53 protein-coding genes (2 of these 53 cut by a window edge) are annotated in these 55,082 nt (G+C 72.6%); 21 read left to right on the forward strand and 32 right to left on the reverse strand.

Going from position 1 to position 55,082, the window contains the following annotated elements:
- A protein-coding gene (locus ABD385_RS25110) for a maleylpyruvate isomerase family mycothiol-dependent enzyme (RefSeq protein ID WP_344580049.1) crosses the window boundary here: on the reverse strand, positions 1 to 221 show its 5' portion. It extends 469 nt beyond the left edge of the window; only the first 221 of its 690 coding nucleotides appear in the window; its start codon is at positions 219 to 221; its stop codon lies off the left edge, out of view.
- Between the two features lie 472 nt (positions 222 to 693).
- Here ABD385_RS25110 and ABD385_RS25115 point away from each other — a divergent pair, with 472 nt between their 5' ends.
- Positions 694 to 1,431, forward strand: a complete 738-nt coding sequence (locus tag ABD385_RS25115) for a L,D-transpeptidase family protein (RefSeq protein WP_344580052.1) — start codon at positions 694 to 696, stop codon at positions 1,429 to 1,431.
- 111 nt (positions 1,432 to 1,542) lie between these two features.
- Here ABD385_RS25115 and ABD385_RS25120 read toward each other — a convergent pair whose 3' ends face one another.
- Complete coding sequence (locus tag ABD385_RS25120; protein WP_344580054.1) at positions 1,543 to 2,046, reverse strand: C40 family peptidase; 504 nt, start codon at positions 2,044 to 2,046, stop codon at positions 1,543 to 1,545.
- A 213-nt stretch (positions 2,047 to 2,259) separates the two neighbouring features.
- Between ABD385_RS25120 and ABD385_RS25125 the strand changes: the two genes are divergently transcribed.
- Positions 2,260 to 3,060, forward strand: coding sequence for an SDR family oxidoreductase (locus ABD385_RS25125; protein ID WP_344580056.1), 801 nt, complete (start codon positions 2,260 to 2,262; stop codon positions 3,058 to 3,060).
- 9 nt (positions 3,061 to 3,069) lie between these two features.
- Positions 3,070 to 3,618, forward strand: coding sequence for a metallophosphoesterase family protein (locus ABD385_RS25130; RefSeq protein WP_344580163.1), 549 nt, complete (start codon positions 3,070 to 3,072; stop codon positions 3,616 to 3,618).
- Here the strand turns inward: ABD385_RS25130 and ABD385_RS25135 are convergent.
- From ABD385_RS25135 to ABD385_RS25150, 4 genes are all read right to left on the reverse strand, one after another.
- Positions 3,591 to 4,100 (reverse strand): mycothiol transferase, encoded by a 510-nt coding sequence (locus tag ABD385_RS25135; RefSeq protein WP_344580059.1) that lies wholly within the window; start codon positions 4,098 to 4,100, stop codon positions 3,591 to 3,593. The two genes, ABD385_RS25130 and ABD385_RS25135, sit on opposite strands and share 28 nt — an antisense overlap.
- 156 nt (positions 4,101 to 4,256) lie before the next feature.
- Positions 4,257 to 4,664 carry a hypothetical protein gene (locus ABD385_RS25140; RefSeq protein ID WP_344580061.1) on the reverse strand — a complete coding sequence of 136 codons (408 nt, stop codon included), beginning with the start codon at positions 4,662 to 4,664 and terminating at the stop codon, positions 4,257 to 4,259.
- A 286-nt stretch (positions 4,665 to 4,950) separates the two neighbouring features.
- Positions 4,951 to 5,703 (reverse strand): class I SAM-dependent methyltransferase, encoded by a 753-nt coding sequence (locus ABD385_RS25145; RefSeq protein WP_344580063.1) that lies wholly within the window; start codon positions 5,701 to 5,703, stop codon positions 4,951 to 4,953.
- 27 nt (positions 5,704 to 5,730) lie between these two features.
- Complete coding sequence (locus ABD385_RS25150; protein ID WP_344580065.1) at positions 5,731 to 6,552, reverse strand: serine protease; 822 nt, start codon at positions 6,550 to 6,552, stop codon at positions 5,731 to 5,733.
- A gap of 313 nt (positions 6,553 to 6,865) precedes the next feature.
- Here ABD385_RS25150 and ABD385_RS25155 point away from each other — a divergent pair, with 313 nt between their 5' ends.
- Positions 6,866 to 8,827 (forward strand): APC family permease, encoded by a 1,962-nt coding sequence (locus ABD385_RS25155; protein ID WP_344580067.1) that lies wholly within the window; start codon positions 6,866 to 6,868, stop codon positions 8,825 to 8,827.
- 14 nt (positions 8,828 to 8,841) lie between these two features.
- On the opposite strand, the gene kdpB is transcribed toward ABD385_RS25155, so the two are convergent.
- On the reverse strand, positions 8,842 to 11,136 hold the full coding sequence (gene kdpB, locus ABD385_RS25160; RefSeq protein WP_344580069.1) for a potassium-transporting ATPase subunit KdpB: 2,295 nt from the start codon (positions 11,134 to 11,136) through the stop codon (positions 8,842 to 8,844).
- A 358-nt stretch (positions 11,137 to 11,494) separates the two neighbouring features.
- On the opposite strand from kdpB, the gene ABD385_RS25165 reads away from it, so the two are divergent.
- The 3 genes from ABD385_RS25165 to ABD385_RS25175 all read left to right on the forward strand — a co-directional run bounded on the left by ABD385_RS25165 (position 11,495) and on the right by ABD385_RS25175 (position 14,964).
- Complete coding sequence (locus ABD385_RS25165) at positions 11,495 to 13,357, forward strand: glycoside hydrolase family 15 protein (protein ID WP_344580071.1); 1,863 nt, start codon at positions 11,495 to 11,497, stop codon at positions 13,355 to 13,357.
- A gap of 289 nt (positions 13,358 to 13,646) precedes the next feature.
- Entirely contained in the window at positions 13,647 to 14,117 is a 471-nt protein-coding gene (locus tag ABD385_RS25170) for a DIP1984 family protein (RefSeq protein WP_344580073.1), read from the forward strand.
- A 559-nt stretch (positions 14,118 to 14,676) separates the two neighbouring features.
- Entirely contained in the window at positions 14,677 to 14,964 is a 288-nt protein-coding gene (locus ABD385_RS25175; protein ID WP_425585467.1) for a GNAT family N-acetyltransferase, read from the forward strand.
- 382 nt (positions 14,965 to 15,346) lie between these two features.
- Here ABD385_RS25175 and ABD385_RS25180 read toward each other — a convergent pair whose 3' ends face one another.
- Positions 15,347 to 16,081, reverse strand: a complete 735-nt coding sequence (locus ABD385_RS25180; RefSeq protein WP_344580074.1) for a hypothetical protein — start codon at positions 16,079 to 16,081, stop codon at positions 15,347 to 15,349.
- Between the two features lie 173 nt (positions 16,082 to 16,254).
- Positions 16,255 to 17,166 (reverse strand): alpha/beta fold hydrolase, encoded by a 912-nt coding sequence (locus ABD385_RS25185; RefSeq protein WP_344580076.1) that lies wholly within the window; start codon positions 17,164 to 17,166, stop codon positions 16,255 to 16,257.
- Positions 17,167 to 17,363: 197 nt separating this feature from the next.
- Here ABD385_RS25185 and ABD385_RS25190 point away from each other — a divergent pair, with 197 nt between their 5' ends.
- Complete coding sequence (locus ABD385_RS25190) at positions 17,364 to 18,119, forward strand: TetR/AcrR family transcriptional regulator (RefSeq protein ID WP_344580077.1); 756 nt, start codon at positions 17,364 to 17,366, stop codon at positions 18,117 to 18,119.
- A gap of 88 nt (positions 18,120 to 18,207) precedes the next feature.
- A complete protein-coding gene (locus tag ABD385_RS25195; protein WP_344580079.1) occupies positions 18,208 to 19,083 on the forward strand; it encodes an acyl-CoA thioester hydrolase/BAAT C-terminal domain-containing protein in 876 nt (291 codons plus the stop codon).
- 48 nt (positions 19,084 to 19,131) lie between these two features.
- Here the strand turns inward: ABD385_RS25195 and ABD385_RS25200 are convergent, their stop codons facing one another.
- The 5 genes from ABD385_RS25200 to ABD385_RS25220 form a co-directional block, all read right to left on the reverse strand.
- The gene (locus ABD385_RS25200) at positions 19,132 to 19,365 is read right to left on the reverse strand and encodes a polysaccharide deacetylase family protein (protein ID WP_344580081.1); all 234 of its coding nucleotides are present in this window, start codon (positions 19,363 to 19,365) and stop codon (positions 19,132 to 19,134) included.
- Positions 19,366 to 19,404: 39 nt separating this feature from the next.
- Positions 19,405 to 20,037 carry a GNAT family N-acetyltransferase gene (locus tag ABD385_RS25205; RefSeq protein WP_344580082.1) on the reverse strand — a complete coding sequence of 211 codons (633 nt, stop codon included), beginning with the start codon at positions 20,035 to 20,037 and terminating at the stop codon, positions 19,405 to 19,407.
- Positions 20,038 to 20,182: 145 nt separating this feature from the next.
- A complete protein-coding gene (locus tag ABD385_RS25210; RefSeq protein ID WP_344580083.1) occupies positions 20,183 to 21,412 on the reverse strand; it encodes a cytochrome P450 in 1,230 nt (409 codons plus the stop codon).
- Positions 21,413 to 21,477: 65 nt separating this feature from the next.
- A complete protein-coding gene (locus ABD385_RS25215; RefSeq protein ID WP_344580084.1) occupies positions 21,478 to 22,845 on the reverse strand; it encodes an NAD(P)/FAD-dependent oxidoreductase in 1,368 nt (455 codons plus the stop codon).
- Positions 22,835 to 23,056, reverse strand: a complete 222-nt coding sequence (locus ABD385_RS25220; RefSeq protein WP_344580085.1) for a ferredoxin — start codon at positions 23,054 to 23,056, stop codon at positions 22,835 to 22,837. The genes ABD385_RS25215 and ABD385_RS25220 overlap by 11 nt, the downstream gene beginning before the upstream one ends.
- Before the next feature lie 603 nt (positions 23,057 to 23,659).
- Between ABD385_RS25220 and ABD385_RS25225 the strand changes: the two genes are divergently transcribed.
- A complete protein-coding gene (locus ABD385_RS25225; protein ID WP_344580087.1) occupies positions 23,660 to 24,865 on the forward strand; it encodes an acyltransferase family protein in 1,206 nt (401 codons plus the stop codon).
- Positions 24,866 to 24,956: 91 nt separating this feature from the next.
- Positions 24,957 to 25,229, forward strand: coding sequence for a hypothetical protein (locus ABD385_RS25230; RefSeq protein ID WP_344580088.1), 273 nt, complete (start codon positions 24,957 to 24,959; stop codon positions 25,227 to 25,229).
- Between the two features lie 55 nt (positions 25,230 to 25,284).
- Here ABD385_RS25230 and ABD385_RS25235 read toward each other — a convergent pair whose 3' ends face one another.
- Together ABD385_RS25235 and ABD385_RS25240 are read right to left on the reverse strand one after the other, a co-directional pair.
- Positions 25,285 to 26,517 (reverse strand): FAD-dependent oxidoreductase, encoded by a 1,233-nt coding sequence (locus tag ABD385_RS25235; protein WP_344580090.1) that lies wholly within the window; start codon positions 26,515 to 26,517, stop codon positions 25,285 to 25,287.
- 80 nt (positions 26,518 to 26,597) lie between these two features.
- Positions 26,598 to 27,872 carry a serine hydrolase domain-containing protein gene (locus tag ABD385_RS25240; protein WP_344580092.1) on the reverse strand — a complete coding sequence of 425 codons (1,275 nt, stop codon included), beginning with the start codon at positions 27,870 to 27,872 and terminating at the stop codon, positions 26,598 to 26,600.
- A 277-nt stretch (positions 27,873 to 28,149) separates the two neighbouring features.
- On the opposite strand from ABD385_RS25240, the gene ABD385_RS25245 reads away from it, so the two are divergent.
- A complete protein-coding gene (locus ABD385_RS25245) occupies positions 28,150 to 28,521 on the forward strand; it encodes a hypothetical protein (RefSeq protein ID WP_344580094.1) in 372 nt (123 codons plus the stop codon).
- Positions 28,522 to 28,680: 159 nt separating this feature from the next.
- On the opposite strand, the gene ABD385_RS25250 is transcribed toward ABD385_RS25245, so the two are convergent.
- Together ABD385_RS25250 and ABD385_RS25255 are read right to left on the reverse strand one after the other, a co-directional pair.
- Positions 28,681 to 29,901: a hypothetical protein gene (locus ABD385_RS25250; protein ID WP_344580095.1), complete on the reverse strand. Its 1,221-nt coding sequence runs from the start codon at positions 29,899 to 29,901 to the stop codon at positions 28,681 to 28,683.
- A 298-nt stretch (positions 29,902 to 30,199) separates the two neighbouring features.
- A complete protein-coding gene (locus tag ABD385_RS25255) occupies positions 30,200 to 31,162 on the reverse strand; it encodes a LysR family transcriptional regulator (protein WP_344580096.1) in 963 nt (320 codons plus the stop codon).
- Between the two features lie 81 nt (positions 31,163 to 31,243).
- Between ABD385_RS25255 and ABD385_RS25260 the strand changes: the two genes are divergently transcribed.
- Positions 31,244 to 32,107 carry an alpha/beta fold hydrolase gene (locus ABD385_RS25260; RefSeq protein ID WP_425585473.1) on the forward strand — a complete coding sequence of 288 codons (864 nt, stop codon included), beginning with the start codon at positions 31,244 to 31,246 and terminating at the stop codon, positions 32,105 to 32,107.
- A 94-nt stretch (positions 32,108 to 32,201) separates the two neighbouring features.
- Here the strand turns inward: ABD385_RS25260 and ABD385_RS25265 are convergent, their stop codons facing one another.
- The 3 genes from ABD385_RS25265 to ABD385_RS25275 are packed head-to-tail and all read right to left on the reverse strand — an operon-like array spanning position 32,202 to position 35,943.
- The gene (locus ABD385_RS25265) at positions 32,202 to 34,361 is read right to left on the reverse strand and encodes a xanthine dehydrogenase family protein molybdopterin-binding subunit (RefSeq protein WP_344580099.1); all 2,160 of its coding nucleotides are present in this window, start codon (positions 34,359 to 34,361) and stop codon (positions 32,202 to 32,204) included.
- The gene (locus ABD385_RS25270; protein ID WP_344580101.1) at positions 34,358 to 35,368 is read right to left on the reverse strand and encodes an FAD binding domain-containing protein; all 1,011 of its coding nucleotides are present in this window, start codon (positions 35,366 to 35,368) and stop codon (positions 34,358 to 34,360) included. The genes ABD385_RS25265 and ABD385_RS25270 overlap by 4 nt, the downstream gene beginning before the upstream one ends.
- Positions 35,365 to 35,943, reverse strand: a complete 579-nt coding sequence (locus ABD385_RS25275; RefSeq protein WP_344580103.1) for a (2Fe-2S)-binding protein — start codon at positions 35,941 to 35,943, stop codon at positions 35,365 to 35,367. The genes ABD385_RS25270 and ABD385_RS25275 overlap by 4 nt, the downstream gene beginning before the upstream one ends.
- A 368-nt stretch (positions 35,944 to 36,311) precedes the next feature.
- Here ABD385_RS25275 and ABD385_RS25280 point away from each other — a divergent pair, with 368 nt between their 5' ends.
- The 3 genes from ABD385_RS25280 (at position 36,312) to ABD385_RS25290 (ending at position 38,554) form a co-directional block, all read left to right on the forward strand.
- On the forward strand, positions 36,312 to 36,887 hold the full coding sequence (locus tag ABD385_RS25280) for a TetR/AcrR family transcriptional regulator (protein ID WP_344580105.1): 576 nt from the start codon (positions 36,312 to 36,314) through the stop codon (positions 36,885 to 36,887).
- Positions 36,888 to 37,051: 164 nt separating this feature from the next.
- On the forward strand, positions 37,052 to 37,525 hold the full coding sequence (locus ABD385_RS25285) for a carboxymuconolactone decarboxylase family protein (RefSeq protein ID WP_344580108.1): 474 nt from the start codon (positions 37,052 to 37,054) through the stop codon (positions 37,523 to 37,525).
- 105 nt (positions 37,526 to 37,630) lie between these two features.
- Positions 37,631 to 38,554: an RNA polymerase sigma-70 factor gene (locus tag ABD385_RS25290; protein WP_344580111.1), complete on the forward strand. Its 924-nt coding sequence runs from the start codon at positions 37,631 to 37,633 to the stop codon at positions 38,552 to 38,554.
- A 12-nt stretch (positions 38,555 to 38,566) separates the two neighbouring features.
- Here ABD385_RS25290 and ABD385_RS25295 read toward each other — a convergent pair whose 3' ends face one another.
- Both ABD385_RS25295 and ABD385_RS25300 read right to left on the reverse strand, forming a co-directional pair.
- Positions 38,567 to 39,049, reverse strand: a complete 483-nt coding sequence (locus tag ABD385_RS25295; RefSeq protein ID WP_425585468.1) for a pyridoxamine 5'-phosphate oxidase family protein — start codon at positions 39,047 to 39,049, stop codon at positions 38,567 to 38,569.
- 131 nt (positions 39,050 to 39,180) lie between these two features.
- On the reverse strand, positions 39,181 to 40,578 hold the full coding sequence (locus ABD385_RS25300) for a globin domain-containing protein (RefSeq protein ID WP_425585469.1): 1,398 nt from the start codon (positions 40,576 to 40,578) through the stop codon (positions 39,181 to 39,183).
- 212 nt (positions 40,579 to 40,790) lie between these two features.
- Here ABD385_RS25300 and ABD385_RS25305 point away from each other — a divergent pair, with 212 nt between their 5' ends.
- Positions 40,791 to 41,519 (forward strand): response regulator transcription factor, encoded by a 729-nt coding sequence (locus ABD385_RS25305; RefSeq protein WP_344580113.1) that lies wholly within the window; start codon positions 40,791 to 40,793, stop codon positions 41,517 to 41,519.
- Positions 41,520 to 41,642: 123 nt separating this feature from the next.
- Here the strand turns inward: ABD385_RS25305 and ABD385_RS25310 are convergent, their stop codons facing one another.
- Positions 41,643 to 43,394 (reverse strand): sensor histidine kinase, encoded by a 1,752-nt coding sequence (locus ABD385_RS25310; protein WP_425585470.1) that lies wholly within the window; start codon positions 43,392 to 43,394, stop codon positions 41,643 to 41,645.
- Positions 43,395 to 43,737: 343 nt separating this feature from the next.
- Between ABD385_RS25310 and ctaD the strand changes: the two genes are divergently transcribed.
- Positions 43,738 to 45,387, forward strand: coding sequence for an aa3-type cytochrome oxidase subunit I (ctaD, locus tag ABD385_RS25315; protein WP_344580171.1), 1,650 nt, complete (start codon positions 43,738 to 43,740; stop codon positions 45,385 to 45,387).
- A 13-nt stretch (positions 45,388 to 45,400) separates the two neighbouring features.
- Complete coding sequence (locus ABD385_RS25320) at positions 45,401 to 45,847, forward strand: hypothetical protein (RefSeq protein ID WP_344580115.1); 447 nt, start codon at positions 45,401 to 45,403, stop codon at positions 45,845 to 45,847.
- 63 nt (positions 45,848 to 45,910) lie between these two features.
- On the opposite strand, the gene ABD385_RS25325 is transcribed toward ABD385_RS25320, so the two are convergent.
- Positions 45,911 to 46,351: a GNAT family N-acetyltransferase gene (locus ABD385_RS25325; protein WP_344580116.1), complete on the reverse strand. Its 441-nt coding sequence runs from the start codon at positions 46,349 to 46,351 to the stop codon at positions 45,911 to 45,913.
- A gap of 156 nt (positions 46,352 to 46,507) precedes the next feature.
- Between ABD385_RS25325 and ABD385_RS25330 the strand changes: the two genes are divergently transcribed.
- A complete protein-coding gene (locus ABD385_RS25330; RefSeq protein WP_344580117.1) occupies positions 46,508 to 47,185 on the forward strand; it encodes a TIGR00266 family protein in 678 nt (225 codons plus the stop codon).
- Between the two features lie 131 nt (positions 47,186 to 47,316).
- On the opposite strand, the gene ABD385_RS25335 is transcribed toward ABD385_RS25330, so the two are convergent.
- The 5 genes from ABD385_RS25335 to nsrR form a co-directional block, all read right to left on the reverse strand.
- A complete protein-coding gene (locus ABD385_RS25335) occupies positions 47,317 to 48,546 on the reverse strand; it encodes a cytochrome P450 family protein (RefSeq protein ID WP_344580118.1) in 1,230 nt (409 codons plus the stop codon).
- Positions 48,547 to 48,592: 46 nt separating this feature from the next.
- Complete coding sequence (locus ABD385_RS25340) at positions 48,593 to 49,960, reverse strand: MFS transporter (RefSeq protein WP_344580119.1); 1,368 nt, start codon at positions 49,958 to 49,960, stop codon at positions 48,593 to 48,595.
- 154 nt (positions 49,961 to 50,114) lie between these two features.
- On the reverse strand, positions 50,115 to 50,495 hold the full coding sequence (locus ABD385_RS25345) for a hypothetical protein (protein WP_344580173.1): 381 nt from the start codon (positions 50,493 to 50,495) through the stop codon (positions 50,115 to 50,117).
- Between the two features lie 120 nt (positions 50,496 to 50,615).
- Positions 50,616 to 51,851 (reverse strand): globin domain-containing protein, encoded by a 1,236-nt coding sequence (locus ABD385_RS25350; protein ID WP_344580122.1) that lies wholly within the window; start codon positions 51,849 to 51,851, stop codon positions 50,616 to 50,618.
- Positions 51,852 to 51,956: 105 nt separating this feature from the next.
- Entirely contained in the window at positions 51,957 to 52,409 is a 453-nt protein-coding gene (gene nsrR, locus ABD385_RS25355; RefSeq protein WP_344580123.1) for a nitric oxide-sensing transcriptional repressor NsrR, read from the reverse strand.
- A 169-nt stretch (positions 52,410 to 52,578) separates the two neighbouring features.
- On the opposite strand from nsrR, the gene ABD385_RS25360 reads away from it, so the two are divergent.
- Entirely contained in the window at positions 52,579 to 53,010 is a 432-nt protein-coding gene (locus ABD385_RS25360) for a cupin domain-containing protein (RefSeq protein ID WP_344580126.1), read from the forward strand.
- 9 nt (positions 53,011 to 53,019) lie between these two features.
- On the opposite strand, the gene ABD385_RS25365 is transcribed toward ABD385_RS25360, so the two are convergent.
- Both ABD385_RS25365 and ABD385_RS25370 read right to left on the reverse strand, forming a co-directional pair.
- Complete coding sequence (locus tag ABD385_RS25365) at positions 53,020 to 53,670, reverse strand: carbonic anhydrase (protein ID WP_344580128.1); 651 nt, start codon at positions 53,668 to 53,670, stop codon at positions 53,020 to 53,022.
- A gap of 49 nt (positions 53,671 to 53,719) precedes the next feature.
- Positions 53,720 to 55,082: the 3' portion of a sensor histidine kinase gene (locus tag ABD385_RS25370; protein WP_344580130.1), read on the reverse strand. The gene runs 128 nt beyond the window's last position; only the last 1,363 of its 1,491 coding nucleotides appear in the window; the start codon falls outside the window, past its right edge; it ends in the stop codon at positions 53,720 to 53,722.

Here is a 55,082-nt window from a genome sequence, read left to right on the forward strand (position 1 = left end):
ATCTCCGCGGCCCGGGCGTCCATGCTCGCGTACTGCGGGGTCTCCACTCCGGTACGGGCCCAGGTGAGCAGCCGGCAGAGGCTGTCGGTGGCCCGCGCCACATGGGTGATCACGTGACCGCGGGTCCACGGCGGCACCAGCGTCGTACCACCGACGTCCGCGTCGGCGAGCGCCTCGACGGTCACCACGAGGCGGTCCGTGGCCGCCGAGATCGGACCCATCGCCTCGACTCCGTGCATCGCGCCCCTCGCCTTCGCCCGCCGGTCACACGGATGCGAAGGGCCCGCCCCCTGCGAGGTGTTCCGCATGACGGAACGTCCCTCTCGCATCCTGATGATCGTGCGGACTCTAGGCGGCACGCTTCCACGGCGTCAACGGACCCTCGCGCACCCGCCGTTCCGGAGATCGTTCCCGTTTCCCGATGACCGGCACGACTCGGGCGGAACCGCGGCACTTCACCCGGTCCACCCGCGAAAGGTGCCAGTCACCCGTTTCTCCGATCCGGCGCGTCGGGGAACGTTCCGGACCTCGAACGACGTTGCATATCGGTCATCAACTCCCCGCACAGCCAGGGACGAAGCCGCACCATGAGCGGAATCCTCGCCTCCCGACCCACCGGATTCCTTGGCGCGTAAGGTGCTGCCGCCCGCCCCCGACTGCAACCACCGTGCGGAGCCGGGAGTCCTACCGGACATGAAGCGACGCATACCCTTCCGACTGAGCAGACCCGCGGCCGGCGCCCTCGGCCGGCGAGCGGGCGCAGCGCTCGCCCTGACCTCCCTCACCCTCCCGCTGACCCTCGCCCTGAGTTCCCCCGCCGAGGCCGCCGGTTCGGGCTGCTACGGACTCCGCGGCCCCTACCAGAGCCAGGCCGAGCGGTTCCTCGGCCTCAAGGTCGACGGTCGACAGTCGGCATCCGACTGCCGCGCCATCCGGGCCTTCCAGAACAGCCACGGCATCACCCCGAACTACGGCTACGCCGGCCCGGTCACCTGGAGCGTGATGCAGGTGGTGGCCAAGCAGCGGGCCGCCGGCCGCAACCCGAACAGCGCCCACAAGTGCCCCACCAACAAGGGCCGGATCGCCTGCGTCGACCTGACCCGCCAGATCAGCTGGATCCAGGACGGCCGGCGGCTGGTGTACGGCCCGGTGCCCGTCCGCACCGGACGCAAGGGCGGCGCGACCCGCACCGGCCTCAAGCGCGTCTACTGGCGGCACCTGAACCACGTGTCGACGATCTACCACACGGCCATGCCGTACAGCCAGTTCTTCGACGGCGGGGAGGCGTTCCACGCCATCAGCGGCAGCGTCTGGTCCGCCCCCGGCTCGCACGGCTGCGTCAACATGCGCACCAACGACGCGAAGAAGTACTGGTCGCTGCTGCACAACGGCGACGACGTCTACGTCTACGGGCGCAAGCCCGGCACCTGAGCGGTCCCGCGGGCGTGCCGCCGCTCCGGCCGGCACGCCCGCACCCCGCAGGACGGCGGCACCCCACGACCCCGGCCGGCACCGCGCCCCGGGCCGCCTTTGCCGCCCGCCTCAGCCGGCCAGCAGGGTGTACAGGGCCATCGGCGTCACGTAGCCGGGCCAGCGGCCGTCCGCGAAGAGGTGGACGCCCGCGTCCTGGTAGCACTGGTCGACGAGCTGGGAGCAGATCATGTGCCGGGTGCTGGCCACGTAGCGGCGCAACCCCGGAACGGGCAGGTGGAAGCGGTGGGTTGCGATCGCCAGGTAGTCGAGGAAGCTGTACGGCACGCCCACGTACCGGTCGGCGGCCGCGCAGATGCCGTCGCGCTGCTGCTCGGTGAGCCGCTTCGGGCACACGTAGCGCACGTCGGAGCCGTCGTACTCGGTGAGCTGCCGGATGCGGGCGCCGCCCGGTTCGGCCTCCAACAACCGGTCACCGGGCAGTACCAGGAAGGCGTGTTCGTAGTCGGCGAAGCCGTCTCCGTTGATCCACTCGCCGAAGCGGATCAACCGGCCGGTGACACCGGATATCTGGGTGAGCCCGATGTCCCCGGGCAGGGGATGGGTGTGCTTCATGAGCGGCTCCTGAGAGCGTGAGAAGCGGATTCCCCCGGGTGATACCCGCTGTTCGGGCAGCCGCACCGCGCCGCGGCCAGTCTTCGGGCCGCCGATCCGGAAGGCCCGTGGCGCTGCGGAACGCGAGGGAACGGTGATGCTGGTGACGTCCCGAGGGGTAGAGGTTCCGCGACCGACACGGGCAGTACCGACGACGAGGAGCGCGAGACCACCATGGCCACCGGCAGCACCGACACCCCCACGACCGCGGACGGCACCACCGGCACGGCGCTCGCCGGCAGCGTCGCCCTGGTGACCGGCGCCTCCAGCGGCATCGGCGCCGCCACCGCACTGGCACTGGCCCGCGAGGGCTGCTCCCTCGCCCTGACCGCCCGTCGGGCCGACCGCCTGCACGCGTTGACGGAGACGATCGCCGAGCAGGGCGGCGGCCCGGCCGTCGCCCTGGCCGCCGACCTCAGCGACGGGGAACAGGCCCGACAGGCCGTCGAACGGACCGTGGCACGCCTCGGCCGCCTGGACGTCCTGGTCAACAACGCCGGCTACGGCGCCCGCGCCGCCGTCGAGGACGGCGACCCGGACGACTGGGACCGGATGGTCGACCTCAATCTCAAGGCCGTCCTACGGATGTCGCACGCCGCGCTCCCGCACCTGCTGCGCGCCGCCGCGTCCGGCCCGCGCGGGGTCGCCGACCTGGTCACCGTCAGCTCCGTCGCCGGCCGGGTGCCCCGCAAGGACAACAGCGTCTACTCCGCCACCAAGCACGCGGTGTGCTCCTTCAGCGAGTCCCTGCGCCAGGAGGTGACCGGCCGCGGCGTCCGCGTCGGACTGGTCGAACCCGGCATGACCACCACCGAGATGACCCTCGGCAGTCAGGCCTCGTCGGCCCACGGCCTGCCCCGGGACGCCTGGCTGCACGCCGACGACATCGCCCGCGCCATCGCCTTCATGGTCACCCAACCGGCCCGGGTGGCCGTCAACGAAATCATGGTCCGCCCCACCGCCCAGGAGCGCTGACCCGTGCCGCTGCGCCTCCTGGTCACCTCCGACACCCACGTCCCGCAACGCGCCCGGGCCCTGCCGCCGCAGCTGCTCGACGCCGTACCGCACGCCGACGTCGTGGTGCACGCCGGCGACTGGACCGACCTCGCCACCCTGGAACTGCTCCGGACCCGGGCCCGTCGGCTGCTCGCGGTCCACGGCAACAACGACGGCCCGGAACTGCGCGCCCGGCTGCCGGAGGTGGCCCAAGCGGCCCTGGACGGAGTGCGCCTGGGCGTGGTGCACGAGACCGGCCCCGCGCGGGGCCGGGAACGCCGCTGCGCCGAGCGCTTCCCCGACCTCGACGTGCTCGTCTTCGGGCACAGCCACATCCCGTGGGACACCACGACGGAGACGGGCCTGCGCCTGTTGAACCCCGGCTCGCCGACCGACCGCCGCCGGCAGCCCGCCTGCACGTACCTGACCGCCGAGATCACCGGCGGCCGGCTCGCCGAGGTGGTGCTGCACCGCCTGCCCCCTCGGCACCGAGCGGCCCCGGCCCGGGCTCACCGACCCAACAGGCCCCGCACGTAGGCTGCCTGGCCCGCGTGCTGCAGGTCGTCCGAGACCACGCTGACCAGCCGGACGCCCAGGGTGACCGGCGGCGACCAACTCCGGTCGACGACCCGGCCGAGGTCCTTCACGGCGAGCGTGGCGAGGTAGCGCGCGGTGCTCTCGTGCACGGCGGCGTGATAGCCCGTCAGCAGTTCGGCGCTCAGGCCCCGGACCTTCGAGACGTCCTTCCGCGCGTGCCCGTAGCCGATGTCCGCCTCCGGGAACGGCAGCCCGAACGCCTCGTACCACTCGTCGGCGGTCCAGATCTGCTCGGTGCCGGCCACCCCGGCGATGTGGTCGTCCTGGACCCGGGTGAGGTGCCACACCAGCCAGGCGATGGAGTTGGCCCGTCCGTCGGGGCGACTGTCGAGCTCCTCGGGGCCGAGGCCGTCCACCACCTCCTCGACGACCTCGCGGATCCGCCCGAAGGCGTCGACGAGCAGATCGGTGCTGGCGGACATGGCGACTCCGAGCGGTGGGGGACGTCCGGTGACTGGCGGGCCCATCGTCGCAAGCTGGGCCGCGGCGCGCCGCCCGGCGCACCGGCACGGACGGGCCCTCCGTCGCATGGCGCAGACCGCCGGTGTGCCCGCGCGGCGCGGTCGGCGGACGGTGCGTCAGGACCGGGCGGACCGTACGGCGAGGGTGTCGAGCAGTGCCTGGACCGGCCGCAGCGCGCGGTCGCCGGCGCCCACGACGGCGAGGATGCGGGGGAGCGGCTCCACCACCCGGACCAGCCGGCCGGCCCGGAGGTAGGGGTTGGGGTCGCCCAGCGCGGCCTCCAGCGCCGCCCGCGTCCAGTACGTGCGGGCCAGGCCCAGCGCCCAGCGGTGTTCGTCCTCGTAGGGCAGCCAGCGACCCGCGGTGTACGCGTCCGCCAGGTCGTGGGCCTGACGGGACATCGACTGCCAGCTGAAGTCCTCCGCGATCAGCTCGCGGCGCCGTCGACCGGGGCGGTCCTCACCGCACGGTGCGCACAACCGCACCTGACGCTGGCGCGAACCGGTCGGCGGGCGAACCGTCAAGGGGGGCGCATCGGTGGCGGGACGACGGTAATGGCACAGGTCACAGGTGGCCGAGCCGGTGATCGAGGGGTCCGGATATGAGCTCACGAAGGACTCAACGACCCAAACGTGACCAGGTGGCGTGGCGCATGATCGGCGAACTCCGGCAACGAGGTGACGTCGTTCTGCGGCATGCGAACAACCCTACCCGGCCCAGGAGTTGGCCAACGGTTACCCACGCAACAGTCACAATTGAGTATGTACACGTTTCCTTCATGCCGTGCGCGTGGAGCCCGCCCGCCACCGCTCAGGTGGCCGGTGCACCCACCCGCGTCGCCACCACCAGGCGGCACCGGGGACTGCCGTCCGGCCGGCGGCCCAGTTCCGGCAGCGCCCGCAACTCCACCGCGAACCCGGCCCGCACCAACTCGGCCCGGACCTCGGCCAGGCGGAAGCCCCGGTAGTACATGACGAACGGCGGCCGCCACAGCACGTTGCGGATCCGCATCGCCGCGTCGAAGCCCCACAGCGCCCAGTACAGCGGCGAGCCCGGCCGGGCGGGCGCCATCACCGGGAAAACGAACCGGCCGCCGGGCCGCAGCACCGAGCCGACCTGGGCGAACAGCCCCGGTCGCGCCCGCGGCAGGAAGTGCCCGAACGCCCCGAAGCTCACCACCACGTCGAAGGCCGGGCCGAACGGCAGCGCCCGCGCGTCCGCCCGTACCCACTCCAGGCGCGGTCCGCTCCCGTCCCGTTCCGCCTGCGCAGCGCGGTCCCGTCCGACCGCGAGCATGCCCGCACTGATGTCGATGCCGGTCACCCGCTCCCGGCACACCCGCCGCAGGACCTCCATCCCCGCGCCCGTTCCGCAGCACAGGTCCAGTCCAGCGGCGAACGGGCCGAGTGCGCGCAACTCCCGGACCACCGGCTCCAGCACCACCTCCGGCGTCCGGAACGGCGTCCGGTCGAACTTCGGGGCGAGCAGGTCGTAGCCCCGCTCGACGGACGACAGTGCCTGGACGGCGAGCTCACGGAACGTGGGGCCTTCGGGTGCGAACACCGCGTCAGCATAGGCGTCCGGCCCGCGCTACGACCGGGTGATGTAGTCGTGGATCGCCGGATCGCTGACCTTGGTGTAGACCCCCGGGTGCCCCGGCGCGGCGCACCCCGTGCCCCACGACGCGATGCCCGCCAGCCGCCCGTCCACCACCAGCGGCCCGCCGCTGTCGCCCTGACAGGCGTCCTTGCGGCCCTCCTGGAAGCCGTAACACGTCATCCGCGGAGTGATCGAGGACGGTCCGTACGCGCCCTTGCAGTAGGTGTCGCTGAGCTTGGGCACGTCGACCCGCCGCAGCCGCTCCGGCAACGCGCCGCCGTCCCGGGTCGCGCCCCACCCGGTGACCGTCGCCGGGGTGCCCGCCGCGGGCTCGTCGCCCGCCGGCACCAACGGGACCGCCCGCACCCCGTCGCCGAACCGGAGCGGGGACGCCAGGACCAGCACTGCCACGTCGTAGTCGATCGTGGCGGCGTTGTACTTCGGGTGCCGCAGCACCCGGGCCACGTGGACCACCTGCCCGCCCGAACCGCGGGCGGTGCTGCCCGCCCGGACGCTCAGCGACCCCGGTGGTGCGCCCACGGTGCAGTGGGCCGCGGTCACCACCGCATCGGAGCGGACGATCGAACCACCGCAGATGTGGCCCCCGCGGTTGCGCACCGACACCTGCCACGGCACGTCCCGCACGTCCGCGTTCTCCCCGCCCACGATGCGGGTGTCCGGCACCGGCCGGTCCGCCGTCGACGTCATCGCCGTTGCCGTCATCGCCGTCGCCGTCGTCGACGGAACGGCGGCCAGCACCGCTCCGCACACCGCGGCCGCCGCCGCCCCGCCCCGCAGCCAAGCCCCTGCCATTCCGCCTCCCGCATCCCTTTCGACCAGGACCCCTCCTCGTCCCGCGATCCTCCAAGGACTCCGCGGCGGACCGGGGCGAAGAGCGGTTCGGTTCCATCGAATTGGTGGTCTTCCCGGCGTCGGCGTTTGAGCGGGGGCCGGGATGCCGGAACGTCGTGGCGGTCCGGTGCCGGAACGACCGCGGACACCGGGCGACCCGAGACACGAGCCCACCCGGACCGCGAGCGCCGCGGCCCGGGCCACGGAAGTGCGTACGCTGAATCCGCCGCCGCAACACTGGCCGGATCCTTTCGGTGTACGACAGGAGCTCACGATGGCCGCCCCCACCCCTGCCGGTGCTGGTTCCGGGCCCACGGCGCGGCACCGCCTGCGTACCTGGATGCTGCAGGGCGTCGCCGACATGGGAAAGCACCAGCGCGCCGTACCGGAGACCGGCCACCACGGACAACGCTGGTGGCGGGTGATGTGCCTGACCGGCGTCGACTACTTCTCCACCCTCGGCTACCAGCCCGGCATCGCCGCCCTCGCCGCCGGCCTGCTCTCGCCAGTGGCGACCCTCGTGCTCGTCCTGGTCACCCTCGCCGGCGCGCTGCCCGTGTACCGCCGCGTCGCCACGGAGAGCCCGCACGGCCAGGGCTCGATCGCGATGCTGGAACGGCTGCTGTCCTTCTGGAAGGGCAAGCTGTTCGTCCTCACCCTGCTCGGCTTCGCCGCCACCGACTTCCTGATCACCATCACCCTGTCGGCCGCCGACGCCGCCACCCACCTCGTCGAGAACCCGCACGTCCACAGCGCGCTCCAGGGCCGCCAGATGGTCGTCACGCTGATCCTGGTCGCGCTGCTCGGCGCGGTCTTCCTCAAGGGGTTCCTCGAAGCGATCGGGGTGGCCGTCGTCCTCGTCGGCACCTACCTGGTCCTCAACGCGGTCGTCGCGGCCGTCGGGATCTGGCACGTGGTCACCACCGGGCACGTGGTCACCGACTGGACGCGGGCGTTGACCGTCCAACACGGCAGCATTCCGGCCATGATCGCGGTGGCCCTCATCGTCTTCCCGAAGCTCGCCCTCGGCCTCTCCGGATTCGAGACCGGCGTCGCGGTCATGCCCCACATCGAGGGCGACCCCGAGGACACCGAGAAACGCCCCACCGGACGGATCCGGGGCGCCAAGAAGCTGCTCACCACCGCCGCCGTCATCATGAGCGTCTTCCTGATCATCACCAGCTTCGTCACCACCCTCCTCATCCCCGCCGCCGCGTTCCGACCCGGCGGACCCGCCAACGGCCGGGCCCTCGCGTACCTCGCGCACGCCTACCTCGGCTCCGTCTTCGGCACCGTCTACGACGTCTCGACCATCGCCATCCTCTGGTTCGCCGGCGCCTCCGCCATGGCCGGCCTGCTGAACCTGATGCCGCAGTACCTCCCGCGCTACGGCATGGCGCCGCACTGGGCCCGTGCGGTCCGGCCCATGGTGCTGGTCTTCACGGCCGTCGCCTTCCTGGTCACCTGGATCTTCGACGCCAACGTCGACGCGCAGGGCAGCGCCTACGCCACCGGCGTCCTCGTCCTCATCAGTTCCGCGGCGATCGCGGTGACGATCGCCGCCCGGCGCGCCGAGCAGCGCGGCTGGGCCATCGGCTTCGCGGTGATCGCGGTGGTGTTCCTCTACACCACCGTCACCAACGTCATCGAACGGCCGGACGGGGTGAAGATCGGTGCCTGTTTCATCGCCGGCATCATCCTGCTCTCCTTCGGCTCACGGCTCGCCCGCGCCTTCGAACTGCGCGTCAGCGAGGTGATCCTCGACGACACCGCCGCCCGCTTCGTCCGCGACATCGCCCAGCGCCGCATCCGCTTCATCGCCAACGAGCCCGACCGGCGCGACTACGCCGAGTACCGCGACAAGGCCCAGCAGATCCGCGCCGACAACGACATCCCGCCGGAAGACGACCTGGTGTTCGTCGAGGTCACCATCAAGGACCCGTCCGAATTCGAGAGCGAACTCCACGTGCGCGGCTACGTCATGCACGACCGTTACCGCGTGCTCTGCCTGGAGAGCGCCGCCGTCTCCAACGCCCTGGCCGCGCTGCTGCTGCACGTCCGCGACACCACCAGACAGCGCCCGCACATCTACTTCGAGTGGACCGAGGGCAACCCCTTCGCGCAATTCCTGCGCTTCTTCCTCTTCGGGCAGGGGGAGGTCGCCCCCGTCACCCGGGAGGTGCTGCGCGAGGCCGAACCGGACCGCAGCCGCCGGCCCCGGGTCCACGTCGGCTGACCGTCGCGCCGCCGTCACCCCAGTCCGGGAATCCCCGAAATCACCAGGTCGATCAGCTTGATGCCGACGAACGGCGCCACCAGCCCGCCCAACCCGAAGAACGCCAGGTTGCGGCGCAACAGGTCGTGTGCGGACGCCGGCCGGTAGCGCACCCCGCGCAGCGCCAGCGGAATCAGCGCCACGATCACCAGCGCGTTGAAGATGATCGCCGAGGTGATCGCCGACGTCGGACTGTGCAGCTCCATCACGTTCAGCGCGGACAGTCCCGGATACACCCCCGTGAACATCGCCGGGATGATCGCGAAGTACTTGGCCACGTCATTGGTGATCGAGAAGGTCGTCAACGCCCCGCGGGTGATGAGGAGTTGCTTGCCCACCTCGACGATCTCGATCAGCTTGGTCGGGTTGGAGTCGAGGTCGACCATGTTGCCGGCCTCCTTCGCGGCGGAGGTGCCGGTGTTCATCGCCACCCCCACGTCGGCCTGGGCCAGCGCCGGAGCGTCGTTCGTCCCGTCACCGGTCATCGCCACCAGCCGGCCGCCCGCCTGCTCCCGGATGATCAGGCCGAGCTTCTCCTCCGGCGTGGCCTCCGCCAGGTAGTCGTCCACCCCCGCCTCGTGGGCGATCGCCGCGGCCGTCAGCGGATTGTCACCCGTGACCATCACCGTCCGGATGCCCATCCGGCGCAGCTCGGCGAACCGGTCCCGGATGCCCTCCTTCACCACGTCCTTGAGGTGCACCACCCCCAACACCCGCGGGCCCCGCCGGTCCTCCACCGCCACCAGCAACGGCGTCCCGCCGGACGCGCTGATCGCATCGCTGAACAGCCGTGCCTCCACCGGCACTTCGCCGCCCCGCTGCGCGACCCACTCGACGATCTGGGCCGCCGCCCCCTTGCGGAGCACCACCTCGCCCGGATACCCCGACGGCCGCTGCGGCCCGCCCGCGGCACCGGACGGCCCGCCGGTGGCCGCCCGCGCCGTTCCGGACCCCACCGTTCCGGACGCTGCCGATCCGGACCCGTCCGACCAGCGCAGGTCCACCCCGCTCATCCGCGTCCGCGCACTGAACGCCACGTACCGGACGAACGACAGCTCCCCCTCGTCCGGCGCCCGCAACCCGTACTTCGCCCGGGCCAGGGCCACCACGGAACGTCCCTCCGGCGTCTGGTCCGCCAGCGACGACAGCGCGGCGGCATCGGCCAGCGCCAGCTCGTCCAGCCCCGGCAGCGGCACGAACGCCACCGCCTCCCGGTGACCGAGGGTGATGGTCCCGGTCTTGTCGAGCAGCAGCGTGTTGATGTCGCCGGCGGCCTCCACCGCACGACCGGACATGGCCACCACGTTGCGCTGCACCAGGCGGTCCATCCCGGCGATCCCGATCGCCGACAGCAACGCCCCGATGGTCGTCGGGATCAGCGTCACCAGCAACGCCACCAGCACCGCCGTCTGCTGGGCGGCGCCCGCGTACGTCGCCATCGGCTGCAGCGTGACGACCACCAGGAGGAAGATGATGGTCAGCGCCGCCAGCAGGATGTGCAGCGCGATCTCGTTCGGCGTCCGCTGCCGGGCCGCACCCTCCACCAGCGCGATCATCCGGTCCAGGAACGAGTGCCCGGACCGCGAGGTGATCCGGACGACGATCCGGTCCGACAGCACCGTCGTCCCGCCCGTCACGCCGGACCGGTCCCCGCCGGCCTCCCGGAGCACCGGCGCCGACTCCCCGGTCACCGCGGACTCGTCGACGCTCGCCACCCCCTCGACGACCTCGCCGTCCGCCGGGACCGGCTCGCCGGCGGCCACCAGCACGAAGTCGAACGGCCGGAGGTCGGACGCCGGCACGGTCTCGGTGACGGCGCTGTCGAGGTGGACGCCGACCCGCCAGTTGTCCCGCAGCCGCCGGGCCGTGAGATCCGTCCGGGCCCGCCGCAGCGACGCCGCCTGCGCCCGGCCCCGGCCCTCCGCGACCGCCTCCGCGAGCTGCGCGAACAGGACCGTCAGCCACAGCCAGCCACTGATCACCCAGCTGAACACCGACGGCTCCAGCACCGCGGACAGCGTCGTCAGCAGCGAGCCGCACGCCACGACGAAGAGCACCGGATTCGCGGCCAGGGCCCGCGGATGCAGCTTGCGCAACGCCTCCGGCAGGGCCGTCAGCAGCACCCGGGGATCGAACAGGCCGGCCGACGCCCGTCGTCGCCGCCCCCGGCGGCCGCCGCCCCCGGACGCGCCCCGGGCGGGGGCCCCGCCCGGGCCGGGCACCGGCTCGGTCTGCGGGAGGGTGGGAACACGGGACGGGGCAGCAGGCATGCGAGTGCTTTCTGGACGACGGGCACGCTGAGGAGGCCGCGAAGACGTCGGACGGGGAGCTGCGCATGCGCCATCAGACGGCCCTTGACCTGCGCGTCCGCCGCCCGTGACCGTCTCCCGGCCGGCACCGAATCTAGGGCCTCGGCCACCGGCACAGGGCCGGCCGCGAACGGAATTTGCGGCTCTCTTACGGCCTTGGCCAGGGCTTGTCCCCATCGGCGACCGGGCCGGCTCCTGGCCTGCCACCGGGCCGGCCCGCCGCCCGGCCCGGGCCGCCGGGCGGACGGGCGGTGCGCGGTGCCCCGGAGGTAGCCTGAATCCACTGCTCCCGCTCGTCCCCCAGCGCAGGGGAGGATCGATGACGACGTCCACGGGGCCCACGGCGGCACGCACCGAGAGCCTCCGCCCCAGCAGAGCCGACGCCCCCCGCTACGTCCCGATCGCCGAACACGGCCTGATCGGCGACATGCGCACCGCCGCCCTCGTCGGCACCAACGGCACCATCGACTGGTACTGCTGCACCCGCTTCGACGCCCCCAGCGTCTTCGCCGGCATCCTCGACGCCGAGCGTGGCGGGGCCTTCGAACTCGCCCCGGACGTGCCGGCCCGCACCAAGCAGTTCTACTTCCCCGACACCAACATCCTCATCACCCGGTTCTTCGCGGACCACGGCGTCGGCGAGGTCCAGGACTTCATGCCGATCGTCGGCGACTCCCGCGAGGCCGACCGGCACCGGCTGATCCGCCGGGTGCTGTGCGTCCGCGGCTCCCTCCCCTTCTCCGTCCGCGTGGCCCCCCGCTTCGACTACGGCCGGCAGGGCCACACCGTCCACACCCACCACAACGGCGTGACGGTCTTCGACTCCCCGGACCTCTCCCTGGCCCTGACCGCCAGCGTGCCCGTCGTACCGGACGGACCCGACGCCTGCGCCTCCTTCACGCTCGCCGAGGGCGATGCCGCCGTCTTCGCGCTCGACCGGATCGGCGACGGCGTCGAGCCCCGGTTCTGCGCCGTGCGGGAGGCCGAGCAACTCTTCGGCGCCACCGTCCGCTACTGGCGCAGCTGGCTCGCCCACTCCCGCTACCGCGGACGCTGGCGGGAGATGGTGCACCGCTCGGCGCTCACCCTCAAACTGCTCACCTACGCACCGACCGGCGCCATCGTCGCCGCCCCCACCACCAGCCTGCCCGAGCAGATCGGCGGCGAGCGCAACTGGGACTACCGCTACGCCTGGGTCCGGGACGCCGCCTTCTGCATCTACGCCCTGCTCCGCCTCGGCTTCACCGACGAGGCGAAGTCCTTCGTGCACTTCCTCTCCACGAAGATCTGTCTACAGGACTGCGTGCGCGGCCCGCTCCAGATCATGTACGGGATCGACGGCCGCAGCGAGCTGCCCGAAGCCGAACTCCCGCACCTGGAGGGTCATTTGGGATCGGCTCCGGTGCGGATCGGCAACGCCGCCGTCGACCAGCTCCAACTCGACATCTACGGTGCGCTCATCGACTCCCTCTACCTCTACGACAAATGGGGAGAGCCGCTCTCCAGCGACCACTGGGACACGGTCTGCGGTCTGGTGGACTGGGTGTGCGCCAACTGGGACCAGCCCGACGAAGGGATCTGGGAGACCCGCGGCAAGATCCAGAACTTCCTGTACTCCCAACTGATGTGCTGGGTGGCCATCGAACGCGCCATGCGGATCGCCCGCCACCGCGGACTGCCCGCGGACATGCCCCGCTGGTCCCAGGCCCGCGACGCGATCTACCAACGCATCATGCGGCGCGGTTGGTCCACCGAGCGGCAGGCGTTCGTCCAACACGAGGGCGCCGACGTATTGGACGCCTCGGTGCTGATGATGCCGCTGGCCAAATTCATCTCGCCGACCGATCCGAAGTGGCTGACCACCCTGGACGCGCTCGGCGACGAACTGGTCTCCGACTCCCTCGTCTACCGCTACGACCCCCGGCACAGCCCCGACGGGCTCCGCGGCGAGGAGGGCACCTTCTCGATCTGCTCGTTCTGGTACGTGGAGGCGCTCTCCCGGGCCGGCCGGGTGGACGAGGCCCGGCTCGCGTTCGAGAAGATGCTCACCTACGCCAACCACCTCGGCCTGTTCGCCGAGGAGATCGGCCACACCGGCGAGCAGATCGGCAACTTCCCCCAGGCATTCACCCATCTCGCCCTGATCAGCGCGGCGTTCAACCTCGACCGGGCCCTCGGCTGACCTCCGCGACACCTGCGGGATCTCACATCCCGTGTCGGAATCTCGCGGTCGATGTCGGACGAAAGCCGGATCCGACATCGGCAGCGAGACACCGCATGTCCCGTCGCGCGGCAAATTTCGGATTCCCTCTCGTTCTCGTTCGTGCTGTCAGGTTCTTTTTCGTGGCGCCTGAGCGGCTCCCCGCTCTCACCCAGTGGCTGGTCAGCCTCCGGCGGATCAAAATCCAGGTGCATATGGGCCGGTTCGCACTCGTATACTCGTGCGAGTTCATGGAGGGGAGGCGGAGACAGTGAAGCTTGCTGAGGCACTGGCAGAACGTGCGGAGGCGACGCGCCGCGTAGAGCAACTGCGAGCGCGTGTCGTCAGCAGTGCGCGGTACCAGGAGGGGGAGACACCCGCCGAGGATGCAGCTCAGCTGTTGGCTGAGGCCAGCGAGGTGCTGGACGCCCTGGAAACGTTGATCCGGCGGATCAACCGCACCAATGCCACCGTGGAGATGGGGCCGGGCGGCACGCTCACCGATGCCCTCGCACGCCGGGACGTCCTGCGGTTGCGACACGCTGTGGTCACCGCAGCGGCGGACGCGGCGGCTGGTACGGGCGATCGAGGATACGGCCGGCAGCTTCGGTCCGAGCTGATGATGCTTTCCGCGCTTCCGGTCGCAGAACTACGTGGCCAGGCGGATGCGCTCGCCCGAGAGATCCGTGAGGTCGATGTGCGGATCCAGCGTGCGAACTGGGAGGTCGATCTGCTGGACTGAGTAGTCCGGCAATCCGGGACGATGTGGAGCAGGTAGCGGCTTCGGAGGCGTGCACACACCGAGGGCTGGCGGTTTTCCAGCCCACTCCTGGCGCGTGAAGAGCAACGCGGGGGTTCGACTCCCCTTATAACAGTGCAGCTCAGCACCGCGTACAGGTAACAGTGCACATCGCACAGCACATCACCACGTGCAGATCCGAGGCGGCGAGGGCGGGTTCGGGGCTTTCCACATCGCAGCACCATGAGGAACGGCGATCTCCGACGGACACTGTTGGTGATTCTGGTGGTGCTCCTGCATCTTTCGCGAACGAGACTTCCGCGAAAGCCGGGTCGGTTGAGAACGCTGGTCACCGGCGGCCTCAAACGACCCGGCAGCCGTGCAGGTCAGCAGCCCATCACACGCCAGACGCAGTGCGACAGGACGCCGCAGCTCACGCGTGGCCACCGGTTGTCCGGAAGTCCGTCCTCGACCGGAAATGCTTGGCCCGGGCGGGGGAGCGGTCGCTACCGTCACGCCAGCGCGAGAGGCGCGTGATCACGGGACAGGGAGGTTGATGAATATGGCCGCCGTCGGCCGTCTCCTGTTCTGGCCGCCCAGCGAGGGAACCCTGGAAATCGGATACGGCATCGTGGCCTTCCGCCGCGGCCGGGGCTATGCCTCCGAGGCCACCCAGTCCCTGGCGGAGTTCGCTCTCACCGCACCGGACGTCCACGCCGTGTCCGCCAGCGTCGAACTGTCGAACCCGTCCTCCACCCGGGCGCTGGAGAAGGCCGGCTTTCACCGGTGGGCCACCGAGGAGAACACAGCCCGGTTCAGGCTCACGAGCCTGGACCACGACCAGCGCTGAACCCTGGGGCCCTGGAGGCACGGCCTCCGGGGCCCGCCACCGTCGCACAGCCTGCGCGGGCGCTGCGGAAAAGACACGGCCGTGAGATGGACTGCTCCGGCCGAGCCGCGAGGGGGCCCAGGGCCAGCGAACCCGTGGGCGGCTGCGTAGGAACTGATGGGCGGACGTAGGGGTGCGAGGGGTGGGTGTGAGACGTGGTCCGTCATGTCGGGCTCCCCGCGAGTCGGTGATGAGGGGGCGGCGGAAGGCGTCCGCCGCCGTCGCTGGCACCTCCTCATTGCAGCACCGCGCCCGGGCACGGGGCATCGGAGCGTGGGGGGAACTGCCGTGTCCACCCGTGGGTTGATCGGCGCGGAAGGTCGGCCCGAGGTGGTGCGGTCCGTCAGGCGTCGCCGGGCAGCAGGTGTTGGTTGACCTGACGGAACGCCCAGGTTCCGGCGGTGTGGGTGAACACCCACACCAGGTCGAAGCGGTCCGGCCAGGTGTCGGGGACGCCGCTGTCGGACGCGCCGAGCGCGGAGACGATGTCGGGGATGCGGCTGTGCTCCCAGCAGATCAGGACCGGTCCGGTGGCGCCGAGCGCGGCCTTCGCGAGCTTGCCCTCCTCGGACTCGGCGAAGTCGAGGTCGAGCGGCAGGCCCATGTGGTGGGCGAGCGGGGTGACGGTCTGACGCATCCGGTGCGCGCCGGCGTTGGGACCCTGGTCGGTCGCGGCGTAGAGCGTGCGCGGGCGCTGGAGGCCGGTCGGGAGCGGCTTGCCCGCGGGCGGGTCGAAGAGCTTGGGCAGCGCATTGGCCCGGTCCCAGCCGCGGCGGGTGAGCGACTTGTGGTCCTCGTGGCCGTGTTCGTCGATGCCGGGGTGGTGCTTGTCGGGCTTCTCGCCGTGCCGGATGATCATGATCACCGTGGAGTTTCCGGGGGCGGGCTTCCCGGCGCCGTGCGTGCTGAGGGAGGCGGCGGCTCCCTTGTGGCCACCGCAGGCCGCGAGCACGGCCGGGGCCGCCGCTGCCAGGCCCGCCAGCACCCACCGGCGCCCCACCAACGAGCGGTCGGCGGCGGGCGGCGCGGCGGTCGTGGGAGCGGGGGACGTGCCGTCGGATGTCGGGGAGTGCGACATGAACACGGTCTCCTTCGTGCAACGGAAGGGCAGGGGTGGTGCTGCGGCAGTAGAGCACGCTGCCGTGAGGATGCCCGGCCAACGGTTGCGTCAAGGTGCAAGTGGGGCCGCGGGAGTCGAGGATCGCCGCCCATCCCTGCGCGGGCGACGGAGGCCGAGGGGGCCGGTCGGCGTCACCCGTCGGCGAGGCGGCGCACCTGGCGGGCGACGTCGTCCCAGACCGGTTCCGGCAGGTCGTGGCCCACCCCGGGGAGGGGAACGAAGCGTGCGCCCGGGATGCGGGCGGCGACCGCCCGGCCCGCCGACGGTTTGACGAGGGGATCGTCCAGACCGTGCAGGACCAACGTCGGCACCGCGATGCGTTCGATGCCGGGCCCGCTCCACTGGGCGCCGATCTGCCGGCTCTGGCTGTGGGCGTCCCGGAAGCCCGGGTCGGGGGCGGCGGCCAACACGGCCCTGATCGCCTGCTCGTCGAACGGGTGGGTGGGGGAGTGGAGGAGGCGGGCGAGCGCCACCCCGGATTCCACGTGCCCTTCGGGAGTGCGGGAGCGGCCCAGGCGGGCGAGCCGGGCGAGGGTGCGCAGGCGGATGTGGCGCAGGGTGGCCGGGCCGGCGCTGTCGCCGGGGACGGCCGAGACGGAGGTGAGGGTACGGACGCGCCCGGGGTGGCGCAGGGCGATGCGCTGCGCCACCGCACCGCCCAGCGACTGGCCGAAGAGGTGCGCGGAGTCCCAGCCCAGGGCGTCCAGTACGGCCACGGCGTCGTCGGCCATGTCCTCGGCGGTGTAGGCGTCGCCGCGCTTGCGCAGCAGCGCGGCGATCGGCCCGGAGCCGGCGGTCGGCGGCAGGTGCGTCGATTCGCCCACGTCCCGTTGGTCGTAGCGGGCGACCGCGAACCCGCGGGCGGTCAGCGCCCGGGCCAACCCGGTGGGCCACCAGTGCCGGGCTACGCCCAGACCGGTCACCAACAGGAGCGGTTCGCCACTCGTGTCCTCGGGCGTCAACCGGTCGTACCCGAGCCGCACTTCACCGTTGGACGCCCACTGGGTCGGGCTCCATACGGGCGACGGTGCCTGGTGGCTCATCGCCTTCCCTCCTTCCGTCGCGGACTCCTCGGCCCGCCCGGCCGCGGCAACCGTTCGTCCTGCGGTCGTGTCGTGCGGGGTCACGGTTCCTCCGTCCTCGGGCGCATGGCGCACACCATACCGCGAACACCGTTCGCGGTTATGGAGTGATAATTATCAGCAGAGGACCGGGTTACGGAAGGGGCGGGTGAGGTGCGGTGGCCGACGAGGAGGATCGGGCGACGGAGGCCGTGGTGGTCTGGGAACGTCCCGAACGGGGCGCCCGGGGGCCCGCGCCCGAGCGGAGCCGCGAGCAGCTCACCGCGGCCGCGATCGGGCTGGCGGATGCCGGCGGGCTGGCCGCGGTCTCCGTCCGGCAGGTGGCCCGGGAACTGGGCACCGGACCCGCGTCGCTCTACCGGTACGTGGCCGGCCGCGACGACCTGGTGGACCTCATGGTGGACGCCGCCACCGGGGAGGTCGACCTCGACGTCGGGCTGACGGGAGATCCGGTGGTCGACCTGCTCGGGTTGGCCGCCCGGACGCAGGAGGTCCACCTGCGGCATCCGTGGCTGTTGGAGGTGGCACCGGAGGCCCTGCGGACCGGGCCGCGGGGGCTGGACCACCTGGAGTACGCGCTGCGCGCGTTGGAGCCGGTGACGGAGCTGACCGGGCCCGGCAAACTGGAGGCGGTGGCCGTGTTGAACGCCCTGGTCGCCATGTTGTCCGCGGTCGAACTCCGCGCCCGCCGGTCCCCCACGGGCCGCCAGGCGGCACAGTCCGCCTATCTGGACGCCGTGGTCGCACGCGGCGGACATCCGCTGCTGGCCGGGGCGTTGGCCGACGGAGCGGTGCGCGAACCGGCCGCCGCCGGCCACCCCGGCACCGAGGTCCCGCCCAGAGCCGCGGCCCCCTTCGAACGAGTGGTCCGCCGCGTGCTCGTCGGCCTGCTCGCGCCCGAACCGGCGGCCTAGCGCCGCATCAGCCCACCGTTGTCGTCATCAGGCCGGGCCGGTCATTCTTGGGGTGGTCTACGGGACGAGTCCGTGCGGAGGAGGGGCAGTGGACGTCATTGAGCGCGCGGTCAATGCGCACTGCGAGGGCGTGATCGTGGAGCCCGTTGGGGGCAGTGCGGTGGGCGTGCTGGTGCTGGCCGGTTCGAGCGGTCGCATCGAAACCGACCGCTGCCGCCTGCTCGCGCGCACCGGCATGACTGCGCTGTCGATCCGATGGTTTGGTGGTGAAGGGCAACCCGCTGGAATCTGCGAGATTCCACTGGAGACCTTCAGCACCGCGATCGATCTGCTGCGGTCCAAGGGGGCGAAGAGGATAGGTGTGCTCGGGGCGTCCAAGGGCGCCGAAGCCGCCCTGCTCCTCGCCGTCCACGATCCGCGGGTTGATGCGGTGGTCGCGTTGTCGCCCACCTCCGTGGTCTGGGCGAACGTCGGCCCTGGTTCCGACGGGAAGACCTACCCCTATCGCTCGTCGTGGACGTGGCGGGGGGAACCCGTCCCGTTCGTCTCCTACGACGACAGTTGGGCCCCGGTGGAGACACCGGGGGAGCCCACTGCCTGCCGAACGCTCTACGAGCGCAGTCGGCGGGCCTCGGACGAGGCAGCGAGGCAGGCCGTGATCCCCGTCGAGCGGTCCACCGCTGAGATTCTGCTCGTGGCGGGTGGCGACGACGAAATGTGGCCGTCGTTGCTGTTCGCGCAGGAGCTGGCGTCACGCCGCGCTGCGGCGGGTGGCACCGCCCGGGTCATCAGTGCGGCGGACGCCGGACATCGCCCGCGGTTGCCGGGGGAAGGGCCGGCCGCTCCTTCCCACCGGTTCCGCTACGGCGGTACCGCCGAAGCCGATGCCGACCTCGGCGCGAAGGCATGGCCTGCCGTCGTGGGCCTGCTCGCAGGACCTGTCGTCTTGGGCAGCTGGTGTTGAAGTCGTCGACCACGTCGACGTGTTGAACCCAGGCCCAGCTGGTGAACGTCATCTCCGCGATCTTCGCCGCCAGATGCCCACCCGCGGACCGTAGTCGCGCCAGCCGTAGTTGAGCGGGTCCGGGGCGAGTCCGGCGGTGCCGGGGAAGATGCTCGTCGACGGGCGGTCGACCTGGTAGTGCTCGACGTTCAGCCCGACGTAGAAGGCGATCCGGGCGCCGCCCGGCCAGGAGATCGGGTCCCGTTCGGTGATCGGGCTGTAGTCGTAGAGCTGGTTGTCCATGGGAGTCACTTCGTGGCCGTAGTGGTGCGGGGGCGCCGGCTACGGGCGGTGGACGCAGGCCGCGAGTCCTGCGCGCCGCTGCCAACCGAGCGCTTCGTACAGGGCGCGGCCCTCGTCGGTGGCGCCCAGGACGCCGAGCGTCGCCCCCTGGGCCACGGCGCGGTCGGCGAGCGTGCGCATCACGAAGCCGCCCAAGCCGCGCCGGCGGTGCGCCTCCTCGGTCACCACCCGGTCGACGACGGTGGCCGGCCCGAGCACGGTCATCTGCCCCTTGGCGGCGAACGCGCCGTGTGCGTCGTGGACTTGGACGTACGTGACGCCGGCCGCGGTCTCCACGGTCGCGCGGTAGCCGTCGGGTGCCGTCGGGCGCGTGGTCCGCAGGTCCGTGGCCATCAGGTGGCCCGTCTCCTCCTTGTCCACCACCCAGCCCTCCGGGAGCCAGGGCTCGGCCGTCGCGGTCTCCACGGGCAGCTTCAGCCAGGTGTGCGGGGCGGTCGCCGATGCGGTGGCCGCCCGCACCGCGTCCGCGTCGGGGTCGGGCAGGACGTGGCGGCCCGTCTGCTCGGGAAGCCCGACGTCGATGTAGAGCCCCCAGGGGTGTTCGACCGCCCGGGGGCGCTGACGCGAGACGACCCAACCGGCCGCCCAGATCCTGACGAGTTCCGGAACCATCGAACCCTCCCCGAGTAAGTGCTGCCCAACGGCAGTGCACATTACATCGTGGGGGTGCGGGCGGCAGGTGGTTTTGCCACCGACGGGGAGGGGACGGCGGTCCCGGGCCTTCTGGGGCCCCGTGGGCCCGGGCCTCGTGGCGGCCCTACGCGCCCGGCCCGGCCTCGCCGTCGCCGGCGACCAACAGGTGCCGGGGCCCGCGCAGGATGGGGCTGTGCCGGTAGGGCGGCGGGTCCTCGACCAGGCGGGGGGCGTCCAGGCCGTGCAGCAACACGGTCAGCGCGACCTGCGTTTCGATGCGGGCCAGCGGGGCGCCGAAGCAGTTGTGGACGCCGCTGCCGAAGCCGAAGTGCTGGTTGTCCCGGCGGGCGGGATCGAAGTGGTCGGCGTCCTCGAACCGCAGCGGATCCCGGTTGCCGGACGCCAGGACGAGGAACAGCGGCGCGCCCTGAGGGATGGTCACCCCGCCGACCTCGATGTCGGTCAGCGGCGTGCGCTGCGGCAACATCTGCACCGGCGGCTCGAACCGCAACAGTTCCTCCACGGCCGACGGCATCAGCTCCGGCTGCCGACGCAACCGTTCCAGCGCCTCCGGACGGCGCAGCAGGGTGAGCATGCCGTTGGTGATGAGGTTGACCGTCGTCTCGTGCCCCGCGATCGTCAGCAGGGTCAGCGTCGTCATCAACTCCGGTTCGGTGAGGCGGCCTTCGGGGCCGTCGTCGTGCACCAGGGCCGAGATCATGTCGTCGGCCGGGCGCTCCCGTCGGCGCTCGGCCAGCGCGCCCAGGTACCCGGCCATCGCTACCCGGGCCTGCGCGGCCGCGCGGAGCCTGCCGTCCGGATCGTCGTCGGGGGAGCGGTCCAGGGAGGCGATGATGGTGTCGGTCCAGCCGCGGATCTCGGGCATGTCCTCCTTGGGGACGCCCAGCAGCCGACAGATCACGGTGACCGGCAGCGGGTAGGCGAAGTCGTCCACCAGGTCGATCCGGTCCCGGCCCCGGAGGCCGTCGACCAATTCCCGGGCGACGTCCACGATGTCGTCGTGCAGTGCGTCGATCCGGCCGGGGGAGTGGGGCGGGCCGAAGGGGCGCATCGCCAACCGGCGGAGCCGGTCGTGTTCGGGGTCGTCGACGCCGATGAAGGACGGCGGCAGGCCCTCGGGCCGGTCCCGCAGGTCGGGGTGGGTGCGGTGGCGCACGTCCGAGCTGATCCGCGGATCGTGCAGCAGCGCGGCGATCTCGTGGTACGTGCCGACCAGGTAACTGCCGTCGTCCTGCCGGGCCACACCGTGCTCGCGGAGTTCGGCGTAGAGCGGATAGGGGTCGGGGCGGTTGGCGTAGGCGGTGATCCGCTCCAGAAGGGTCTCCGTGGACATCAGCGCGGCTCTCCTCGTCGAGGGCGGGGGCGAAGCGGCGGGCGGACCGTGGCCCGAAACGGCGGTCAGTCCATCGGGCGCACCACGGCCAGGCGGCGGTCCGGTAGGTGACCGGTGAGCGCGACGGTCGGGCCGTGCGAGAGCACCCTCGGGTCCGGGACGTCGGACGGGACGACCTTCGGCGCCGCGGGCCGGTCGGCGGCGCCCGGTTCGGGCGGGAACGGCGCCGCGGTCTCGATCAGATGCCGGTAGTGCTCCAGCCACTTGGCGCGGTTGACGCTGACCGCGGCCGTGATCCGGCCGCGGTAGCCGTAGACCACGACCAGCCGGCCCTCCTCGACCGAGCCCTGGGCGACGGTCACCTGGTCCGAGAAGGTCGGGACACCGACGGACTTGATGTTCAGCCCGAACTGGCTGGACCAGAAGGCCGGCACCGCCAGGTGCGGGCGGCGCCGCGGCCCCGGGTTGACCATGTTGTGCGCCGCCACCGCGGCCTGCTCCACGGCGTTGCCCCAGTGCTCCAGCGCCAGCATCTGGTACTCGAAGAGCGGATGCGGGAAACGGGCCACGTCACCGGCGACGAACACGTCGTCGGTGACGATCCCGTACATGTCGAAGGCCCGGCACCCGGCGTCACAGGCCACGCCCCGCGGGCCCGCGGCGAGACCGGTGTCGGCCAGCCATTCGGTGTTGCGGACGGCGCCCAGGGCGACCACCGCGACGTCGGCGTCGATCCGGCTGCCGTCGGACAGCTCGGCGCCGGTCAGCCGTCCGCCGTCGCCGGTGAGCGAGGTGACCGTCACCCCGCAGCGCAGATCGACGCCGTGCGCGCGCTGCAACCGCGCGGCGAACGCCCCCAGCGTGCCCCCGAGCGCCCCGACCAGCGGCGCCGGTCCCCGCTCGGCGACGGTCACCGCCAGGCCGCGTTCCCGGCAGGCGGAGGCGATCTCCGAGCCGGTGAAACCGGCCCCGATGACCAGCACCCGTCGCGGTCCGGCGTCCAAGCGCTCGGCGAGCCGGCCCGCGTCGTCGACGGTCCGCACCGTCAGCACTCCGTCCAGGCGGGACTCTTCGGGGTGCGGCCAGGGGCGGGCCCGGGTTCCCGTGGCGATCAGCAGGCGGTCGAACGGGAGTCGTTCGCCGTTTCTCAGCAGCACTTCCTTCGCGGTCGGATCGAGACCGCTGGCCCGTACGCCCAGCTTCCACCGGGCGTCGACCGCGCGACGAGCCGGCAGCCCGACGTCCGCCGCTGACACCCGGCCCAGCAGCACCTGCTTGGACAGCGGCGGGCGGTCGTACGGCGGATGCGGTTCGTCGCCGACCAGGGTGAGGTCCCCGGCGAACCCCTCGTCCCGCAGGGTCTCGGCCGCGCGGAGTCCGGCCAGGGACGCGCCGACGATGACGATGCGTCCGCGCTTGAGGTCACCGGACATCGGTGCCCGCCTCCGCGCCGGCCCGTTCCCCGACGAGGATGGCCTGCACCGGGCAGGCCGCCGCTGCCCGACGGACGCGTTCCGCCTGGTCGTCCGGGGGCGTCGGGGCGTACAGCAGGGCCTCCTCGCCGTGCAGCTCGAAAACCCGTGGCGCGAGGAACACGCACTGTGCGTACCCCTGGCACCGGTTGAGGTCGACCACGATCTGCATGTCCGCACCGTTCCTCCGCGCGAGCCGTCCCCTCCGTCCTACTCGTCCGCGGCGGGCGGCGCGGGCGGTGCTGGGCCGGAGGGGTGTGCACGGCGAGTGAGGGCGGCGGGGCCGGGGCACCCGGTGGCACGGGGCGCGTGGCGACCGGACGGGGTTTCCGCCGCGGGCTCCGTGGCCGGTCCCGTCGCCGGTCCCGTCGGAATCGCCGGGCGCCGTGGCGGGATTTCGTCCGCTCCGTCAAATGTGCGCCGAACCCTTATGGCGCAGCATGGGAATACGGGACGGTGGGAAGGTTTCCGAAGAGCGAAGTATCGGCGAACGACAGTGCCGGGCGGGGTCCACGGCGGCGGAACTATGAGTTCCGGATAGCGTTCCCCCGGCGTTCCGGCCGGGCGCGACGGTCGATCGGCGGGTATCGGGTATCCGAATTGACCCGTATTCGCCCGTGACATCCTGCATCGGTCGAAACGTCATTCGCGGGGCGCTCGATGTGCGACGCGGACAAAATCTTTGCGATCATTTCAATCGAACTTGCCTCCTCCGTCCCGGCCGTGAGATGGGATGGAGTGGAACGCTGCCCGACGAACTGTGAGGAAACACGGGATGCCCTTCGCTCTGCCTGGAACTCTGGCCGCACCAGGGAAGGGGCAGGGGCAATCCAGACTCTATGTCCTGGACGGACTGCGCCTCGTGGCGGCGCTGATGGTCCTGGCGTATCACTACATCACCCTCCGTGATGGCTGGGGCAATGATCCGCATGCGATCTCGCCGACGATCTACCACCTCTCGCAATTCGGCTGGCTCGGCGTCGAAGTCTTCTTCCTGATCAGCGGATTCGTCATCTGCATGAGCGCCTGGGGGCGTTCGCTCGGCGACTTCGTGAAATCCCGCGTCTCCCGCCTGTACCCCGCGTACTGGGTCGGGGTCCTGCTCACCGCGGCCGTGCTGATGATCTGGCCACGGGTCCGCAGCGCGGACAATCTGGAAACAGTCCTGACAAACCTCACCATGCTCCAGCAGGGCGTGGGAGTCTCCGACCTCGACGACGTCTACTGGTCGCTCTTCGTCGAGCTGAAGTTCTACCTGCTCTTCGCCCTCGTCGTGTACCGCGGGGTCACCTATCGCCGGTGCGTGCTCTTCTGCGGATTGTGGACGGTGGCCGGAGTCGTCGCCCTCAAGGCCAACAGCAACTTCCTCTCGGTGTGGGCGATCGCCCCCTACTCGCCCTATTTCATCGCGGGCATCGCCTTCTATCTGATGTACCGCTTCAAGCCCACGCTGCTCCTCTGGGCGATCGTCGCGGTCGAATTCCTGCTGGCCCAGCACTACGTCCGCGGCCGGTTGGTGATGAACGTCGGAGCCAAGGCGGACATGGCGCACGGCTGGCCGGCCCGGGTGGGCGTCATCCTGGCCTTCGCCGTCATGGCGGCCATCGCCCTCGGGGTATTCAACAAGGTGCAGTGGCGCTGGCTGTCGACCGCCGGGTCATTGACGTACCCGTTGTACCTCCTGCACATGTACATCGGATTCACCCTCATCGACCTGCTGCGCAACAAGATGCCGGCACCCGTCCTCCTGCTCTCCATCGTCGCGTTCATGCTGCTCGTTTCCTACGTCGTTCACCGACTGGTGGAAAAGCCCCTGAGCAAATGGCTGCGCAACGGAATCCAAAAGGGCTTGCAGGAAATGCGTAGGAATTCCAAGAGCCAGGTCGCCTCGGAATCCGACACCGGCGGAACGACGCCGGGCGCCCCGCAGAATTCCGCCGCCGAGAATTGCCGCGTGGGGACACAGCGCCCCTCCTCGTGACGTCGGGGCGGGACGGGGCGGCTGGTGCGCGCCACCCCGCCCCGTATCCCGCTGATTGCCAGTCCAGTGGGGTACGGGGCACCCTTACGTCATGTCATACGTACGACTCGAAGCGTGGATCGGCGGGGAATGGCTGGAGGTGGACGCGGTGAGCGTCACCGTGGAGGAGTCCGCGCTGACCTTGTCGTTCGAGCGCCAGCGGACCGAAGCCGGATACCGGAGCATGATCTGGGAGCCGCTGGAGCACTTCCTGCGGGAGTACCGCGAGGAGCCGGTCGTGGTCGTCCCGCTCGGCCGCAGCCTGCCCGTGATGTACGCACCCGGAGCGGCCGGCCCCTTCCGGCTGGCCGAGGTCACGGAATGAGGGAGCGGCCCGCGTGACGCGGGGGTGACGGGGCGCGCGCCGCCCCGTCACCGCCTCACCGCACCGACTCGGCCGGCGGGCGCTCGCGCACCGCACCGTAGGCCAGGAAGTACGCCGGGACCTTGCTCAGCCACCGGGACGTGGTGAGCCGGTCGGCGACCCACTGGGCCCGTCGCGGGTCGTCGAACGGCGGCCGGCCCGCCAGCACCGGGGCGATCACCCGGGAGTGGGCGAGTCGCTGTAGGCCCTGCGTCAACGCCGCGGTCGGCCAGCGGCGGCGCTGCACGGCACGGACGTCCGACAGGCCGACCGCGCCGGCCCGCAGCGGACCGACCAGGTGCCGGGCGGCCGCCACCGCGTCCTCCACCGCGAGGTTGATGCCGATCCCGAACACCGGCGACATCGCGTGCGCCGCGTCGCCGATGCACAGCAGCCCCGGGCGGTGCCAGCGCCGCAGCCGGTCCAGCCGGACGTCGAGCAGTTTGACCTCGTCCCAGGAACCCAACGCCCGCACCCGGTCGCCGAGCCAGGGCGCGGCCGAGGCGTAGTTCGCCGTGAACGCCTCCAGGCCCGCGGCACGCCGTGCGCGGTCCGTGCCCTTGGGGATCAGCGCGGCGCACTGCCAGTACTCCCCGCGGTCGATCAGCGCGGCGAGCAGCCGGTCGCCGGCGCCGCCCACCAGCCCGTGCGGGTCGCCGTCGTGGCGCGGCAGCCGGAACCACCAGGCGTCTATCGGGCAGCGGAAGGCCCGCAGCCCGAGTTCCGGCAGGGACCGGGCGAGCGAGCCCCGGCCGTCGCAGGCCACGGTGAGCGTGGCGCGCAGTTCGCCGGTCCGCCCGTCGGCCGTGCGGTACCGGACCCCCGCCACCCGGCCGCGCTCCTCGACGTACGACGTCACCTCGGTGCTCATCCGCACGGAGAACGACGGTTCGCGCCGCGCCTCGTCGGCCAGCAGTTCGAGCAGGTCCCACTGCGGCACCATCGCGACGTAGTTGAACCGGCCGTGCAGCGCGGCGATGTTCCCCACGGTCGTCAGCGAGCCGTCCGGGCCGAGCGGCAGCTGAACGGCCGTCACCCGACGCTGCGGCAACTGGGCGAAGCGGTCGCTCAGCCCCAACTCGTCCAGCAGCGCCAGGGTGGAGGGGTGCACGGTGTCCCCGCGGAAGTCGCGCAGGAAGTCTCCGTGCTTCTCCAGGACCGTCACGGCCACCCCGGCCCGCGCCAGCAGCAGGCCGAGCACCATGCCCGCCGGTCCGCCGCCCACCACACAGCACGTCGTCCGTTCCACCACAACAGCTCCCTTCCCAAGCGGCCCGGGCCCGACGCTCGCGCCGCCACCGGCACGAATACCCCGGATCGCACCGGGACTCAGCCCCGCACCGACCCGTTTGCCGCGTCCCGGGCGTCGCACAGGGCGTGGTCGATCAGTCCGGTCGTCGCCCGGATCTGGCGGACGGCGGTGTCGGGGTCGCCGGGACGGCTGTGCAGGGAGACGGTGACGGTGGTGCGGCCGTCGGGGGTGGAGGCGGGCCACACCATGTAGCCGTACCCGTCGCCGCCGTGGCCCCAGTAGCCGCCGCCGCAGGTCAGCGGGGTCCAGGAGAGGCCGAGCCCGTAGCGGCTGCCCGGCGGCGTGCCCGGGTCGTCGGGCACCGCCACCGCCCGGCGCATCTCGGCGAGCTGGGCGGGGGCCAGCAGCCGGCCTCGGGCCAGCGCCGCGAAGAACGCGTTGGTGTCCGCGGTCGAGCTGATCAGCGCACCGTCGGCGTCCCCGTCGAACGGCAGGTACGCCACGGTGGTGTCGATCAGCGGGGCGCCGGGCGCGAACTGCTGGTAGTCGGTGGCGTGCGGGCGCGGGAGGTACGGGTCGTCGCCTGGCGCGACGGTGTGCGCGAGGTGGAGCGGGCGCAGGATGCGGCTGCGCACCTCGTGCTCCCACGAGCGGCCGGTGACCGCCCGGATCACCATGCCGGCCAGGACGTAGTTGGTGTTGGAGTACTGCCAGCGGGTGCCCGGCGCGAAGGCGGGCGGGTGGCGCAGCGCGAGCGCGACGCGCCGCGCGGAGGAGTACGTCGTCCAGCGGTCGCGGTGGTACTCGGCGGCGCTGGGGTGCGGGGCGACCTCACCGACGTAGTCGGGCAGCCCGCTGGTGTGCTGGAGCAGTTGGCGCACCGTGATCCGCCGCCCGTCGTTGCCGTGACCGCGCACCACGCCGGGCAGCCACCCGTCCACCGTGTCGTCGAGCGACAACCGCCCCTCGCCCACGAGTTGGAGCACCACCGTCGCCACGAACGTCTTGGTGTTGCTGCCGATCCGGACGTAGCCGTCCCGCGGTACGGGCGCACCGGTGGACAGGTCGCCGGTGCCGCTGCGGACGGTGCGCGTGCCGCGGTCCGTGGTCAGTCGCACCACGACGCCGGTGACGCCGGCGTCGCGGACCGCGTCGGCGTCCCGTTGGAGTCGGGAGGGGGATGCCTGGGCGGTGGGCTCCGGGGTGCCTGCCCGGGCGGCGGGGGCGAGCCCGGCCAGCAGGAGGGTGGCGGCGCTGAGGAGCGCGGCGGTCGCCCGGCCGGGCAGGCGCCGCCCGGCCACCCCTGGGGCACGCCGGTCGCTGGATTTCGGGACGCGCACGGTCATCGGCATGGGGCCACCGTAGGGACGATCGGGGCTGGTGGGACATGCTGCTGGCCGGTGGGGTCGGGGTGGGGTTGTCCCCCTGGCGAACGGGACGTACGGCATTCGGTGTTGCGGCCGGGAACGTAACCCGCAATATGCGCCTCTTGTGTGGTGGGTCGTCACAACGACCTTTAAACAAGGGGAGGAAACAATGACCGAGCAAGTGCAGAAGAGCGGGAGCGGGCGCGCGGCGCGGGGGATCTTCGGACGTCGTGGCGTCGGCCGCCTCGCCACGGTGGGTGCCATGGGTGCAGCCGTGGCCGTACTGGCCGTGACCCCGGCGTTCGCCAAGGGCAGCGCCACCCTCAACGCGTCACCCGGCACCGTCAAGGTTGGCCAGAACGTGCACCTCACCGGGCACGGCGACAGCGACGCCCTCCGGTACGCCGAGTTCTGCGCCCAGCAGCGCGTCGGCACCAGTGGTGCCTGGCACACCGTCAAGTGCGGCAAGGTCGTGGCGATGGAAGGCGTCGATGCCAAGGTCGACGCGACGGTCAAGGCCACGCACCGCGGCGTCCTGCAGTTCCGCGGCGTGCTCTTCGGCGTCGACGGACCGCACGGCGGCCACCCGAGCGCGGACTTCCACACCGCGGTGCGGACCGTCCACGTGCGCTGACCCGGCGCTGAGCAGTGCCCTCCGGTGATCGGCGCCGGCCACCGGAGGGCACGCCGAAGGACGGCGGACCGGGTCCGCCGAGGAAGGCGGTCGTCGCCCCCGCACGGGAGCGGCGACCGCCCGTCGTCGGGCGGGCCGGCCGCAGGTCTCGGGCCGTGCTTACGTGGCGGTCCGGCCCATGCGGACGGGACGGCGGTCCTGCGGGCGCTGCAAGGCCCGGAAGTCGTCGAACACCGCGTAGTTGTGCGGCAGTTCGCCGGCGGCGGAGTGCTGGACGGTGCGGTTGGCGTACAGGCTGTTCAGGAGCCACGGCTGCTTCTCGGGCCCCAGGTCGCGCACCATCGCCGCCGCCTGGGCGATGCCGTACGTGGCGACGGCCAGGCGACCGGTGCTGCGGAACCTGTCCACCTGGTCCCGCATGAAGTGCCTGTGGCTCTCGTACCAGGCGCTCATCGAGAGGAAGTCCCGCCACTGCTGCTCGGGGACCGGGTGCGCGACCGCCTGCTTCAGGAACTGCCACACCTTCAGGTCCGCGGGCAGCCCGTACCGGTGGGCGAACGGCGCGGGGACGGTACTGCCCATGTGCTTCTTCCAGAGCAGCACCAGGGAGAACTCGGTGACGAGGAACCGCTGGTCGGCGCGGAGTCGGGGAAGCACGTAGTCGACGTACTTCTGGGCGCCTTCCGCCGAGTCCACGTGCGGATGGATGTCCACTCCCTCGATCTCCCGGGTCTTCTTGACGAAGGCCAGCCAGCGTTCGGTGGCGGGCGTCTGCCCGCCCGGCCAGTCGAGGTGGTTCAGCGCCCCCATGTACAGGCGCGTCGGGCAACCGGACGGGAACTTCTTCCGGCGGTAGGCGATCACGTGCTCGGCGACCTTCTCGTAGAAGGCGTTCAGCCGTGCGTTCCGATCCGCCTCCCGGGTTTCGAGGAAGGGCTCATTGCCGATGGTGAGGATGTTCACCTTTCCCATCACGACGTCCAACAGCCGGTCCACCCGGGCGAGTTCGTCGTTCATCGCCTGGCTTCCCGGCGACGGTATGGGGCGGTGCACGTTCTGGAACTTCATCGACAGGAGCGTTCCGTAGCCCTTCCCCTGTGCCGTCAGGAGGGTCCGGACGGCCGGTTGGGCGGACACCGCGGCGTTGACGTCGGACATCGGGACGAACCCTCGCAGCCAGCTGGCGGAGAGCGCTTCCAGCGCGGAGAACGTCACGTCGGACGGGTCTTCGTTGAAGTTCGCACCCAGGACGCCCGCGGGGCCGCCGGCAACCCCTTCGCGGGTCGTCCCGCCCGGCCCGTCCTTCGGCGCCGCGGCGGCGTCGCGCTCCTTCCCGCTGCAACTCGCGATCAGCGGCGCCCCGGCCAGAACGGTCAGCATCCAGCGGCGTGAGCGAGGGGTGGGCGCTGCCGGCGTACGGGTCCCGGAAGTCAGCCGTTGCCTCATGGTTGTGCTCCTCGTTCCGTGCTGGCGGTTCTTGCTGCGTCCCGGAGGACGGGACGACGGCGGGCTCCGCTTCCGCACCGGACGCTCCCTCCCTCCGGACCAGCGACCGTACCTCCCGGCACGCCCCGCGGGCACGTCGACAAGTAGGGCAAGGCCGCCGCTCGGGGCACCAACCACCGCAATGCGCAAGTGATCTGACGGGCCAACGGGGCCGGTGCCTCTTTGCTGCTCGTCAGGGAGCATTGCGGGATCCGGGTTGCGGTACTCGCGTGTGGTTCAACCGCCGGTCGAGCGCGGCACCGACGTCGGGACAGTTCCGGCGGACGGTGTCGAGGAAGGCGCCCAGCGTCGGAGAGCGGTCCTGCTCGGCGAAGGACAGGACGAGGTCGGGCAGTGCCGTGCGCGGGGTCACCTCGCAGAAGCGGATGCCCGGGCGCGGGACCGACAGCATGCGGGAGGGTCCGAGGCCCACGCCGACCCCGCAGGCTGCCAGGCCGATGATCGTGTGCACGTCCCGGGCGACGGTCGCACCGTCCAGCGCGGCGGCGTCCTCGCCCAGCAAGGCGTGCAACCCGGCGGTGACCGCGGGCTCGTCCTCCCCGGCGGCCACGATCAACGGCTGGTGCCGTAGCTGCTTCAGGCTCACCGACGCCTGGCCCGCGTAGGGGTGCGCGCTGCTGACGGCGGCGATCAGATGGTCGTGCCCGATCGGGACGGACGCCAGGTGCTCGGCTCCGGCGCCCCGCGGCGGTCCGAGGGTGACGGCCACGTCGAGTTCTCCGGCGACGAGTGCGGTGGCGCTGCGGCTCGATGCCATCTCGTGCAGTTCCAGCCGCACATGGGGCCGCTCGCGGCCGAACCGGCCCAGGACGTCCGGCAGCGGGTCCAGCAGCGCGGAGGCGACGAATCCCAGGCGCAGTCGGCCCGTCTCGCCGCGCGCCGCGCGGCCGGCGTCCACCGTGGCCGCCGTCATCTCCTGAAGCGCCCGCCGCGCCCGGGCGAGGAACGCCTCGCCCGCGGCGGTGGGGAACACGCCCTGGCGCGTGCGGTCGAACAGCCGGGCCCCGGTCTCGCGCTCCAGGTCGGCGATCTGTTTGGACAGCGGGGGCTGCGCGATGCCCAGCGCCTGGGCCGCCCGGCCGAAGTGTCCGTGCTCAGCGAGGGCGAGCGCGTACCGCAGATGCCGTGCCTCCATGACCAGCTCTCCATACCCAGGAAATATCGCGGCTCAGCTTTCCATATCTTTTGGTGGATGATGCTGCCGGTCCGCACTGAGATGGGAGCCATGACACCACCCCTGAAGAACGACCTGACCCACACCGTTTTCGTCCTCGTCCACGGCGCCTGGCACGGCTCGTGGCAGTGGGCTGCGACGCAGCGCGCACTCACCGGTCTCGGCTCCGCGAGCGTGGCCGTCGACCTGCCGGGGCACGGCTTCGACGCCCCCCTGCCCACCGGGTACCTGCTGCCCGGCCGCCCCGGTCTGCTGACCGAGAAGTCGCGGCTCGCCGAGGTGACGATGGAGGACTGCGCCGCTGCCGTCCTGGACACGCTGCGCCGGGTCCGCCGCTACGGCCGTGTGGTGCTCGTCGCCCACAGCGCGGGCGGCGGCCCCGCGTCGCTGGCCGCGGAGCGCGCGCCCGAGCTGGTCGACCGCATCGTCTACCTCTCCGCGTTCGTCCCCGGCGGCCGCCCCCGCTTCTTCGACTACCTCGGCGCCCCCGAGAACGCCGCCGCACGGGGCCGGAGCCTCAACCTCGGTGATCCCGAGGCGCTGGGCGCCGTACGGATCGACCCACTCTCGCCGGACCCCGCCTACATCGAGGAACTGCGGCAGACGCACTACCACGACACGCCCGCCGACCGCTTCGACCGCTGGCGCTCCGCGCTCAGCCCCGACCTGCCGCTGGCCGTCCCGGCCACCCCGGTCGTCCTGACCGCGGCTCGGTGGGGTCGTATCCCCCGCACCTTCCTGCGCTGTGCGGAGGACCGGGCACTGCCGACGGCCGTGCAGGACCTGATGATCGCGGAGGCCGACCGGGCCGTGCCGGACGAGCCGTTCACCGTCCACACCCTGCCGGGCAGCCACAGCCCGTTCGCCGCCCGGCCACAGGAACTCGCCGAGGCCCTGGTCCGCTGAACGGCCGGCGCCGCCTGCTGCCGGGGGCCCTGAGCGCGACCTTCGTGCGGCTGCTCGGCGTGGCAGACCCCACCGCCCGGCGCCTCGGGCCCGCCTAGCCGCGGCCCTCGAACGGCCGTGGCAGGGCGTCGTCCCAGGGCACGAGCACCCGGTCCGGGCGGATCGGCAGGTGCCGATGGCGGACGCCGGTGGCGTGCCAGACCGCGTTGGCGATCGCCGCCGCGGCGCCCACGATGCCGACCTCGCCGATGCCCTTGATGCCCACCGGGTCCTCGTCGTCCGGATCGTCCACCCAGTCGGCTTCGACGAGCGGCACGTCGGCGTTGGCGGCGACGTGGTAGCCGGCGAGATCGGGGGCGACGTGGGTGCCGGTGGCCCCGTCCCGGACCGCCTCCTCATGCAGGGCCATCGACAGGCCCCAGATCATGCCGCCGACGAACTGGTTGCGCGCGGTGAGCGGGTTGACGATCCGGCCGGCGGCGAAGATGCCGAGCATCCGCCGGACCCTGACCTCACCGGTGGAGACGTCCACCGCGACCTCGGCGAACTGCGCGCCGTACGCGTGTCGTTCACGGGGCGGCAGGGCGCCGATGGCCGCCGTGGTGTCCGAGCGGGCGGTGATCCCCTCCGGCGGGACGTGGCCGCCCAGCGCCAGCTGTTCGCGCAGGTCCCGGGCCGCCAGGGTGACCGCCCACGACCACGAACGGGTGCCCGCCGAGCCGCCGGCGAGCATCGCCGGGCCGAAGTCGCTGTCGCCGATCCGCACCGTCACCCGGTCCGGCGACACCTCCAGGGCGTCCGCGGCGACCAGGGTCAGCGCGGTCCGCGCCCCGGTACCGATGTCCGCGGCGGTGATCCGCACCGTGAAGGTGCCGTCCGCCTCGGCCGTGACCGCCGCTGTGGACGGCCCGGCCAGGGTGGGGAACGAGGCGGCCGCGGTGCCGGTCCCGAGCAGCCAACGGCCGTCGCGGCGCAGCCCGGGGCGCGGATCGCGCTCGGCCCAGCCGAACCTGTCGGCGCCCACCTCGAAGCAGTCGAGCAGCTTGCGGCTGCTGTAGGGCAGACCGGAGACCGGGCCCACCGCAGGTTCGTTGCGGGCGCGCAGCACGATCGGGTCGACGCCGCACCGCTCGGCGAGTTCGTCGAGCGCGCACTCCAGCGCGAACGAGCCCGGCGCCTCGCCCGGTGCGCGCATGTAGGTGGGCGACGGCACGTCGAGCCGGACCACGCGGTTGACGGTGTGGTGGGCTTCGGCGTCGTACATCGCCCGGGCCACGTCGGCGCTCCGCTCGACGAACTCGTGCACCGTGGAGGTCTGGTTGAGCCCCTGGTGGTGCAGGGCCCGCAGCCGCCCGTCGGCATCGGCGCCGAGCCGCACCCGCTGCGCGGTGGGGCTGCGGTAGCCGATCAGCGAGAACATCTGACGTCGCGTCAGGACGACCCGGACGGGGCGGTGCAGCACCGTCGCCGCCATGGTCGCCGCGACCTGGTGCGGGCGGGTGCCCTTGGCGCCGAAGCCGCCGCCGACGTGCTCGGAGCGCACCCGCACCGCGGACGCGTCCAGCGAGAACAGCTGCGCGAGTTCCTGGGCGACGTAGATGCTGCCCTGGTTGGAGTCGACGACTTCGAGCCGACCGCTGTCCCAGTAGGCGGTCGCCGCGTGCGGCTCCATGGGGTGGTGGTGCTCTTCCGGAGTGGTGTACTCCGCGTCCACCACGACGGCGGACGCGTCGAGTTCGGCCGCCAGGTCGCCCTTCACCTTCTCCGCCGCGGCCCGCGGCGTGCTCTCCGGGACGTAGGTCCCCGGGTGCCCGTCGGCGAACGCCACGTCGTGCGGTGCGAGGTCGTACTCGACCACCAGCGACTCGGCGGCCTCCCTGGCCTGTTCGGAGGTCTCGGCGACCACCAGCGCCACCGGCCATCCGGCGTGCGGCACCCGGTCGTGCTGGAAGATCTGCAGCGTCGGGTCGGGGGTGCCCATCGGGCCGACGTACTGCGATTCCAGCGGCTGGGCGTTGCCGTGGTGCAGGACGCTCAGCACACCGGGCATGGCCAGGACGGGCGCGGCGTCGATCGAGCGGATCCGGCCGCGGGCGATCGTGGACACCACCAGCCAGCCGTGGGCGAGTTCGGCGAAGGGGATCTCGGCGGCGTAGCGGGCCGCGCCGGTGACCTTGTCGCGGCCCTCCACGCGGGTGTGCGCGGTGCCGACGGCCCCGATGACCGGGGCGGTGCGGGTCGTGGCAGTGGTCATCGGGTGGCCTCCTCGGTCCGCCGGCACTCCGCGGCCAGCTCGGTCAGCACGGCGACGACGAGATTGCGGATCAGCGTCACCTTGTAGGAGTTGCCGGGCAGCGGCTCGGCGGCGGCGAGTTCGGCGTCCGCGGCGGCGGCGAACGCCTCGGCGGTCGCCGGCCCGTCGATCAGCGCCCGCTCGGCCGCGTGCGCCCGCCAGGGCCGGGACGCGACCGCCCCGAACGCCAGCCGCGCGGCGCGGACCGTGCCGCCGCGGACGTCGAGGGCGGCGGCCACCGACCCGATGGCGAAGGCGTACGACGCCCGCTCGCGCACCTTGCGGTAGCAGGACGCGGCGGCGACCGGCGCGGGCGGCAGGGTGACGCCGGTGATCAGCGCGCCGGCCGGCAGGGCGGTCTCGCGGTGCGGGGTGGTGCCGACCGGGAGGTAGAACTCCGCGAGCGGCACCTCGTGCGGCCCGTCCGCCGTGACGTAGTGCACCACGGCGTCCAAGGCGGTCAGTGCGACCCCCATGTCCGAGGGGTGGACGGCCACGCAGTGCGGGGAGGCGCCCAGGATCGCGTGGTTGTGGTGCTCGCCGGCGACGGCCGGGCAACCGCTGCCGGGCAGACGCTTGTTGCAGGGCTTGCTGACGTCGGTGAAGTAGGCGCAGCGCGTCCGCTGGAGGAGGTTGCCGCCCACGGTGGCCATGTTGCGCAGCTGTCCCGAGGCGCCGGCCAGTACCGCCTGGGTCAACGCCGGGTAGCGTCGGCGGACTTCGGGGTGGGCGGCCAGGTCGCTGTTGGTGACCGTCGCCCCGATGTGCAGTCCGCCGTCGTCGGTGACCTCGATCCGGTCGAGCGGCAACTCCCGCACGTCGACGAGGAGCGCGGGCCGCTCCACCCCGCTCTTCATCAGGTCGACGAGGTTGGTGCCGCCGCCGAGGTAGCGCGCCCCGGGGTCGGCGCCGAGCAGTGCCACCGCGCCCGGCACGTCGGACGCCCGTCGGTAGTCGAATTCCCTCATGCCGCACCCGCCACGTTCATCTCGTCCGCCCCGTCGTTTTCCTGCGCGGTTTCCGCCGCCGCGCGGGCGACCGCCTGCACGATCGACACGTAGGCACCGCAGCGGCAGAGGTTGCCGCTCATCCGCTCCCGGATCTCCTCCGCGGTCAGCGGCGGCACGCCGGCTTCCGGCCGGACGTCCGTGGTGACCGCGCTGGGCCAGCCGGCGGCGTGCTCCTCGATCGCCGCGATGGCCGAACATATCTGCCCGGGCGTGCAGTAACCGCACTGGTAGCCGTCGAGGTCCAGGAACGCCTGCTGCACCGGGTGCAGCCGGTCGCCGTCCGCGACGCCCTCGATGGTGGTGACCTCCCGGCCCTCGGCGGCCACCGCCAGTTGCAGGCAGGACACCACCCGGCGCCCCTCCAGCAGCACCGTGCAGGCACCGCACTGCCCCTGGTCGCAGCCCTTCTTGGTGCCCGTCAGGCCGATTCGCTCGCGCAGCGCGTCGAGCAGGGTGGTGCGGTTGTCGACGGGCAGCGTGTGCTTCTCGCCGTTGATGGTCAAGGTGATGGCGCCGGCCGTCGATGGGGCCATGGGCTCAGCCTTCTTTCAGGTCTCACACGTCGAGGGGCTCGGTGGTCCCGGTCGGGCCCGCCGGCCGGCAACGGCCGGGTGGGGTCGGGAGGTCCGGGTGGTGGGTGGGGCGGTCCGTCGCGGCGTCGGAAGAGGTGGTCGAAGCAGTGCGGGAGGTCCGGGTGCGGTGGGGTCCGGTCGCGGTGGCCGTCGGACTCTCCGTGCCGGTCCCGTCCCCCGCTCGTCAGCCGCTATGGTGGCCTCAAACGGACAGTTGTCCGCTACCGTCGAAACCTAATGGACAGCTGTCCGCTTAGCAAGGCCGTTTGTTCGCCACGCGACATCCGTCGACGGGCCCAACTCGGCGGCGCAGTGCGGGAGGAGGACGCGTGCCACAGCCCGAGGACGCGCCCCTGCGCTCGGACGCCCGACGCAACCGCGACCGCATCCTGGAAGTGGCCCTGATCGAGCTGACGCGCGCCGCCGACGTCCCGCTGAGCGCGATCGCCAAGAAGGCCGGCGTCGGCCAGGGCACCTTCTACCGCAACTTCCCCAACCGCGAAGCCCTCGTCCTGGAGGTCTACCGCCACGAGGTCCAACAGGTCTGCGACGCCGCGGCCCACCTCCTGGCCGTCCACCCGCCCGACCGGGCGCTGCGCGGCTGGATGGACCGCCTCGCCCGGTACGCCATGACCAAGGCCGGACTGGCCGCGGCGCTGTGCAAGGCCACCACCGGCGGCACCCTCGTCGGCGTGGCCCGCGCCCCCCTCACCGCCGCCGTCACCCTCCTGCTGACGGCGAACGTCGAGGCCGGCACCATCCGCCCCGACGTCTGCGCCGAGGACTTCCTCCTCGCCATCGCCGGCCTCTGGCAGCTCGACCCGCACGCCGACGGGCCCGCCCGCGCCGGACGCCTCCTCGACCTCGTGATGGACGGACTGCGCGCGGGTGCCACAAGACGGTGACCGCCGCTCCCGCGCCGCGGACGGTACCCCCGGTCGCCGCGCACGACCTCACCCGGTGCGTACCGGCGACGACCGGGAGACGCAGGTCACACGCTGCCATGTCACGGGGACCGGGCTGCCTCGTCTCGGGAGCGCAAGCACGGGACACCACGAAGGAGCACACCATGGACGCGCGACTGGACTACTCCGCCGGCCCGACCGCCGGCAAGGCCCGCAAGCACTTCATGGCGGTCGGCCGGGCGCTCAAGGAATCGGCGCTGCCGGCCGCGACGCAGGAACTGGTGGCGCTGCGCGTGAGCCAGATCAACGGCTGCGCCGTCTGCATCGACATGCACACCAAGGAGGCCGCAGCGGCCGGCGAGACCCCGGTGCGGCTGAACCTCGTGGTGGCCTGGCGCGAGGCCACGGTCTTCACCGAGCCCGAGCGTGCCGCACTGGCCCTGGCGGAGGAGGCGACCCGAATCGCCGACGCCGGCCGCGGGGTCAGCGACGCGGTGTGGGCGCACGCCGCCGCGCACTACGACGAGGACCAGCTCACCGCCCTGGTGGTCCTCATCTCCTTCATGAACGCAGTGAATCGGATGAACGCCGTCACCCGGCAGCCGGCCGGCGGCTACGAGGTCGGACAGGCCCACTGACGGACGGCGCCGCGAACGCGCCGGACGAGAAGGTGACTTCATGAACCGCGCACCGCGGATCGCCGACGGACCGCCGTGCCGACGTCACGGGGAAGGGAGCCCGGCATGAGCAAGGTCGAGGAGTTCGAGGAGCTGCGGCCGCTGCTGTTCTCGATCGCCTACCGGATCCTGGGCAGCGTGGGGGAGGCCGAGGACGCCGTGCAGGAGACGTGGCTGCGCTTCGACGGCTCCTCGACCCGGCCCGCGTCGACCAAGTCCTACCTGTCCGCCACGGTGACCCGGATCGCGATCGACGTGCTGCGCTCCGCGCGAGTGCGCCGGGAGGCGTACGTGGGCCCGTGGTTCCCGGAGCCGCTGCTGAGCGATCCGTACCAGGACCCGGCCCGGGCCGCGGAGTTGGCCGATTCGGTGTCGATGGCGGCCCTGCTGCTGCTGGAGCGGCTCACACCGCTGGAGCGGGCGGTGTTCGTGCTGCGGGAGGTGTTCGGCTTCGGGTTCGACGAGGTCGCCGCCGCGGTGGGGCGCTCGGAGGACGCGTGCCGGCAACTGCTGGTGCGGGCCCGCCGGCACGTGCGGGCCGACCGCCCGCGGTTCGCCGCGGACCGGCAGGAACGGCAGGAACTGGCGACGCGGTTCTTCGACGCGCTGAGCGGCGGCGACGTCGACGGGCTGCGGAAGCTGCTGGCCGCCGACGTGCAACTGCTCGGCGACGGCGGCGGCAAGGCCCCGCAACTGGCGAACGCCGTCGCGGGCGCCCAGAACGTGGCCCGCGTACTGGGCACGGTCTTCCCCCTGATGCTCCGGATCGCGATCACCTTCGAGCCGCACGAGGTCAACGGCCAACCCGGCGCGATCTTCCGCGACCGGGACGGCAAGGTGCTGCACACCCTGGCCCTGGACGTGCTCGACGGGCAGGTCCGGACGGTCCGGGCGGTGATCAACCCCGACAAGCTCGACCACCTCGGCCCGGTCGCGGACGCCTGGGCGGTCAACCGCGAGGTGAAGCGGGCCCGCCGCCGGGCGGAATGACCGCCCGCGCAGCTAGTGCGACAGCCGCAGCCCGGTGACCAGGTCCGGGCGGATCCGCAGGGCGTGGGCCATCCGGTGATCGGTCCAAGGGTGCAGCAACGATTGGTAGTGCGCCACATCGTCGGGGTCGGTGACCAGGTGGCAGTAGCCGGTCACCACCACGCTCCAGCCGCAGTGCGTGGCAGGGTCGATGGCGTCGGCCTCGTAGGCGACGACCACCCCCTGGTCCTCCGCGTGTTCGGTGAGGGTGGTCAGCGCCGCGCCCTGGTGGGTGCGGATGATCACCTCGCCGCGGTGCAGCAGGTGGTTCACCGGGCGGATGGCCGGCAGCGCGTCCTGGGTGAAGACGATCCGGCCCAACGACACGCTGCCCAGCAGCCGGAGGGCCTCGGTGCGGTCCAGTTCGCTGCTGCGGCGGGACGCCTCGCGGTCGGCCCACTCCACCAGCGGATCGGTGGCGGTGCCGGCGGCGTGCCGGGCCGGGATGTCGTTCACGGCGTGCTCCCTGTCCTGTTGAGGCTGCTGACGCACTGCGCTGCCGGCCAGTAGACGGGCCCTGGGGGCGGCCCGCCAGGGCCGTTCGGCCCGCCGTAAGGGGGACGCCCCCCCCGCACGGCCGGACCGGGTCAGCGGACCGCCCCGGTCACCGGCCCGTCCGCCGGGCACCCCGCCGTGGCGAGCGGGTCCGGGACCGGATCGTGGCGGATGTGGTCGGCCGGCATCCCGGCCGCAGTCAGCCGGGCGACCGTGGCACCGACCATGGCCGGCGGCCCGCTGACGAAGGCCAGGTGGTCGGACCACGGCCCGGCCCCGGCCACCGCCTCGGCCAGCGGCCCGTACTCGGTGCGCCGCCCGTCGTCCGCCGCGGCGGAGTCGTCGTCCAGCACCCGCACGACCCGCAGCCGGTCGTGGCGCGCCGCCAACTGGGCCAGCGCCCGCGCGTCGTACAGCTCGGCCCGGTTGCGGGCGCCGATGAAGAGGTGCACCCGGCCGGTGCGGCGCAGCGGCATGCCGCCGGAACCGAGGCGTCGGGCCGTCCAGTCCTCCAGCAGCGCCCTGACGGGTGCCCAGCCCGTGCCGCCCGCCACCATCAGCAGGTCGCGGGACGGGTCCTCGTCCGGGAGCGTCATCGTGCCGTGCGCGGGGCCCAGCCGCAGGGTGTCGCCGACGCCCGTGCCACGGACCAGCGCCTCGCTGACGCCACGGGGCCCGGTCTGCCGGACGTGGAAGGTCACCTCGCCGTCGGGCCGCGGCGCGGACGCCAGGGAGTAGTGCCGCCACGCCTGGGGCATCAGCGGCGACTCGACCGCCGCGTACTGGCCGGCCCGGTACGGGTACGGCTCGTGCACCCGGACCCGCAGCACCGCGAGGTCGGGGCGGCGGCGGTCGTGGGCGGTCACCGTGCCCTGCCAGCACGGCGGTTCGGCGAGCGCGGCGTCGGCGCCCTCGACCATCGACGCCACCGCGAACCGCAGCATCCGCACCCACGCCTGCTCCACCGCCTCGGCCCAGCGGGGCCCGGCGGTGCGCCGCAGCGCCGCGCGCAGGGCGGCCTCGAACGCCTCGTAGTGCGCCGGTCGCACCCCGAGCTTGCGGTGGTCGTGGCCCAGCTGCCGGAAGTAGGCGGCCACCTCGGCGGGGCGGTGCAGGTTCTCGATCAGGTACCAGAAGGCGCGGGCGAGGTGCGCGCGCTGGAAGTCCATGGACGCGGGGAACAGCGCCCGCAGGTAGGGCCAACGGGCGAACATCTCGTCGTAGAGGTGGGCGATCAGGTCGCCGAACGGCGTGACCAGGTCCAGGTACTGGGTGATCAGGCGCTGGTCGGCGGCGCCGTCGTAGGAGTCGGGCGTTAAGTCGGGCGCCGGCGCCCGGCCCTGGCCCAGGATGCGCCGACGCAGCCGCATGGCGTCGTGCCGGGCGAGCAGCGCGTGGTACTCGCCGCCGACGGTCCCCGCGGCGGACCCTCCGGACGGCAGGGACTGCTCGGACGACGTGGCGCGCGCGAACGGGCGGGGCTGGTACATGGGGATCGACCTCCTGACGGGGGCGCCAGTATCGCAACGCGGCCCCGTGCCCGAAGGGCCCCGATCCCCCAGGGTCGTTCGGCCCTTGCGCAGGGCGTTCGGGCCGGCGAACCTCGTGGGCGGGCCCCTAGGGCGCGTCTGACGGATCTCCGTGGAGGAAGGAGCGCCCTGGTGCCCCGGCCGATCCGCGCAGAACCACAGAGCGAGAGTGCATGAACCAGCAGTCCGTCCCCCCTGCCGCCGTCCCGCCCGCCGCCGCCCCGGACAGGCCGTTGCGCGTCTTCATCCTCGACGACCACGAGGTGGTCCGCCGCGGTGTGCACGACCTCCTGGAGGCGGAGGAGGACATCGAGGTCGTGGGGGAGGCGGGAGACGCCCGGCAGGCCCTCGCCCGGGTGCCGGCGGTCCGGCCCGACGTGGCGATCCTCGACGTCCGGCTGGGCGGCGCCGACGACGACCACGAAGGCATCGAGGTCTGCCGGGAGTTGCGGGCCCGCGTGCCGGAGCTCGGCTGCCTGATGCTGACGTCCTTCGACGACGACGAGGCGCTGTTCGACGCCATCATGGCCGGGGCGGCCGGTTACGTGCTCAAGCAGATCGACGGGACGGCGCTGGTGCACGCGGTGCGCACCGTCGCGGCGGGGCAGTCGACGCTGGACCCGCGCACCGCGACGCGGGTGATGGAGCGGCTGCGCGGCCCCGGCCGGGACCAGGCGGCGGCGGCCGAACCGTCCGAACTCGACCGGCTCTCGCCGCGCGAACGCGAGGTGTTGGACCTGATCGGCGAGGGTCTGACGAATCGTCAGATCGCGGACCGGCTGTTCCTCGCCGAGAAGACGGTCAAGAACCGGGTGTCCGCGATCCTGGCGAAGTTGGGGGTCGGGCGCCGGGTCCAGGCGGCGATGGTCGTCGAACGCCTCAAGGGGCAGCCGCGGCCGTGAGCGGGACGCCGGGCGCGCGGCGGGCCTGGTCCGCCGCGCCCGGCCCGGTCAGCCGGCGAACGGCACCCCGCGGCCCCGAGGCCCCCGTTGCCACGCCGGCCCACCACGCCGGGGTGAGCCGGCTCATGCGGGCAGCGGCACGCACCAGACGATGCGGGTGCCGCCGCCCTCCGGCGCGCCGACGCTCAGCCGGCCGCCGAGCATCTCCGCCCGGGCCCGCATGTTGGCCAGGCCCCCGGTGTGCGGCGCGGTCCCGACCCCCACCCCGTCGTCCGCCACCGTCAGCGTCACCGCGTCCGCGGTCACCGACAGCGCCACGTCCAGACGGCGGGCGTCGGCGTGGCGGGCGGCATTGCTGAGGGCCTCGGCGGTCACCGCCACGAGGTGTTGGGCCACCTCGTCGGGGACCGCGGCGTCCACCGGGCCGTCGATCTGGAGCGCCGGGGCGAAGCCGAGCGAACCGGACGCCCGCTGCACCGCCTCGGTGAGGTCCCGGCGCAGCCCCCGCCCGTCCTTGCCGTCGCCGGTGGTGCGCAGGCCGAAGATGGTGGACCGGATGATCTTGATGGTGGTGTCCAGGTCGTTGACCGCGCGGCCGACCCGCTCGGCGGCCTCCGGGCGCTCGATCAACCGGGTCGCGCTCTGCAACGTGATGCCGGTGGCGAACAGTCGCTGGATGGCGAGGTCGTGCAGGTCCCGGGCGATCCGGTCGCGGTCGTGCAGGACCGTCAGCTCCTCCGACTCGGCCCGCCGACGGGCCAGTTCCAGAGCGATCACCGCCTGATCGGCGAAGCCCGATATGAGCCGGACCTCGGCGTCGTCGAACGCCGGCCGCCCGGCCAGGCGGATCAACCGCAGCGCACCGCAACCGGTGTCCACCTGGAGCGGCACGGCCACCGCCGGCCCGTACACCTCCCCGGCCGCCCCGCCCGGCCCGGCACCGTCCACCGGCTCCCCGTCCGCCGCCTCCCCGGGCACCGCGTCCCCGGCCGCCCCGTCCGGCCCGAGCGGGTACGCCCGCGGATCGGCCCGCAGATCGGTGCTCACCACCGGCCGGCCGCTGCGGACGGCCATGCCGGGCAGCGAAGCGTCCGCCGGCACGCGCAACCCGGTGATCCGGCTCGCGCCCGTCCCGCACGCCACCGTCACCGTCAACTGGTCCGGGGACGAGGCCGCCGGCAGCAGCACCGCCGCACAGTCCGCGCCGGCCACCTCCCGCGCCCGGTCCGCGATCAGCCGCAGCACCTCCTGCGCGTCCGTCCCCGACAGCAGGCTGCGGGTGATCTCGCCGAGCGCCTCCAACCAGCGTTCCCGGCGGCGACTCTCGTGGTACATGCGGGCGTTGTCGATCGCCACGCCCGCCGCGGTGGACAACGTGGTCAGCACCGCCTCGTCGTCCGCGTCGAACGAGCCGCCGCCCCGCTTCTCGGTGAGGTAGAGGTTGCCGAACACCTCGTCACGGACCCGGACCGGCACCCCCAGGAAGGTCCGCATCGGCGGATGGTTGGCCGGAAAGCCGTAGCTGTGCGGATGCCGGGTCAGGTCGGTCAGCCGCAGCGGCGCGGGGTTGCGGATCAGCTCCCCGAGGATGCCGTGGCCGCACGGCGTCCGGCCGATCAGCCCGATCAGCTCGTCGGACATGCCGACGGGCAGGAACTGCGACAACTGCCCGTCGCCGACGACGCCGAGCGCGCCGTACTCCGCGTCGGTGAGGGTGACCGCCGCCTCCACGATGCCCCGCAACACCTGCGGGAGTTCGAGGTCCCGCCCCAGGCCCATCACCGCGTCGAGCAGGCCGCGCACCCGGTCCGGCTCGTGGAGCTGCGGCCCGTGGGCACCGTTCGCGGTCGGTGCGTACTGCTGCGATTCGGACATGACCGTGCTGCTCCCAAAGATCCCGTACGTCTGCTCGGCAGCGTACGTGATCACTGCCCGGACGCCGGCGGGCACCGGCGCCGTCCGGCCATCCGGAACGGGCCGCGCCGGGCCGGCCGTCCCTCGCGCGAAGGGGCCGGTCGCGGTCCGGGGAAGGGCTGTTCGGCCCTGCGGTCCGCACGTCCCGCCGGCCGACGATGGGTGTGCCGGGAAGGGCCGGTCTCCCCCGTGTCGACGGCTCTTCCCGGTCCTGGCCGCTTCCCGGCGCAGTTCAGGTTTTCGAGGTGGAGGACACAGCACCGTGGATGGTTGGGAAGTACGGACAACGGCGGTCAGGGAACCGGTGCGCGGCCGGGCCCCGGCCCGGCCGCGACGCCGCAACAAGGCGGTGCAGTGGCTGACGACCACCGACCACAAACAGATCGGAACGCTCTACCTCGTCTCGGCGTTCGTCTTCTTCCTGATCGGCGGGTTGATGGCCCTGCTGATGCGGGCCGAACTGGCCCGTCCGGGCACACAGATCCTCTCCAACGAGCAGTTCAACCAGGCGTTCACCATGCACGGCTCGGTGATGCTGCTGCTCTTCGCCATGCCGCTGTTCACCGGTTTCGCCAACTGGTTGATGCCGCTCCAGATCGGCGCCCCCGACGTCGCCTTCCCCCGGCTGAACATGCTCGCCTTCTGGCTGTTCCTGTTCGGTTCGCTGATCGCCGCGGCCGGCTTCCTCACCCCGCAGGGCGCCGCGGACTTCGGCTGGTTCGCCTACGCGCCGCTGTCCGACGCCGTCCACTCGCCCGGTGTGGGCGCCGACATGTGGATCATGGGCGTGGCGTTCTCCGGCTTCGGCTCCATCCTGGGCGCGGTCAACTTCATCACCACCATCATCTGCCTGCGCGCCCCCGGCCTGACGATGTTCCGGATGCCGATCTTCACCTGGAACGTCCTGCTGACCGCGGTGCTGATCCTGATGGTCTTCCCGGTCCTCGCCGCCGCGCTGTTCGCCTTGGAGATGGACCGCAAGTTCGGCTCGCACGTCTTCGACGCGGCCAACGGCGGCGCCCTGCTGTGGCAGCACCTCTTCTGGTTCTTCGGCCACCCCGAGGTCTACGTCCTGGCCCTGCCGTTCTTCGGCATCGTCTCCGAGGTCATCCCGGTCTTCGCCCGCAAGCCGATGTTCGGCTACGTCGGGCTGATCGCCGCGACCATCTCGATCGCCGGCCTCTCGGTGACGGTCTGGGCGCACCACATGTACGTCACCGGCGGCGTGCTGCTGCCGTTCTTCTCCTTCATGACGTTCCTCATCGCCGTGCCCACCGGGGTGAAGTTCTTCAACTGGATCGGCACCATGTGGCGCGGCTCGCTGTCCTTCGAGACCCCGATGCTGTGGGCCACCGGCTTCCTGGTGACCTTCGTCTTCGGCGGCCTGACCGGCGTCATCCTGGCCTCCCCGCCGCTGGACTTCCACGTCTCCGACACGTACTTCGTCGTGGCGCACTTCCACTACACGCTGTTCGGCACCGTGGTCTACGCGATGTTCGCCGGATTCCACTTCTGGTGGCCCAAGTTCACCGGCAAGATGCTCGACGAACGCCTCGGCAAGATCACCTTCTGGACGCTCACCGTGGGCTTCAACCTCACCTTCCTCGTCCAGCACTGGCTCGGCGCCGCCGGCATGCCCCGCCGGTACGCGGACTACCTCGCCGCCGACGGCTTCACCACCCTCAACACCCTCTCCACCATCGGCTCCTTCCTCCTCGGCCTCTCCTTCCTCCCGTTCTTCTACAACGTCTGGAAGACCGCCAAGTACGGCGCCGAGGTCGGCTGCGACGACCCCTGGGGCTACGGCCGGTCCCTGGAGTGGGCCACCTCCTGCCCGCCGCCGCGCCACAACTTCGCCTCGCTGCCCCGGATCCGCAGCGAATCACCCGCCTTCGACCTCCACCACCCCACGGTCGCCGCCCTCGCCGAGGCCCGGCCCACCGCCGACCACTGAGGAAGGAGCGGTCATGCCGTCTCCCGCCGTCCTCGCCCTCGGGACGACCGCGCTCTGCGCCTCCGGCTGCGTCTGGTACCTGCCCGCCGCTGCCGACCTACGGGCCGGCGCCGACCGCCCCGTCTCCCGACGGCTCGCGGCCGCCGCCTGCCTGACCGCCTGGGTCACGGTGGCGCTGTCGGCCCCGCTGCTGCTGGCCGCCGCCTCCTGGACCACGCTCGGCGCGGTGACCGCGGTTGGCACCGGCGCCGCGGTGGTGCTGGCCGCCCTCGCCCGTGCCCGCCGCGGCCACGAGGAGCGGGCGACCCGACGGACCTGGGTCGCCCTGCGGCTGCGGCCCCCGGCGCGGCGGCGGCCGTCGGGCGTCGCCCGCTCGACGCGGGTCTTCCTCTGCTGGTTCCTACCCGGTTACGCCGTGGCCGCCGGTGCGCTGGCAGTGGTCCTGGTCGGGGGACGGTAGGCGCGGGTGGAACGGCGCGGGCCGCCGCGTCGCGGCCCGCGCCGGGGCCCGTGCGGCCGGTGGTCAGCGCAGCCGCAGGTCGATCCAAGGGACGGTCTCCCCGGGCAGCACGTAGCGCTCCGACTCGACGAACCCGCGCCGTTCGGCGAACCGCAGGCCGTCCCCGTTCGACGACAGCACGACCGTCTCGATCACCCGGGCCCCCAGTGCGCGGGCCCGCTCCAGCCCCCGGGCGTAGAGCTCGGTCCCGAACCCCTGCCCGCGGTGGGCGGGAAGCACCCGGGCGATCACGGTCGCGGTGCCGGTGTCGTCGACCGGTGGGCGCACGGTGCTGCAACCCACCAGTTCGCCGTCGCGGTGGGCGACCTCCAGGTGGTGGCGCCGGGACCGGTCCGCCACGTCCGCCAGGGACAGGACGTGGGTGGGGATGATGGTGTTGTGGACGTGTTGCCAGTCGCCGAGTTCGGCCTCGGTGACCGGCCGGGTGAAGTGCAGGGTGGACATCACCGGAGCAAACCCCGGCCGCCCGCGTTCGTCAACCGTCTTTGCCCGTCGAGGCCCGACACCGCACGGGTGCGGGGACCACCGGCGCGACACCGTGCCTCCCGGCCCCCGTAGCATCGCCCCGTTGGGAACGCTCCGCCGAGAGAAGGCCGAAGAATGCAGATCGAAGTCCGACACGCCCCCTCGTTCGCGGTGGCCCGGGTGCAGCTGGGCGCGGGCGAGGCCGTCCGCGCCGAGTCCGGCGCGATGATGGCCACCTCCGCGGGGATCGCTGTCGAGGCGAAGGCTGAAGGCGGCCTGTTCAAGGGGCTCAAGCGCAGTGTCCTGGGCGGCGAGTCCCTCTTCGTCACGCGGTTCGGCGCGGGCCCGACCGGCGGTTGGGTCGACCTCGCGGCGCAACTGCCCGGCGACGTGAGCGCCATCGACGTCGACGGCGGCGTCAACCTTGCCCGCGGTGCCTGGCTGTGCTCGTCGGAGGGCATCGACCTCGACACCAAGTGGGGCGGGTTCAAGAACCTGGCCGGTGGCGAGGGCGGCTTCCTGGTACGGGCCGAGGGCCGGGGCCAGGTGCTCGCCGCCTGCTACGGGGCCCTGGACGAGGTCGAGTTGGCGTCCGGCGAGCAGATGGTCCTCGACTCCGGGCACCTCGTCGCGTTCGGCGACGGAGTCTCCTACACGACCCGCAAGGTGACCAAGGGGCTGATGCAGACCCTCAAGTCCGGCGAGGGCCTGGTCTTCGAGTTCACCGGCCCCGGCCGGCTGTGGACCCAGAGCCGCAACCCCAACGAACTGGTCACCTGGCTGACCGCGAAGCTCCCCTTCAGCCGGGGCTAGGTATCCGTCTCTCCAGGCAATGCCGTGTCCGGACGAGGACGGCGGCGACGGCGCGCAGTCGCCTCCCCTCGCCTGCGCGCCGTGCCCCGCACACCGCCCCACGGCAGCACGACGGCTGGGTGGCTGCGGCATCAGCGTTGCTGCTCGCCGGGGGTGAAGCGCACGGGGAGGTGGTGCAGTCCGCGCATGACGATTCCGAGCCGCCACGCGAGGTCCCCTTCGTCCACGGCGAGTTGCACGTCGGGCAGTCGCCGTAGGACGGATGCGATGGCGATCTGCCCCTCCAGGCGGGCCAGCGGGGCTCCCAGGCAGTAGTGGATGCCGTGCCCGAAGGCCACGTGCTGGTTGTCCTCGCGGGAGATGTCGAAGCGACCGGGGTCGGCGAAGCGGGACGGGTCACGGTTGGCGGAGGCCAGCACGACCACCACGGTCTGGTCCGCCGGGATCGTCACCGCGCCGATCTCGACCGGCCCGGTCGTGAAGCGCCACGTGGTCGTCTCCACCGGCCCTTCGAAGCGCAGCATCTCCTCCACCGCCGAGGGGAGCAGCGACTCGTCGGCGCGCAGGGCGGCGAGCTGCTCCGGGTTGCTCAGGAGCGCGAGCATGCCGTTGCCGATGAGGTTCTCGGTGGTCTCGTGACCGGCGACGAGCAACAGGAACGCCATCCAGACCACTTCGTCGTCGTCGAGCGAGTCGCCGTCCTCCGCCACCGAGACCAGTGCGGAGAGCAGGCCGTCGTCCGGGGCGACGTGCTTGTGCCGCACCAGGTCGGTCAGGTAGGCGTTCAGTTGCGCGAAGGTGTCCTGCAGTTGAGGGCGCAGCGCCTCGTCCTCGGAGACCAGGATCGACGTCCAACGCCGGAAGTCGTCGCGGTCTTCCGCCGGCACGCCCAGCAGTTCGCAGATGACCGTGATCGGCAGCGGGAACGCCAGGTCGTCCATCAGATCGGCGCTGCCCTTCGCCACCACCTCGTCGAGGAGCGCGTCGGTGATTTCCTGGATGCGGGGCCGCAGTTCGCGCACCCGCCGGGCGGTGAACGTCCGGACCACCAGCTTACGCAGCCGGGTGTGGTCGGGCGGATCGCTGTTGAGCATGTGGGCCATGAGCTGGAAGCCGTCCCGTTCGCCGGCTTCCACCATGGCGTTCTGCAGGCTCGCGGGCACATTGGCCGGGTCCTTGGAAAGGTTCGGGTCGGCGAGCGCGGCTCGGGCCTCCGCGTAGCCGGTGACGAGCCAGACGTCCCCGTAGCCCGGGAGGTGCACCAGGTGGGCGGGGCCCGACTCCCGTAACCCGGTGTAGAAATCATGGGGGTTGGCCTTGAACAACGGGTTCGTCACGTCGAATGACACAAGGTCGCTCACTGGGCTCTCCTCGCCGTACCTGGGGTGGCGTACCGGACGTCCACTATCACGAGGATTCACTGCGGGGATCCGGTGATTCCGCCGCATCGACCTCCCGGCCGCCTGCCCGGGCACCTGCCCCATGCGAGGTGCATTCCCCCGCTGGCCCGCGCAGGGCCGTGGCGTCGGGGGCGGGCCGACGGGGTCGGTGCAGGGCCGTGGCCGCGGACAACACGACCGGGGTCGCGACCAGTGCGCAGCAGACAGGCAGGGGGAGGTGGCCCACCAACAGTCCGGTGGCGGCCGTCGCCCCCGCGGAACCGGCGTTGAAGGCGGTGTTGACCCAGGCGCCCGCTGTGGTGCGGGTGGCGTGACTGGCGCACTCATCGGCGATCAGGTAGGCGGTGGTGAGGGCCGGGGCGACGAACAGTCCGCCGAGCGCCGCCCACACGACGAGCACGTAGGGGTGGGGGGCGAGCCCCGTCGTGCCCAGGGTCAGCCCCATGGCCGCCGCGAGGAGGGCCAGCCGCAGCCGGTTCGAGGCGCGCCAGGAGACGGCGCCGTAGACCAGGCCGCCGAGGGCGCTGCCCCCGGACAGCGCGGCCAGCACCCAGGCGACCGCCGCAGGCTCGTCGTGGGCGTCGGCGAAGGCGATCACGAGGAGGTCGAACGCTCCCAGGCACACGCCCGTCGCGGCTGAGACGGCGAGCGCCTGACGCAGCCCGGGGCCGCCTCGTAGCAGCCGCCGGCGCAACGGGGCCGGCGGGAGACCGGAGGCCGGCCCCTCTGACGGCGCTTGCCCGGCGGGGGCCTTGTCGCGGCCGCCCCAGCCGCGGACCACCGGAGACGAGACCAGGGCGAGCGAGCCGGTCCCCACGAGCGCGGCGCTCAGGGCGACACCGACCGAGGGCGCCGCGACCTGCACCAGCAGGCCCACCAGCAGCGGTCCCGTGACGAAGAGGAGTTCCTCGGCGACGGTGTCCAGACTGTAGGCACGTTGCAGCAGCCGCCGGTCGGGAACCAGGTCGCTCCACAACGTCCGCATCACCGGGCCGAGCGGCGGCATACAGGCGCCGGCGGGCACCGCCAAGACTCCCAGCAGAGTTCCTGACGCACCTGGCCGCCAGGTCGCGAGGGCCAGTCCGGTCAGCAACAGCGCGTAGGCGGCGGCCATGGGGAGCAGCGCCCGGCGCGGCCCGTACCGGTCGATCAGGCGCGCTCGGGTCGGTGAGAGAAGGACACCGGTCAGCCCGAAGAGGGCCAGGACGGTGCCGGTCACGGCATAGGAGTGGGTGGTCTCCTTGATCGCCAGCACCAGCGACAGGGAGACCGTTCCGTAGGAGAGCCGGCCCAGCAGCGCCGCACCGAACGTGCGGCAGGCGTGGCGGGTGCGCAACACGGCCGCATACGAAGGGGCCATGGCAGACGAAGGCATGATCGTGTTCCTCGAAGTCGGCGCCGCACTGACGGCGCTCCAACGTGCAGGGGCAGCGGGAACCGCGCCCGGTGGGCGCGGTCGGCGCTGGCTCCTATGCACAAAGGAGGAACATGCGGGAACCGTAGCAGAGCCCGGAGTTGGCGTACTGCTCCTAGGCGCCCGAGCCCAACACCGTGACGCCGAGCGCGAGGAGGGCGATCACCTTGGCGAGTTCGCAGGCGACGTAGTACAGATGGGCGCGGGACCGGGGGAGCGGTTCGCCGGCCAGGACGCGGTCGGAGCGGCGGTTGAGTACGGGCCGTACGGCGGCGAGTTGGACGGCCAGGAGGAGCACCGCGAGCGCCGTCAGGACGATGACCGGCACGGTCGGCGAGGCGCACACGACCGCGGTGACGAGCACCACGGCCAGGACCGCCTCCACCGCGTTCAGCGCCCGGAAGACGATGCGGCCGATGCCGAGGCCCAACGGGACGGTGACGCCCGGGGCGCGGAACTTCAGGGGTGCCTCCAGGAACGAGATCGCCAGTACCATCCCGAGCCACACGAAGGTGACGGCGAGGGCGACGGCGGTCGCGGTCCCGGTGCCGTGGAGGTGGTTCACGGGTCGTGGTCCTTTCGTCGGGGGAACGTCCGCACGGTCCGAGGGGGCCGGCTACGACTGGCCGAGCCAGAGGTCGGGGCCGAACACCTCGTAGTGGATCGCCTGCGGCGACAGGCCGCGGTCGAGCAGCGCTCCGCGGAGCGTACGCATGAACGGCAGGGGGCCGCAGAGGTAGGTGGTGAGGTCGGACGGGAGCGGGAGCGCGCTGACGTCCACCCGGCCCGCGGAGACCGTCACCCGTGCGGACGGCGCGGGCGGGGCCGGCACGGGCACGGGCGCCGGGTGTCCCGGCTCCTCGTACCAGAGGTGGAGGGCGGCTTGCGGCAACTCGTCGACCAGCGCGCGGAGTTCGTCGCGGTGGGCGTGGTCGGCCGGGGTGCGGTCGGCGTGGACGACGACGACCGGGCGGGACGATCCGCCGGCCACCAGGTGGTGGAGCATGGCGAGCATCGGGGTGCCGCCGATGCCGGCCGAGGCCAGCAGCAGCGGTCCGTCGCCGGCCGGCAGGGTCAGGTCGCCGAACGGGGCGGAGACGGTGAGCACGGCACCGACGCGCACCCGCTCGTGGAGCCAGGAGGACACCTCGCCGGCCGGTCCGTCGCCCGCACGGACGCGCTTGACGGTGATCCGCCACTCGGGGCGGCCGGGGGCGCAGGAGAGGCTGTACTGGCGGATCTGCCGTGCGCCGTCGGGGAGTTCGACCTGCACGCTGACGTACTGGCCGGGGCGGAAGGCGGGGGCCGCGGTGCCGTCGGTCGGGCGCAGGGCGAGCGACACCGCGTCGGGGGTCTCCTCGTGCCGGGCGACGACGGTCATCGGCCGCCACGTGCCGCCTTCGGGGGTGCCCTGCTCCGCGTAGAGCCGGGTTTCGACGGCGATCAGGGCGTTGGCCATCAGCCAGTAGACCTCGTCCCAGGCGTCCGCGACCTGCGGGGTGACGGCCTCGCCGAGCACGTCGGCTATCGCGGCGAGCAGGTGCTCGTTGACGATCTTGTACTGGTCCGCGGTGACGCCGAGCGAGGCGTGTTTGTGCGCGATCCGGGCGAGCATCGCGTCGGGGCGGGTGTCGGGGTGGTCCAGGAGCGTGCCGGCGAAGGCCGCGATCGAGCCGGCCAGGGCCTGTCGCTGCTGGCCGTTGGCCTGGTTGCCGCGGTTGAAGAGGTCCCGCAGCAGTTCCGGGTGGGCGGCGAACAGCTTGCGGTAGAAGACCGCGGCGATCTCGTCGATGGCGGCGCCCACGGCGGGCAGGGTGGCACGGACGACGGGTGTGGACTGCTCGGAGAGCACGGATCAGCTCCAATAACTCGTAGATGATCTACCAATTTAAGGGTGTGGTGGATCTTCGGACGGCGCCCCGCCGTGGGTGGGCGAGGCGCCGGGGTGGTCGGTGGGTCAGTCGGGATTTCGGCTGGTCAGGCCGGTGAGGGTGAGCAGTACCGGGCCGGTGGGCGCGGCCACCACGTCGGTCACGGTGAGCGGATCGAGCGTGGCGTAGAACGCCTCCTGTGCCTCGCGCAGGGCGCGGCGCAGTCGGCAGGCGGCCCGCAGGGGGCAGGGTGGATCGCCTTCGCAGGCGACGACCTCGTCCTCGCCCTCCAGTTCGCGCACCAGCCAGCCGACCGATGCCTGGTGCCCCAGTCCGGTCAGTTCGAGTCCGCCGCCGCGTCCGCGTCGGGCCTCGACCACGCCGAGGTGCTGGAGCCGGCTGATCGCCTTCGCCATGTGCGTGTACGGCACGTCCATCACCTCGGCCACCTCGCGTGTCGTCAGGGGGGTGCCCTGCTCCGCGACGGCCAGCCGCATGACGGCGCGCAGCGCCAGGTCAGTGAACTTCGTCAACCGCACGCCACGACCGTATCAAATGCGCATGCTAGGTTCGCATTCAGGGGAGTGGTTCGGTATTCAAGAGGCCGAGTCCGGCGCCCGGCGGCCGGGCACAGGAGGAGGAACGGCCCCGCACGGCCCGGCACGACCCGCAACACCCGCATGGAAACGCATCGGACGGTGACCCCTGATGGCTGACACCCCGCACCCCCCGCGCACTGGGGCCGCCGGTGCGCCCGGCGCCCCCGAACCCGCCGCCGACCCAGTGCCGCGACTGCTCTGCGACGCCCGGGAACTCGCCGCGGAGAGCTCGGCCCGGGGCGGGGCGCTGTGGCGGCTGGCCGAGGCCGGCCGGCAGCTCGACGCGAACCTGGTCCGACTGCCGCCCGACGGGCGCGTCGAGGAGCACGTCGAGCCCGACCTCGACGTGCTGCTGTACGTCGTGTCCGGCGACGGCGTCGTGGACACCGTGCAGGAGCGACGGCCGCTCGCCGAGGGCGGCGTGCTGTGGCTGCCCCGCGGGTCCCGCCGGAGCCTGACCGCGGGCCGGGGCGGCCTGGCGTACCTCACGGTCCACCGGCGCCGCCCCGGACTACAGATCAAGAGCCGCGGCGACTCCTGACCGGCTTCGTCAGGCGGTCGCCGCCGGTGCCGCCGGGAGGGCGGGACGAAGCGGCTGGAAGGTGCGGGACGCGGCGTCCCAGCCGAGGGTCTGACCACTGCGGTCGTCGTACTGCCAGGCGTGCACGCGCAGTCGACGGGTGGCCAGGCGCCGGGAGACGCACGGGTAGGTGCGCAGGTGGTGGAGCTGGGCCAGCAGGTGGCGCTGCTCGGGCGTGTGGCCGCCGCCGGTGGACCGGTGGTTGTGGTCGGGGCCCGGACGGTGCGCGGCGCGGGTGAACCAGTTGCGCGCGAGCGGCAGTTCGGCCGGGGGCGGGTCGTCCTGAAGGGCCTGGAGGGCGGTGCAGTCGGTGTGGCCGCACAGGATGACGTCCGGGACGTGCAGCGTGCCGAGCGCGAATTCGAGGGTGGCGGCGATCGCGCAGTGGGCGTCCGACCGGTAGCGGGGGACGACGTGTCCCGCGGTGCGCAGTTCGTGGAGTTCGCCCGGTGCGGTGCCGGTGAGCAGCGTGGGCACGACCCGGGAGTCGGAGCAGGTGATGAACAGCGCCCGGGGCGCCGCGCCGGGCGCCGGCGCCGCGTCGGCCGTGCGGTCGTCGGCCGCGCGGGTGTCCGTCGGTGCGGGGGAGAGGGTGCGGGCGGAGTGGATGAGGGTACGCATGATCGACCTCCGATGGGTTGGGGTGGCAGGGGGGAGGGGTGGAGTTCCCCTAGGGAGCGGCCGGGACGGGCTCGGTGGGGCGGGGCGCCGCGGGCAGGGTGACCGTGAAGCGCGCGCCGCCCCCGTCGGCGTCGCCGACCTCGATGCGGCCGTCGTGCCGGTGGACCACGTCGCGGACGATGGCCAGGCCCAGCCCGGCCCCGCCCTCGTCCCGGGTGCGGGCGTCGTCGAGGCGGATGAAGCGGGTGAAGATGCGTTCCCGGTCGGCCGGGGGGACGCCGGGTCCGTCGTCGGTGACGTCCAGGACGACGCTGCCCGCCGGGCCCCGGCGCACCGCGACGCGGACGACCGAGCCGGCGTGGCGCTGGGCGTTGTCGAGGAGGTTGCCCAGCACCCGGGTGAGCTGGGTGCGGCTGGCGCTGACCGGGAGCGGCGCGTCGGGCAGGTCGGCGGTGACCGGGAGGCGGTCGCCGGAGCGGTGCGCCAGTTCGTCCCGGACGAGTTCGGGCAGGTCCAGGCGTGCGGCGCGGGGCCGTTCGCCGGCGTCCAGCCGGGCCAGCAGCAGCAGGTCGGACGCGACGCGTTCGAGGCGGATGGTGTCCTCGATCAGGCCGTCCAGTTCGAGCAGGTGTGGATGGGCCCGGGCGACCTCCAACTGGGTGCGGAGACTGGCGATCGGGCTGCGCAGCTCGTGCGAGGCGTCGGCGACGAACTGCCGCTGGCGTTCCACCGACTTCTCCAGCGCGGCGAGCGTGACGTTGGTGGTCTGCGCGAGCCGGGCGACCTCGTCGCGTGAGGCGGGCTGGGGGACCCGTCGGGACAGGTCGCCGCCCATGATCTCGGCGAGTTCGGCTCGGATGCCCTCGACCGGGCGCAGGGCCCGGCGGGTCACCAACCAGGTCACCGCGGCCACCACCAGCAGGAGCGCCGGCAGGCCGATCAGCATCGCGTCGCGCACCCCGTCCACCGCTTGCTGCTCGGTGTCCAGGGAGAAGCCGGCGTAGACGGTGACGGTCCGTCCGGTCGGGGTGGTGGCGAGCAGCCCGGCGACCCGGAAGTCCTGGCCGGGGTGGTCGTCGTGCAGTTTCAGCGGCACCGTGCGGAACGCGGCGTGCTCGCCGGCGGAGCCCCGCGCAGGGGTGTCGCCGTCATCGTCGTGGTCATCGTGGTCGTCCGGCCGGTGCGGTGCGCGGGCGAAGTCGGCCAGTGGCGGGGCGTGGTGCAGGTCGTCGCCGGCGGCCAGCACCTCGCGGTCGGCGTCGACGACCTGCACCGGCCGGTCGTCCTCGTCGGGCAGGTTGAGGTGGTCGAAGGGCGTGCCGACCGCGACCTGGGTGGCGACCTCGCGGGCGACCACCTCCGCCTGGAGGCCGGCGCTGTCGACGAGGTTGCGCTCCAGCACGGCGAGGACC

It is taken from the genome of Streptomyces lunalinharesii (assembly GCF_039532155.1).
GTDB classification, from domain to species: Bacteria; Actinomycetota; Actinomycetes; order Streptomycetales; family Streptomycetaceae; genus Streptomyces; species Streptomyces lunalinharesii.

What these genes read in the sequence shown, in the direction of transcription:
- ABD385_RS25115 (WP_344580052.1), top strand. Translation starts at nt 694, where the DNA reads ATGAAGCGACGCATACCCTTCCGACTGAGCAGACCCGCGGCCGGCGCC.
- ABD385_RS25120 (WP_344580054.1), bottom strand. Translation starts at nt 2,046, where the DNA reads ATGAAGCACACCCATCCCCTGCCCGGGGACATCGGGCTCACCCAGATA.
- ABD385_RS25125 (WP_344580056.1), top strand. Translation starts at nt 2,260, where the DNA reads ATGGCCACCGGCAGCACCGACACCCCCACGACCGCGGACGGCACCACC.
- ABD385_RS25135 (WP_344580059.1), bottom strand. Translation starts at nt 4,100, where the DNA reads ATGTCCGCCAGCACCGATCTGCTCGTCGACGCCTTCGGGCGGATCCGC.
- ABD385_RS25150 (WP_344580065.1), bottom strand. Translation starts at nt 6,552, where the DNA reads ATGGCAGGGGCTTGGCTGCGGGGCGGGGCGGCGGCGGCCGCGGTGTGC.
- ABD385_RS25155 (WP_344580067.1), top strand. Translation starts at nt 6,866, where the DNA reads ATGGCCGCCCCCACCCCTGCCGGTGCTGGTTCCGGGCCCACGGCGCGG.
- kdpB (WP_344580069.1), bottom strand. Translation starts at nt 11,136, where the DNA reads ATGCCTGCTGCCCCGTCCCGTGTTCCCACCCTCCCGCAGACCGAGCCG.
- ABD385_RS25165 (WP_344580071.1), top strand. Translation starts at nt 11,495, where the DNA reads ATGACGACGTCCACGGGGCCCACGGCGGCACGCACCGAGAGCCTCCGC.
- ABD385_RS25175 (WP_425585467.1), top strand. Translation starts at nt 14,677, where the DNA reads ATGGCCGCCGTCGGCCGTCTCCTGTTCTGGCCGCCCAGCGAGGGAACC.
- ABD385_RS25180 (WP_344580074.1), bottom strand. Translation starts at nt 16,081, where the DNA reads ATGTCGCACTCCCCGACATCCGACGGCACGTCCCCCGCTCCCACGACC.
- ABD385_RS25185 (WP_344580076.1), bottom strand. Translation starts at nt 17,166, where the DNA reads ATGAGCCACCAGGCACCGTCGCCCGTATGGAGCCCGACCCAGTGGGCG.
- ABD385_RS25200 (WP_344580081.1), bottom strand. Translation starts at nt 19,365, where the DNA reads ATGGACAACCAGCTCTACGACTACAGCCCGATCACCGAACGGGACCCG.
- ABD385_RS25205 (WP_344580082.1), bottom strand. Translation starts at nt 20,037, where the DNA reads ATGGTTCCGGAACTCGTCAGGATCTGGGCGGCCGGTTGGGTCGTCTCG.
- ABD385_RS25210 (WP_344580083.1), bottom strand. Translation starts at nt 21,412, where the DNA reads ATGTCCACGGAGACCCTTCTGGAGCGGATCACCGCCTACGCCAACCGC.
- ABD385_RS25215 (WP_344580084.1), bottom strand. Translation starts at nt 22,845, where the DNA reads ATGTCCGGTGACCTCAAGCGCGGACGCATCGTCATCGTCGGCGCGTCC.
- ABD385_RS25220 (WP_344580085.1), bottom strand. Translation starts at nt 23,056, where the DNA reads ATGCAGATCGTGGTCGACCTCAACCGGTGCCAGGGGTACGCACAGTGC.
- ABD385_RS25225 (WP_344580087.1), top strand. Translation starts at nt 23,660, where the DNA reads ATGCCCTTCGCTCTGCCTGGAACTCTGGCCGCACCAGGGAAGGGGCAG.
- ABD385_RS25230 (WP_344580088.1), top strand. Translation starts at nt 24,957, where the DNA reads ATGTCATACGTACGACTCGAAGCGTGGATCGGCGGGGAATGGCTGGAG.
- ABD385_RS25240 (WP_344580092.1), bottom strand. Translation starts at nt 27,872, where the DNA reads ATGCCGATGACCGTGCGCGTCCCGAAATCCAGCGACCGGCGTGCCCCA.
- ABD385_RS25245 (WP_344580094.1), top strand. Translation starts at nt 28,150, where the DNA reads ATGGGTGCAGCCGTGGCCGTACTGGCCGTGACCCCGGCGTTCGCCAAG.
- ABD385_RS25250 (WP_344580095.1), bottom strand. Translation starts at nt 29,901, where the DNA reads ATGCTGACCGTTCTGGCCGGGGCGCCGCTGATCGCGAGTTGCAGCGGG.
- ABD385_RS25255 (WP_344580096.1), bottom strand. Translation starts at nt 31,162, where the DNA reads ATGGAGGCACGGCATCTGCGGTACGCGCTCGCCCTCGCTGAGCACGGA.
- ABD385_RS25260 (WP_425585473.1), top strand. Translation starts at nt 31,244, where the DNA reads ATGGGAGCCATGACACCACCCCTGAAGAACGACCTGACCCACACCGTT.
- ABD385_RS25265 (WP_344580099.1), bottom strand. Translation starts at nt 34,361, where the DNA reads ATGACCACTGCCACGACCCGCACCGCCCCGGTCATCGGGGCCGTCGGC.
- ABD385_RS25270 (WP_344580101.1), bottom strand. Translation starts at nt 35,368, where the DNA reads ATGAGGGAATTCGACTACCGACGGGCGTCCGACGTGCCGGGCGCGGTG.
- ABD385_RS25275 (WP_344580103.1), bottom strand. Translation starts at nt 35,943, where the DNA reads ATGGCCCCATCGACGGCCGGCGCCATCACCTTGACCATCAACGGCGAG.
- ABD385_RS25285 (WP_344580108.1), top strand. Translation starts at nt 37,052, where the DNA reads ATGGACGCGCGACTGGACTACTCCGCCGGCCCGACCGCCGGCAAGGCC.
- ABD385_RS25290 (WP_344580111.1), top strand. Translation starts at nt 37,631, where the DNA reads ATGAGCAAGGTCGAGGAGTTCGAGGAGCTGCGGCCGCTGCTGTTCTCG.
- ABD385_RS25300 (WP_425585469.1), bottom strand. Translation starts at nt 40,578, where the DNA reads ATGTACCAGCCCCGCCCGTTCGCGCGCGCCACGTCGTCCGAGCAGTCC.
- ABD385_RS25305 (WP_344580113.1), top strand. Translation starts at nt 40,791, where the DNA reads ATGAACCAGCAGTCCGTCCCCCCTGCCGCCGTCCCGCCCGCCGCCGCC.
- ABD385_RS25310 (WP_425585470.1), bottom strand. Translation starts at nt 43,394, where the DNA reads ATGTCCGAATCGCAGCAGTACGCACCGACCGCGAACGGTGCCCACGGG.
- ABD385_RS25320 (WP_344580115.1), top strand. Translation starts at nt 45,401, where the DNA reads ATGCCGTCTCCCGCCGTCCTCGCCCTCGGGACGACCGCGCTCTGCGCC.
- ABD385_RS25325 (WP_344580116.1), bottom strand. Translation starts at nt 46,351, where the DNA reads ATGTCCACCCTGCACTTCACCCGGCCGGTCACCGAGGCCGAACTCGGC.
- ABD385_RS25330 (WP_344580117.1), top strand. Translation starts at nt 46,508, where the DNA reads ATGCAGATCGAAGTCCGACACGCCCCCTCGTTCGCGGTGGCCCGGGTG.
- ABD385_RS25340 (WP_344580119.1), bottom strand. Translation starts at nt 49,960, where the DNA reads ATGCCTTCGTCTGCCATGGCCCCTTCGTATGCGGCCGTGTTGCGCACC.
- ABD385_RS25345 (WP_344580173.1), bottom strand. Translation starts at nt 50,495, where the DNA reads ATGGTACTGGCGATCTCGTTCCTGGAGGCACCCCTGAAGTTCCGCGCC.
- ABD385_RS25360 (WP_344580126.1), top strand. Translation starts at nt 52,579, where the DNA reads ATGGCTGACACCCCGCACCCCCCGCGCACTGGGGCCGCCGGTGCGCCC.
- ABD385_RS25365 (WP_344580128.1), bottom strand. Translation starts at nt 53,670, where the DNA reads ATGCGTACCCTCATCCACTCCGCCCGCACCCTCTCCCCCGCACCGACG.